Genomic DNA, 56,648 nt, shown 5'->3' on the forward strand with positions numbered 1-56,648 from the left:
GCCTGGGCCGCAGCGCGGTGGCCGGCACCCGGGTCTGGGACGAACATGCCGGCGTGCGCCTGACCCTCGGCCCGCTAACCGCGGCCCAGGCCAATACATTGCTGCCCACCGGCGAGACCCATCCGTTGCTCGCCAGCCTTTACGCCTTGTACTTCGGCCCCGACCTGGATTGCACCCTGGTGCTGCTGATCCGTGGCGCCGGACCATTACAACTGGTTCGCCAGACGCCGCCACGATTGAGCTGGAACGGTGGCCTGCAACGCCAGCCCAATCTTGCCGTACAACGGATCGAAACCCGCCTTCGTCAGCCGGAGATCGCCTGAAATGGAACTGGCCAGCCTGATCGGACGCCTCAACCCGGACAACCGTCGCGCCCTGGAACGCGCCGCGCAACGCTGCCTGCAACGCAGCCATCACTATGTGGAAATCGAGCACCTGCTATTGGAACTGCTGGACATCGAAGGCGGTGACTTCGCCTGCCTGCTGCCGCGCTTCAGCCTGGAGCGCGACGCAGTGACGGCAGAAATCAACAAGGCCCTGGAGCTGTTCAAATCCGGCAGTACCCGCACGCCGGCCCTGTCGACGCAAACCATTGGCCTGCTGGAAGACGCCGTGGTGCAAGCCAGCGTGCTGGGCCTGGACAGCATCCGTTCCGGCTTGTTGTTGCTGGCGCTGCTGGACCGTGATGAGCGTCGCAGTCTGTTGCTCAACAGTGCCTCGTCGCTGCTGCGCATCCCCCGGGAGGCTTTGCGCGCCCATCTGCTGGAATGGACCGAAAGCTCTCGGGAACATGTCGGCGGCGTACGCCCGGCAAAGCCCGGTGAGATGCCACAGAAACAGGATCCGGTGCTCGACCAATACACCCAGGACCTGACCGCCGACGCCCGGGACGGACGCATCGACCCCATCGTCGGGCGCGACGGTGAGATTCGGCAGTGCATCGATATCCTGCTCAGGCGTCGGCAGAACAACCCGATCCTGGTGGGCGCGCCGGGTGTTGGCAAGACCGCTGTGGTGGAAGGCCTGGCCCTGCGCATCGCCGCAGGTGACGTGCCCCCGTCGTTACAGGAAGTCACGTTGCGCGTGCTGGATCTGGGCCTGTTGCAGGCCGGCGCGGGCGTCAAGGGCGAGTTCGAACAGCGTCTCAAAGGCGTGATCGATGCCGTGCGCAGCGCTGAAAAACCGATCATTCTGTTCATCGACGAAGCCCATACCCTGATCGGTGCCGGCGGCGCCGAAGGTGGCAGCGATGCGGCCAACCTGCTCAAACCAGCCTTGGCCCGGGGCGAACTGCGCACCCTGGCCGCCACCACCTGGCTGGAATACAAAAAATATTTCGAGAAAGACCCGGCCCTGGCTCGTCGTTTCCAACTGGTGCAGGTCGAAGAACCGGACGAACTCACCGCCGTGGAAATGCTCCGTGGCGTGGCGAGCAAACTGGAACAGCACCACGGCGTGCAGGTGCTGGACGCGGCCATCCACGAGGCGGTGAAACTGTCCCACCGCTACATTTCCGGGCGGCAATTGCCGGACAAAGCCATCAGCGTGCTCGACACCGCCTGCGCCCGTGTCGCCCTTGGCCAACACGATGTGCCGCCGCCGCTGGAAAGCCTGCGCCACCGCCAGAACAGCCTCAAGGACGAAGTCGAACGCTTGCGGCGTGAACAGGCCACAGGGCTTGATCACCGCGAGCGCATCACCCTGCTGGAAGCAGAGTCGGGCGGCAACGTGCAGGCCATCCGCGAGCTGGAGACGCGCTGGGGCGAAGAGCGCGAAGCGGTGCGCGAACTGCTCGACACCCGCCGCGAACTGCTGGCGTTGAGCGAGCGCGCCGACGGTGAAAAGCCCGACACCGAGATCGATAACCGCATCGACCACCTGGCCGCCGAACTGCTGCGCCTGGAAGCCGGCCTGGATGCCATTCGCCAGGACGATCCGCTGGTGCCCGAACAGGTGGACAGCAAGACCGTCGCTGCGGTGATCGCCGGCTGGACCGGCATTCCGGTAGGCAAGATGCTCGCCGACGAAGCCCACGCCGTGCGCACCCTCGGTCAGCGCATGAGCCTGCGGGTGATGGGCCAGGACACCGCGTTGAACACCATCGCCCAGCGCTTGCAAGCCTATCGCGCCGGCCTGACCGATCCGCAGAAACCGGTCGGCGTATTCCTGCTGGTGGGCCCCACCGGCGTGGGCAAGACCGAAACCGCCTACGCCCTGGCCGATGCCCTGTATGGCGGCGAACGCAACCTGATCAGCATCAACCTTTCGGAATACCAGGAAGCCCACACCGTCAGCCAACTCAAAGGCGCCCCGCCCGGCTATGTCGGTTACGGCAGCGGCGGTGTGCTCACCGAAGCGGTGCGGCGCAAACCCTATTCGGTGGTGTTGCTGGATGAAATCGAAAAGGCCCATCCGGATGTGCTCGAGGCCTTCTATAACGTCTTCGACAAAGGCCTGATGGAGGACGGTACCGGCCTGGTGGTGGACTTCAAGAACACGGTGATGCTCGCCACCAGCAACGTCGGCGCCGAACTGCTAATGGACACGCCGGCCGCGCAGTTGGGCAGCGACGCCTTCAACGAAGCCTTGCACAAGGTGCTGCTGCAAGCGTTCCGCCCGGCGTTTCTGGCGCGCATGACGGTGGTGGCGTACCGGCCGCTGGATGAAGCGACGCTGGAGGGGATCGTGCTGGCGAAGCTGGAGAAATTGCGCGGGCGCTACAAGGCCGCGACCGGCAAGCAATTCGAGTTCGATGCCGGGATCGTCAAGGCCGTGTTGGCCAAATGCAGCGCCGCGGGGGCACGGGATGTCGAGAATGTGCTGATGACGCAGGTGACGGGGAAATTGGCGGAGTGGGTACTGGAGTAAGGAGTACAGGACTCATGAGAATCGGTAGCTTCAACGTTGAAAAAAACGGCAAGTCTTCCACCCTGGAAAAGCAAACCCAGGTGGACATCTTTCTCTACAACTGTTGCTCCAGTAACTATTGGGATGCGGACATCGTTTTCTTGTGTGAAATACATTCGGCACAAATCGACAACTACCGCTCGAACCTGGCGGCCATCTACAAGAACTACAGTGTCTACGCGTTTACTGGCGGCTACTCAAACGCCTACATCGTCATGGTCAAGAGCTTTGAGCAATTGCAAGTGATCAGCCAGGGCAGCCTGTTTACCCTGAACAGGGACCTGATTGCGGTGGAAGCCAACGGCGTGAAGGGTTATACCGGCTACGTGTTCCTCGCACACTTCAAGTCCGGCCAGAATGGCGTGACCAAGAGCCAGCTCAAATCCTGCACGGCCCTGGGCGGTAAATGGGTCGCAACGGGTGACCTGAACCTGGATTATCAAAACGTCGGGCAACTCGATACGGCGGGGCTTGCCTATGAGTGTTGGAACGGCCAGCAGACCCAGAGCAAGGGCGGCATTCTCGACTGGGTGCTGGCTTCGGCGGACGTGAAAGTCGTCCCGGTCGACATCACCGGACTGGCCCATGTGTTCGATATGTCCGGACCTGATCACCGCCCCATTCTTTTCGATGTGACGAGCTGAACGACAACGGTCGCCGTTTTCCACGCCCCGCCGAGGACGCTTGATGCCCCGCTCCACCGACAGTAACACCACCCTCTCCCTCACCGCCGCCACGCTGTCGGCGCTGTACCCTGAATCCCTGTCCGGCGAAGAGAGCCTCAATGCCTTGGGTTCGCACATCCTCAACGGTATCAACGACGGCCCATCGCTGACCCTCACCAGCGCTGTCGCCAGCCATGTCACCACGACGCTGCACAAGGATGCATTGTTGCGCCCGCTGGACTGTCTGGTCGCGGAAATCCGTCAGCTCCCCGCCGACGCTACCGCCGAACGCTATCAACTTTTGCTGCGCCCATGGCTTTGGTGGCTGACCCTGGCGAGCAACAACCGGGTGTTCCAGAACCTTGCCACTTCGGACATCGTCACCACGATTTTCAAGGCCCATGGCTTCACCGACTTTCAGCTCAAGCTGACTGGCAGCTACACCCCACGCGAATACTGTGTGCAATACGGCGAAACCGATCTGGCCTTCGTCTCGCGGTTGATGGAAGAAGACGGGGTTTTCTGGTTTTTCAGCCACGAGCAAGGCAAGCACACGTTGGTATTGGGCGACAGCAATGATGCGTTCTTGCCGATCCCCAATGGCCCGACGGTGAATTATCTCGGGCAGAAAATGGGGGATCGGGAGCTGCACGGCATCCGCTCAGGCCAACTGTGCCTGCAAGCGGTGGCCGGGGTCTATCAGGCGACCGATTACCAATTCACCACGCCAACGACATCGCTCTACAGCCAGGCTGAAGCCGTGGCCGGGCCCAGTTCGATATACGAGCATCCGGGCGGCTATGACGCCAAGGGCCAAGGCGATGCGTTGACCAAGCAGCGGGTGGATGGCCTGCGCAGTCAGGAGAAGCGTTTTGTCGGCGAAAGCGACTGCCGCTGGCTGGTGCCGGGGTATTGGTTCACCCTCGCCGGCCATGAAGACCCAACGCTGAATATCGATTGGGTGGTGACCTCGGTCAGCCACGAAGCCAGCCACGATAGCTACCGCAACCGCTTCGAGGCGATTCCCAAGTCCACGACTTATCGACCGGCCCGCACCACGCAAAAACCGCGCATGCACACCCAGACCGCGCTGGTGGTGGGCAAGGCCGGCGAAGAAATCTGGACCGACGAATACGGGCGCATCAAGTTGCAGTTCCCCTGGGACCGTACCGGCAAGAACGACGAAACCTCATCCTGCTGGGTTCGTGTGGTATTGCCCTGGAGCGGCAAGGGTTTTGGCATCCAGTTCGTGCCGCGCATCGGCCAGGAGGTCATCGTCACCTTCATCGACGGCGACCCCGACCGGCCCTTGGTGACCGGCTGCGTCTACAACGGTGACAACGCCCTGCCCTACGCGCTGCCGGCCAACCAGACCCAGTCCGGGATCAAGACCAACTCGTCCAAGGGCGGCGGCGGCTTCAACGAATTGCGCTTCGAGGACAAGAAGGACGCCGAGGAGGTTTTTCTCCAGTCCCAGAAAGACTTCAACATCAACGTGCTCAACGACACCACCGCCACGGTCGGTCATGATGAAACCCTCACGGTGCAGAACGCTCGCACTCGCACGGTCAAGGAAGGCAACGAAACCGTCACCCTGGAAAAAGGCAAACGCAGCGTGACCATCCAGACCGGCAGCGACAGCCTCGATGTCAAGGACACCCGCACCGTCACCGTAGGTTCGGACCAGAACCACAGCACCGGCGGCAACTACGCGCACAAGGTCAGCGGTAACTATGAACTGACGGTGGACGGCAACCTGACCATCAAGGTCAGTGGCACCCTGACCTTGCAAAGCGGCGGTAGCTTCGCGATCAAGAGCGGTGCGGACCTGGCGGCCCAGGCCAGCACGTCCATCAGCCAGAAGGCTGGAACCGCCCTGAGCAACCAGGCAGGTACGTCATTGGAAAACAAGGCCGGCACGACCTTGACCAATGACGCCGGCATCAGCCTGGTGAACAAGGCCGCCGCCGAACAGACCGTGGACGGCGGCGGCATGCTGACCATCAAGGGCGGCCTGGTGAAGGTCAACTGACAGGAGTGCCCCGATGACCTCGAAAAGACTCGACGTGGAGCGTGACGACAGTCACCTGAGCGGGCTACTGGTCGACGGCCACCTCGACGGCCAATTGCAGATTGATGAAGCCCAGCGTCCGCAAGCGAAACTCAACTATCAACGGGGTGAACTGCAAGGCACCAGCACGCTGTATCACCCCAACGGTAAAGTCTCGGCGGTGTTGCCCTTCGTCAAAGGCAAACTGCAGGGCGTTGCGAGCTTTTACGCCGCCGAAGGCGGGCTGCAGCGCCAGGCCACTTATCGGTGTGGGTTGCTGCACGGTGAAGCGAACAACTATTTCCCCGACGGGCAACTGGCCGAGGCCGAGTTCTATCGTGAGGGTGTACGTGACGGTCGTTATCGACGCATGCACCCCAATGGCAAGCCCGCCGTCGACGCCCGCTACCTCAACGGCCAACTGCTGGAACCGGCACACGCCTACGCCGAAGACGGCCGGCCACTGGACGCCGACGGCAAGCCGATCTCCAGGGTGCGCTGGTGGTTCAGGCGCTGGAATGATCCGGCGCAAGCATAATTATTATCTTTCCCCTTACCCTTGTGGGAGCGAGCCTGCTCGCGATGACGGTGGCACAGCCAACATCTCCACCAACTGACCCACCGCTATCGCGAGCAGGCTCGCTCCCACAGGCAATCATCCATACCTGTAGGTCCGCACCAATCAGGGAATGAGCATCTGCACCTGCCCTGGCACAATGATCTTGATCACCCCGGCCCAGGTGCACATCAGGGTGCTGTTGGCATCGATGGCCGGCATGTTGCCCAGCAACAGGGTCGGGGCGCCGCCGGGAATCCAGGGAGCGGCGGTGGCCGGGATGCAGGGCATGGGGGTCAGCACACCGAGTGCCGCAGCGGTGGCGGCGGCCACAGTCGGGTTCGCCAGGCTCATGCACATGCCAAACGTGGTGATGTTCACCAGGGGAATGTGATCCATGATATTCGCCGCCGGCATCCCGCCGGTCAGCAGCCGATTGACCGGCAGCACATTGAGCACCGCCGGGGCGGCGCCGAAACTGCACTGCAAGGTTGCGGTGCCACAGACTTGCGGGCATCCCATCGCGATGGCTCCCTGAAAAGCGACAGACGCTGAAACCATAGCTCATCCACCCGGATCAGGCCCGCTGATTATCCTGCAACACGCTAACCTATAAGACCCTGGCGTGCTTGTGACGCCTCTCACCTGCCATTAGATTAGCCAATGATCGATGGCCTCCAAAATAAGCAGAAGGGATAAGCATGGCGTTTACTGATCAGTCCACCCGTGTCCGCGACGGTGAAGAACTCGATGCCAGTCTGATCGACCCGTACCTCAAGGCCCACATTCCAGGCCTCACCGGTACGCCGCAGATCAGCCAGTTTCCCGGTGGCGCTTCGAACCTGACTTACCTGCTGGAATACCCTGAACAGGAATTCGTCCTGCGGCGTCCGCCGTTCGGCCATAAAGCCAAGTCCGCCCACGACATGGGGCGTGAGTTCCGCATCCTCAATCAATTGCGCGAAGGTTTTCCGTATTGCCCGAAAGCCTATGTGCACTGCACCGACGAGTCGGTGATGGGCGCCGAGTTCTACGTGATGGAACGGCTCAAGGGCATCATCCTGCGCTCCGACCTGCCGCCGGAACTGGGTTTCGACGCTGCCCGTACCGAAGCCCTGTGCAAGAGTTTCATCGACCGGCTCGTCGAACTGCACCAGGTCGACTACAAGGCCTGCGGCCTGGCCGACCTGGGCAAACCCGAAGGTTACGTGGCCCGGCAGATCCGTGGCTGGAGCGACCGTTACGAAAAAGCCCTGACCCCGGACGCGCCGAAATGGGAGGCGGTCAAGGCCTGGCTCAACGAGAAGATGCCTGCCGACCACCCTACCTCCAGCATCGTCCATAACGACTACCGCTTCGACAACGTGATCCTCGACCCAGAGAACCCGATGCAGATCATCGGCGTGCTGGACTGGGAACTGACCACCATTGGCGACCCGCTGATGGATCTGGGCAACAGCCTCGCCTACTGGATCGAAGCCGGCGACCCGGCACCGGTGCAACTGATGCGCCGCCAACCGAGCCATGCACCGGGCATGCTGACCCGTCGCGAGTTCGTCGATTACTACGCTGAACGCGCCGGGATCCGCATCGACAACTTCGACTTCTATTACACCTACGGCCTGTTCCGCCTCGCCGGCATCGTCCAGCAGATCTACTACCGCTTCTTCCATGGCCAGACCCAGGACAAACGCTTCGCGCAGTTCGTTCAGATGAACAAACTGCTGGAGCAGATGAGCCTGCAGGTCATCAGCAAATCCACGCTCTGAGCGCATCTATAACAAGGAAACAGCATGTCCAAGACTCAGTTGTTCGACCTCGACGGTAAAATCGCTTTCGTTTCCGGCGCCAGCCGTGGCATCGGCGAAGCAATCGCCAAACTGCTGGCCCAGCAAGGCGCCCATGTGATCGTCTCGAGCCGCAAACTCGAGGGTTGCCAGCACGTGGCCGACGCCATCATCGCCGCTGGCGGCAAAGCGACCGCCATCGCCTGCCACATTGGTGAAATGGAACAGATCAGCCAGGTATTCGCCGGTATCCGCGAGCAGTTCGGGCGCCTGGACATCCTGGTGAACAACGCCGCCACCAACCCGCAGTTCTGTAACGTACTGGACACTGACCTGGGGGCGTTCCAGAAAACCGTCGACGTGAACATTCGCGGCTATTTCTTCATGTCGGTCGAAGCCGGCAAGCTGATGCGCGAGAACGGTGGCGGCAGCATCATCAACGTGGCGTCGATCAACGGCATCTCGCCGGGGATCTTCCAGGGCATCTATTCGGTGACCAAGGCCGCGGTGATCAACATGACCAAGGTGTTCGCCAAGGAATGCGCGCAATTCGGCATCCGCTGCAATGCCTTGCTGCCGGGCCTGACCGACACCAAGTTCGCCTCGGCGCTGGTCAAGAACGAAGCGATCCTGAAAACCGCCCTGGCGCAGATCCCGCTCAAGCGCGTGGCCGATCCAAGCGAAATGGCCGGCGCGGTGCTGTACCTGGCCAGTGATGCATCGAGCTATACCACGGGTGTGGCGCTGAATGTGGATGGGGGTTTCCTGTCCTGATGATGTTCCCTGTGGGAGCGAGCCTGCTCGCGATAGCGGTGGATCAGTGACATCAATACTGGCAGATCCAACGTCATCGCGAGCAGGCTCGCTCCCACAGGGATGGTGCAGTGACCGCCAGAAAATGAATATTTATTCCAATATTGCAATATGCGAATATTTATTCCATAAAGAGCCCTTCTGAAAATAAAAACTCAAAGGGCTCTTCCTCATGCACGAACTCGGCATCGGTCTGATTGGCACCGGCTTCATGGGTCGTGCCCATGCCTTGGCATTCCACAATGCCAAGGCGGTGTTCGACCTCCCCCTGAACCTGAAACTGGCGGCCCTGGCCGATGCCGATCCCCAGCGTGCCCGGCAGTGCGCCCAGAACTGGGGGTTCGAGACGGCCCACAGCGACTGGCAGCGGCTGATCGACGACCCGAAGGTTCACCTGGTCGCCATCACCACCCCCAACCACCTGCACTTTCCGATGGCCATGGCGGCGCTGGCGGCGGGCAAGCCGGTCTATTGTGAAAAGCCCCTGGCGGTGTCCCTGGAGCAGGCCGGACAGATGCGCCAGGCAGCCAAGGCCGCCGGGGTGGTGACGCGGGTCGGCTACAACTACCAGCACAACCCGATTATCCAACGGGCGCGGGACATGATCCAACGCGGCGAGCTGGGGCAGATCATCAGTTTCCAGGGCGAGTTCAGCGAAGACTTCATGGCCGACCCGACCTCACCGTGGTCATGGCGCTGCGAAGCCGCCCACGCTGGCGGCGCACTGGCGGATCTGGGCAGTCATTTGCTGGCCATGGCCCGTCATTTATTGGGCGATGTCGCGGCTGTGTGCGCCGACAGCCAGACCGTACACAGCCAGCGTCCCGCCAGCGCCGGCAACACTGAACAACGCGCCATCGCCGTGGATGACCAGGTCCACGCCCTGCTGCGCTTTGCCAACGGCGCCCGAGGTACGGTCAGCAGCAGTTGGCTCAAGCACGGCTACAAGAACCACCTGAGCTTAGAGATCAGCGGCACGCTCGGCACCCTGGCGTTCGATCAGGAACGACTGAATGAACTGCGCGTGTGCCGCCTCGGCCATGGGGGCTTCCAACGTCTGCTGGCCGGCCCGGATCTGCCAGGCTATGCCGCGTTCAGTCCAGCGGCCGGGCATCAGTTGGGGTACAACGAATTGAAGACCCTGGAGGTCCAGGAACTGGTCATGGCCCTCGCCGGCCAGGGCGCCGGCGGGACGGATTTCGACGAGGCCTGGGAGGTGGAGCGGCTGGCGGCGGCGATTCGCATCGCCGCGCGGGAGGAGCGTTGGGTGGAGGTCGGTGGGCTATAACTACTCACTTTCTCACTGTATGAAAACCCTTGTGGCGAAGGGGTTTCTGTGGGAGCAAGGCTTGCCCGCGATGCCGGTCCCTCGTCCGCTGAGCAAGCGCTATCGCTCATCGCGAGCAAGCTTTGCTCCTACCTGGGACCTCATTCAATCCCAATCTTGGGTTTGCAGTTCAACCAAACGCGCTGCCAGCGCCTTGGCCTGGCTCGCCACATCGGTCACTGCGGTGCTTTCCCACCACATTCCGCGCAACGGTGGTCCCATGGCGAACAGACGACTGGCGGGATCGCCCCGGGCATCCAGCACTGCGCCATCGGCATGGGCGGCGACGCCCAGGGCCAACGGGCCGGGCTGGACCAATCCACGAGCCAGCAGTTGTTGAGGCAACGGCCGCGCCACACGACGCCAGTCATACTCAATGCCACTGGAGTTGATCAGTGCAGCGCCCTGCACCACCGTCAGATCCGACTCGCCTCGCCGGCGAATGCGGATGTTCACCGTTCCCTCGGCAGACGACGCCAGCCCTTTGAACGACGCCGCCTGGATCCGCAACCGCCCTTCCTCGTGCAGCCGCGCCACCAGCTCGGCGCTCAAGGGTGGGGAACGATGATGATGACTCTCCCACCACGGCCGCACATGTCGCACGAACTGCCGGCGCTGCACATCACTTGCCTGGTTCCACAAGCGCCCGATGTGTGCCCGAACGGTGTCCAGCGGCGCTTGCCAATCGATCCCTAGGGCGTGGGCCTGGCGGCATTGCTCACGCAAGGCCCGCATCAATTGGCGTGGCGAGCGGAGACTGTGATCGTCGGCGAGAAAGTCCACCCACTCAGGCGGTTGGCGGCGCACATGGGGCAGCAGGCCGTGGCGGGAAAACACTTCGATCGGTCCGCGATGCCCGGCCTGTTCCAGCGACACGACGGCATCGACCATGGTCAGCCCCGAGCCGATGATCAGCACCGTTGAGTGCGGGTCGAGCTGGCGCATCGCAGCCACATCCCAAGGATCCAGGGCCTCGGCATTCAAGCCGCTGGATTCGGTTTGCGGAGTGCGCGCCGCCGGGAACATGCCGGTGGCCAGCACCGCGAAACGGCCACGCAAGATTTGGCCGTCATCCAACGTCAGCACCACGGCATCGTCGGCAAGCTGCAGGTCCACGGCCTCCCCGCGCACGTGCTCGGCGGTCGAACCGTTTTGTGCGCCCAACTCACGAGCCTCGGCAAGGCGTTGCTGCACATAGAGGCCGAATATCCCCCGGGGTGGGAACAGCTCGCTGACCGGTACATGCTGCTGATCCGACTCGGGCCAGCCACCAGCCTCGATGAATTCAGCGAGCCATTGGGTCAGGTCATCGGCGTTGTCCGGATCGACGCTCATACGCGCGGCATTGCCGTTCAAGGTGTGGCCCAGCTCCACGGCGCTGTAGGCCTCACCCCGACCCAGCTCGCTGCGCGGCTCGACGATCAATACCTCGCGCCGGCCCGGCAGGCGCAGCAATTGTGCCGCCAACATGGCACCGCTCAGGCCGCCGCCGATGATAAGGATATCAGCGTGACGCGGCGCTCCCAGGGTCGGATTGTTTTCCATTGAACGCTTCCATATAAAACAGACAGCACCTATCGGTTGCTGGTCCTCAAGCCTAGGGTTCCGGTGAGGATCTTCGATGAGACGAGCGCTACCTTACTGTTTTGCCTGCTGTTATGGAAGCTGATCGAAATGTTGAGCAAAGCCCGCCTTCTACGGTTGCAAGACGGCATATATCCGACGCCGCGCATCAAATATATCGCCGTTCAGGCGCCTGAATTCATACCGCAGCGATACCTCTGTAATGCGCTCTGGGAAATACCATTTTTGGTGCGAAATCAACATGCCATTGTCCAGCATTTGCTGGTCAACTGTCTTTGGAAGAAATAGCGAGCCTGCCCCTTCCAGACGTATATAAACCCATAGTCCTTCACCTAATTCGACACTTGGAAGAATAGGCACCTTCACGGTGAAATCTTTAAAAAAATCATAAGCAAGCTCTCCATCAGTGGCGGGTTCGATAACGGCTCGCGGCAATCGCACATCGACTGGATAAAACGAAGCGTCACTTTTAGTATCCATCACAGACACCTCCAAGCTTTGGCCAGGTATATAAACGGGCTGGTTTGAAAGCGCCCCAGAGCGTTCCAGACACTACACTCCCAACCAAAACAGAACTACTGACAGATCTGACAGGTGTATAAATAGTCAGCATCCATAAGCGTCAAATCACCACATTGCGTACAAACCGCGCTGCCACCAAACCATCGTTGCGATAGGCATGGGGCTGGTTGCTGGCGAACATGAAAAACTCACCGGCGCCGATCTGGTGCTCTTCGCTGCCCAGCGTCAGGGTCAGGCAGCCCTCGAATACATAGAGCTGCTCGCTCCAGCCATCGGCATCAGGTTCGGAGGGGTAATGCTCACCGGGCTCCAGGCGCCATTCCCAGAGTTCGACTTCGCGGCTGGCGGTGGCCTTGGCGAGCAAAACGGCTTTGCTGCCGGGGATGGTCCCGGCCCAGGCCAGTTCGTTGATGCGACTCGGGTCGCGGGCATCGGGGGCCTGGATCAGGTCGCTGAAGGCCACGTCGAGGGCTTCGGCGACACGGTCAAGGGTGGTCAGGCTGACATTCTTTTCGCCGGCCTCGATGGCCACCAACATGCGCCGGCTGACCCCGGACAGTTCGGCCAGGGTTGTCTGGCTGAGCTGTGCGGCGTGCCGCAGGCGGCGGACGTTCTGGCTGACGTGTTGCAGGACGGATGCCCGTTGACCGTTTTCTTTGTGCACTATATTGCTCATCTGCTGGGGTTGCGCATTATACTGCCCACCTTCTTCGGGCGCATTGTGCGTCCGCCTCAAGTGGCGCGCAAGGTCATGGCATCGGTGAACTCCCCTCAAGCTTCCTCCCGTTTCTCAAGGTTCAGCAAGGCCGAATGCGTGCTGGTGCTGATCACCATGATCTGGGGCGGAACTTTCTTGCTGGTACAACACGCCATGACGGTCAGCGGGCCGATGTTTTTCGTGGGCCTGCGCTTTGCCGCCGCAGCAGCGTTTGTCGCGCTGTTTTCCTGGCGGCAGCTGCGCGACCTGACCCTGTTCGAACTCAAGGCCGGGTGCTTCATCGGCGTGGCGATCATGCTCGGCTATGGCTTGCAGACCGTCGGCCTGCAGACCATTCCCAGCAGCCAGTCGGCGTTCATTACCGCGCTGTACGTGCCGTTCGTGCCGCTGTTGCAGTGGCTGGTGCTGGGCCGTCGGCCCGGCTTGATGCCCAGCCTCGGCATCATGCTGGCGTTCACCGGGTTGATGCTGGTGTCGGGCCCGGCCGGAGCATCGTTGAATTTCAGCCCCGGTGAAATCGCCACGCTGATCAGTGCCATCGCCATTGCCGCCGAAATCATCCTGATCAGCGCCTATGCCGGTCAGGTCGATGTGCGCCGGGTAACCGTGGTGCAACTGGCAAGTACGGCGGTGCTGGCATTTTTGATGGTGGTGCCCACCCAGGAAAGAATTCCGGACTTTTCCTGGCTGTTGCTGGTCAGCGCCGTAGGCCTGGGGGCGGCCAGCGCGGCGATCCAGGTGGCGATGAACTGGGCACAGAAAAGCGTCTCGCCGACCCGCGCCACACTGATCTATGCCGGCGAACCGGTGTGGGCCGGCATCGCCGGACGCCTGGCGGGCGAACGACTGCCAGCAATTGCCTTGTTCGGCGCGGCACTGATCGTGGCAGCGGTGATTGTCAGTGAGCTGAAGACCCGGGGCAAAGGTAGCGTCGAGGTGGATGAGGGGCTTGAACGCGAGCAGTGAGGGCGGTAGAAGCTTAGAAGCCGTGTAGGAGCTGTGTAGGAGCTGACGAGTGCAACGAGGCTGCGATCTTTCCCCAGACACTTGAATCACAAGCGAAAGATCAAAAGATCGCAGCCTTCGGCAGCTCCTACACAAGCCCAGCGGGAGCAAGCTCCCTCGCCACGGGTTATATGTATGGCGGGTTATATGTATGGCGCGTTATCTCCTGACAGGCATTACCCAAGTGCCTTCAATCACTCGCTTCGACGGTCGTTGAACACAACATAGACCGGCTCCAATCCCGAATCCTGGGGAAACACCACGACATAATCATCGAATCGAACCTCTTCGACGGATTCAAAAGTTTCCAATGTCGATACCGGCGAAGCGTGAATGAAACCGGCAGAATCGAGTCGATTTTGCTCGGACGCAATAGGCGCCTCCAAGCTATCCGCACGGGTCCATTCAATCACTCGGGCTTGCGGGCCGTCCGTGGTCAAGCGAAAAACCCGTCTAACTTCATCCCAAACCGCCAGCCTTACGCGCACCTTGGACGGCAACACACCCATGGCAGGGGTGATGTAGATCTGAAACAGTTCACGTATTTCTTTCAGGCCCCTGAAACGGCTGCCGGGTCTTGTCGCGGTCGTTGCAGTGCTCATTCGCAACGGCAACGCCACCTCGCCCAGCAGCGCGGCGAGGGCCTGCTGCCTCGGCAACCGATTGCAGCGCGGGTCCGTCGGTGAGACCTAGCGCTTGTGCCGGTAAGCCGACACCCTGGAACAGGCGGCTGCGTTGTTCTGGTGTCAGTTCGCCGTTGCCCAACTCCGGCGAGTAGACCATCGCCGTGACGAAGACCGGGCCCGTTCTGGCCAGGATCCGTCCGTAGTCCTTGAGCGTTTCGACGGAAGCGGCGACGGCCTGTTCCAACACCGTTGCGGCTTGCTGGCCGACAAACACCGCGTCCCGGGTCAATACCATCCCGCCCGCAGTCATCGAAGGCGCGGGTACGCTCACGGTATGGGCTTGCCTGAATTTCTCCAGCCGGACGCTTTCGTCAACCTGCTGTTTGAAGCGAATGCGCTCCGCCCGCTGCTCGGCATACTGACGCTGGCGCTCCCAGACGGCTTCCCGTTCACGCCACACCACCGTCTGTTCGGCATGGTGCCTGGCTAGCGCGTTGGATTTTTCGGTCAGGACCTTGATCTGCGCGGACAGTAATTGCGCCTCTTGGGCAGCGCTATAAGCCTGCTCCCAGAGTCGATGACCTTCTTCAAGCGCGGCGCCGAATTGAGCCAGTCGCGTGCGGTAGTCGCTCGCCGAACGGGTGAGCGGATCCTGTCCGTCGAAGACACGGGCGGCGCTGTTCTTGGCGTTGAGTTCCGTGGTTTTTCGGGCGATCAGCCCGTCGATCTCGTTTTTCTCTTTGGTGATGGTGTAAAGCTGCCAGCGTTCGGTCGAGTTCGAAACGGGGGGCCGTTTTGCGGCGGCGATGTCCTTTTGAAGAGATGCGTCGAGTTGCTGCCTTTTGCCCGCGAAGTTCCGATCCACCTCGGCCCGGGTATTGGTGTATCGCTGGACCATTGTCGCCAGCGCTTGTTGCCGTGCCTGGAGACGCGCTTGCTCCTGGGCCATGGCGGTGGCCTTGGCCTTCCGCGTCTGCCTTTGCCTGAGCTTCTTGCTGGGCCTTAAGCTGTTCGTACCTGGCTCTGGCCCTGGCTTTACGGCGGCGTCTGCTGCGCCTGCTGCCCGAGCCACCAAACCCGCCTGAAAAGCCGCCGCTTCCGATCTGGAAACCGCCACCTGAAGCCGTTGGCCCAGGCCTGATGACTACTGTTCCATCTGATCCATCGTTAAGTGTTTGCTTTGCCATACAGATCTCCTTCTCTGTATGGCGCAGCATGGCGATGAAGCCGTGCTGAAGTGCGGTACATAGGTACCGCTCCCGGAGACCGTTCGTGTGGTACGAGTGCCTTGTTATCCTTGGCCGATCCCAACGAACCGGCGCTCACCGAAACACCCCAAAACAGGAAAAATCCCTCTACCTTGTAGGATTCTGCGACAGGCTGGCGGTTGGTGATCGGACGCACGCCACGTATGATCCCTGACAAACTCCCGCCGAATAGAAGCCTATGTCACTGATAGTTCTATTGCTTTTGCCCTTCATCGGCAGCTGTGTCGCGGCACTGCTGCCGCATAACGCCCGTAACGCCGAATCTTTGCTGGCAGGCCTCGTGGCCTTGGTCGGCACCGTTCAGGTGGCTTTGCTATATCCGCAGATCGCCAACGGCGGCGTGATTCGTGAGGAGTATTTCTGGCTACCGAGCCTGGGCCTGAATTTCGTGCTGCGCCTGGACGGTTTCGCCTGGCTGTTCGCGATGCTGGTGCTGGGCATCGGCACGCTGGTGTCGCTGTATGCCCGCTACTACATGTCGCCGGACGATCCGGTGCCGCGTTTCTTTGCGTTTTTCCTGGCCTTCATGGGTGCCATGCTTGGGTTGGTGATTTCCGGCAACCTGATCCAGATGGTGTTCTTCTGGGAACTGACCAGCCTGTTCTCATTCCTGCTGATCGGCTATTGGCACCACCGCGCCGATGCCCGGCGCGGTGCCTACATGGCCTTGATGGTGACCGGGGCCGGCGGGCTGTGCCTGTTGGCCGGCGTGATGATCCTCGGCCATGTGGTGGGCAGCTATGACCTGGACAAGGTCCTGGCTGCCGGCAACGTGATCCGTGACCACACCCTCTACCCCGTTCTGCTGCCGCTGATCCTGATCGGCGCGCTGAGCAAAAGTGCGCAATTTCCTTTTCATTTCTGGCTTCCCCATGCCATGGCCGCGCCCACCCCGGTGTCGGCGTATCTGCACTCGGCCACCATGGTCAAGGCCGGTGTATTCCTGCTGGCACGGTTGTGGCCGTCGCTGTCGGGCAGTGAGCAATGGTTCTACATCGTCGGCGGCGCCGGCGCCTGTACGTTGTTACTGGGCGCCTACTGCGCGATGTTTCAGAACGACCTCAAGGGCCTGCTGGCCTATTCCACCATCAGCCATCTGGGCTTGATCACTCTGCTGCTGGGCCTCAACAGTCCCCTGGCCGCGGTGGCGGCGGTGTTTCATATTCTTAACCACGCCACCTTCAAAGCCTCGCTGTTCATGGCCGCCGGGATCATCGACCACGAAAGCGGCACCCGCGATATTCGCCGGCTCAGCGGCCTGGTGCGGCTGATTCCGTTCACCGCCACCCTGGCCATGGTCGCCAGCGCAGCGATGGCCGGGGTGCCGCTGCTCAACGGGTTTCTGTCCAAGGAAATGTTCTTCGCTGAAACCGTGTTCATTTCCGCCACGGCCTGGGTCGAGTTGGCGCTGCCAATCATCGCCACCATCGCCGGGACCTTCAGCGTCGCCTACTCTCTACGCTTTACCGTGGACGTGTTCTTCGGCCCCCCCGCCACCGACCTGCCCCATACCCCCCATGAACCTCCACGCTGGATGCGAGCGCCGGTGGAGTTGCTGGTGTTCGCCTGTCTGCTGGTAGGCATTTTCCCGGCCCAGGTGGTCGGCTCGTTACTGGCAGCCGCCGCATTGCCGGTGGTGGGCGGCCCCTTGCCCGAGTACAGCCTGGCAATCTGGCATGGCCTGAACGCGCCGATGATCATGAGCCTGGTGGCAATGTCCGGCGGCATCGTGCTTTATCTGCTGCTGCGCAATCAGCTCAAACTGGGCCACATCACGCATCCACCGTTCATTGGTCGATTCAGCGGCAAGCGCCTGTTCGAGCGCTGCCTGGTGCTGATGATGCGTCAGGGCCGACGGCTGGAACGCAAGATCAGCACCCGGCGCCTGCAAGCGCAGTTGTTCTGGCTGGTGCTGGCCGCCGTCCTGGCGGGACTGATTCCGATGCTCAACAGCTCGCTGGTGTGGGGCGACCGGCCGAAGATACCCGGCTCCATCGTGTTCGTGACCCTGTGGCTGCTGGCGATCGCCTGCGCCCTGGGGGCGGCCTGGCAGGCCAAGTATCACCGGCTCGCGGCCCTGACCATGGTCAGCGTCTGCGGCCTGATGACCTGCGTGACCTTCGTCTGGTTCTCGGCCCCCGATCTGGCCCTGACACAACTGGCCGTGGAAGTGGTGACCACCGTGCTGATCCTGCTGGGCCTGCGCTGGCTGCCCCGGCGGATCGAGGATGCAGCGCCGCGGCCCAACAGCGAACGACGCGCCCGCATCCGGCGCCTGCGGGACTTGCTGCTGTCCATCGCCGTGGGTGGCGGCATGGCGCTGCTGTCCTACGCGATGCTGACCCGTCAGACACCCAACGATATTTCCTCGTTTTACCTCAGCCGGGCCTTGCCCGAGGGCGGCGGCAGCAACGTGGTGAACGTGATGCTGGTAGATTTCCGCGGCTTCGACACCCTGGGAGAGATCACGGTGCTGGCGGCGGTTGCTCTGGCGGTCTTCGCCCTGCTACGACGTTTCCGGCCACCCAAGGAAAGCATGCAGCTACCGGCCCAACAGCGTCTGCTGGCACCCGACGTGGTCACCGATCTGGTCAACCCGCGCCACGCCAGTGATACCGCGCTGGGGTTCATGATGGTGCCGTCGGTGCTGGTGCGGTTGCTGCTGCCGATCTCCCTGGTGGTGTCGTTCTACCTGTTCATGCGCGGTCATAACCAACCCGGTGGCGGTTTCGTGGCCGGGTTGGTGATGTCGGTGGCGTTCATCCTGCAATACATGGTCGCCGGCACCCAATGGGTCGAGGCGCAGATGAACCTGCGTCCGCTGCGCTGGATGGGCACGGGGCTGTTGTTCGCCACGGTCACGGGGCTTGGCGCGATGGCGGTGGGTTATCCTTTCCTGACCACCCACACCTGGCATTTCGAATTGCCGTTGCTGGGTGATATTCACTTGGCCAGCGCGCTGTTCTTCGACATCGGCGTCTACGCCGTGGTGGTCGGTTCGACCCTGTTGATTCTCACCGCCCTGGCTCACCAGTCGGTGCGGGCCCACAAGCCTGGCCTGCATCCAAAACCCATTGCACAACCGGTAGCGGGAGGCACGGCCTGATGGAAGAAGTCATCGCAATAGCAATCGGCGTGCTGGCCGCCTCGGGGGTCTGGCTGGTGCTGCGACCACGGACGTTCCAAGTGGTCATGGGCCTGTGCCTGCTGTCCTATGGCGTCAATCTGTTCATCTTCAGCATGGGCAGTCTGTTCATCGGCAAGGAACCGATCATCAAGGACGGCATACCCCAGGACCTGCTGCATTACACCGACCCACTGCCCCAGGCCCTGGTCCTCACCGCGATTGTGATCAGCTTCGCCATGACCGCGCTGTTCCTGGTAGTCCTGCTGGCCTCCCGGGGCCTCACCGGCACGGACCATGTGGACGGTCGGGAGCCCAAGGAATGATGTTGACGCCTCATTTGATTGCCGCCCCTATCCTGCTGCCGCTGCTGACCGCTGCGTTGATGCTCATGCTTGGGGAGAAGCATCGCCCGCTCAAAGCGCGGATCAACCTGCTTTCCAGCCTGCTGGGCCTGGGCATCGCCATGCTGTTGTTGCAGTGGACCCAGGACCAGCCCCTGCCCGCCTCCATCGGCGTGTACCTGCCGGGCAACTGGCAGGCGCCGTTCGGCATCGTATTGGTGGTCGATCGTCTGTCGGCACTGATGCTGGTGCTGACCGGCATCATCGCCGTCAGTGCCTTGCTGTTCGCCACAGCTCGCTGGGATCGTGCCGGGGCGAGTTTCCATGCGCTGTTCCAGATCCAGTTGATGGGCCTCTACGGGGCTTTCCTGACGGCCGACCTGTTCAATCTGTTTGTGTTCTTCGAGGTGCTGCTGGCAGCTTCGTACGGTCTGATGCTCCACGGCTCGGGCCGGGCGCGGGTGTCGTCGGGGTTGCACTACATTTCCATCAACCTGCTGGCCTCGTCGCTGTTCCTGATCGGCGCGGCGCTGATCTATGGCGTCACCGGCACATTGAACATGGCTGACCTGGCGTTGAAGGTACCGCTGGTGCCGGAGGCCGACCGGGGTTTGCTGCACGCCGGGGCCGGCATCCTCGCGGTAGCGTTCCTGGCCAAGGCCGGGATGTGGCCGCTGAACTTCTGGCTGGTGCCGGCCTACAGCGCCGCCAGTGCACCGGTGGCGGCACTGTTCGCGATCATGACCAAGGTGGGCGTCTACACGATCCTGCGCCTGTGGACGTTGCTGTTCTCCGGCCAGGCCGGTGCCTCGGCGTATTTCGGCGGCGACTGGCTGATCTACGGCGGCATGGCGACGATCGTCTGTGCAGCCATCGCCATTCTTGCGGCCCAGCGCCTGGAGCGCATGGCCAGCCTGAGTATCCTGGTGTCCGCCGGGATCCTGTTGTCGGCCATCGGCTTTGCCCAGCCAAACCTGGTGGGTGCGGCGCTGTTTTATCTGGTGAGCTCGACCCTGGCACTCTGTGCGTTGTTCTTGCTGGCCGAGCTGATCGAACGCTCGCGCTCGGCCAACGAACCGTCGCTGGAGGACGATCTCGATGTCCTGCCCCGGCCGCTTGAATCCCTGCAACCGCCCAAGGGCATCAACCTCGATGACGAACAGAAAGCCGTGGTCGGGCAAGTCATTCCCTGGACCATGGCCTTCCTCGGCCTGAGTTTCATCGCCTGCACGCTGTTGGTGGTGGGCATGCCGCCACTTTCGGGATTCATCGGCAAGCTGGGGCTCATGAGTGCGCTGCTCAACCCTCAGGGGCTTGGGCAAAGTGTCGAACCGGTGTCGAATCAGGCGTGGGGTTTTTTGGCGTTGCTGATCCTGTCGGGGCTGGCGTCGTTGATCGCGTTCTCGCGCCTGGGTATCCAGCGTTTCTGGACGCCGCAAGAGCGGCCATCACCGTTGTTGCGACCTTTTGAATGCCTGCCGATCATCGTGCTACTGGGCTTGGGCATCGCGCTGACCTTCAAGGCCGAGCCACTGCTGCGCTACACCCAGGAGGCCGCCGCCGGGCTGAACAACCCCGAACACTATGTGATGTCGGTGCTAGCGACCCGCGCCGTCCCCGCCCCGAAAGCGGACAGTGCATTGACAGAGGTGCAGCCATGAAACGTCTGTTTCCTGCCCCTTGGTTGTCCCTGGCACTCTGCTTGCTCTGGCTGCTGTTGAACCTGTCCCTCAGCGCCGGGCACCTGCTGCTGGGAGCGGCACTGGGCGTGCTGGCACCTTTGATGATGCGTCCGTTGCGCCCCAGGCCCATCCACATCCGGCGGCCCTGGGCGGTGCTGCGGCTATTCCTGCGGGTGGGTCGCGAAGTGCTGGTGTCCAATCTGGCCGTGGCCTGGAGTGTGATGAACGCCGGACACCGCCCACCTCGCTCGCGGTTCATCAAGGTGCCGCTGGACCTGCACGATGCCAATGGGCTGGCCGCCCTGTCGATGATCACCACGGTGATTCCCGGCACGGTCTGGTCGGAACTGGCGCTGGATCGCAGCGTCCTGCTACTGCATGTGTTCGATCTGGACGACGAGGCGGCATTCATCGCGCACTTCAAGGCCACCTTCGAACGGCCGCTGATGGAGATTTTCGAATGAGCCCATTGCTGTCCAATGCGATTCTGTTGAGCCTGTTCCTGTTCTCGCTGACGATGATGCTGACCTTGCTGCGTCTGTTCAAGGGACCGTCGGCGCAAGACCGGGTACTGGCCCTGGACTACCTGTACATCGTGGCGATGCTGATGATGCTGGTGCTGGGCATTCGTTACGCCAGTGACACCTATTTCGAGGCGGCATTGATGATCGCCCTGTTTGGCTTTGTCGGCTCGTTCGCCCTGGCCAAGTTCCTGTTGCGCGGCGAGGTGATTGAATGAACGGCGAACTGTCGATGTGGGTCGAAATTCCCGTGGCAATCCTGCTGGTACTCAGCAGCTTGTTCGCCCTGGCCGGAGCGATCGGCCTGGTGCGTTTGAAGGACTATTTCCAGCGCATGCACCCACCGGCCCTGGCCTCGACACTGGGCGCCTGGTGCGTGGCACTGGCCTCGATCATCTATTTTTCAGCGCTCAAGTCCGGGCCGGTCCTGCATGCCTGGCTGATACCGATCCTGCTGTCCATCACGGTGCCGGTGACCACCCTGTTGCTGGCCCGGGCCGCGTTGTTTCGCAAACGCATGGCCGGAGATGACGTACCGGCGGAAGTCAGCAGCCGGAGGACCGAGCACGGCGGCTGACAAATTCCTGCGGCGTGTCCGCGGCGGCATTGAAGGCAAAGACAGACATGCGCTGTGCGCCTTCACCTACGCATGCCGCCAGAAATCCACCCGATGCCTCTTACGAAAATGTCCGGTTTGGAACCGAATCAAGGACATGCCACCGTCGCACTTCGTTGCGTTTTCTCAGCGTCAAGAAATCGAAATTTGACTCCATAAAGCCATCTTCTATCGTTCCCCCCGAGACCGCACCCAGGGACCGGGTGGCCCGGACGCCCTTTGAGGGCGCGGTCGTCGATGTCACTACGATCAAGGAGCAACAAAATGTCTGGAGCGACCCAAACAATTGATGTGCTTGTCACGATTGATGCCGATTACCTGATCGCCCATCCCGGCGATGTCGGCGGCGCGGTGGCCATGCTGGTGAACCGCGATGAGGTCGACAAGCAAGCCAGCGGTAACACCGGCGATGGTGGCGACGAGTTGTGGATCGACGTGAATCCCGGCGACAACATCCGCTGGCGCGCAACGACCCTGTCGCGCAACTTCGACCGCGTCGCACTGATCACCAACGTCCAGCAGGGCAATCCTCACCAGGGCGGTGATTACCCGGGTTCCATGTCGACCCCGATCTCCTACAACGTCCCGAATATCCCGGTGCCGTACCTGGACAAGGGCGCCCCCCATGGCATAGCGAAAACCGATGTGACCTACACCTTCTGGCAGTCCACGGCCCTAAACGCAGGGAAACTCTGGTACACCGTCACCTTCGTTCTGCTGGACCGGAACCTGAACCAGATTGGTCCGAACTACAGCTGGGACCCCTACGTCACTGTCAACTGACAGATCCCTGAGTTGACCACAGCCCTGACCGGTTTTGTCATACGTCTTCGACGATGAACCGGCCAGGGCCGTGCCCAGAACTTGCCTGGTTTTTCCTGCAATCGCAGCCCCAGCTAGACCGCCCCCTCCGTGGTTTCCGTCAGTGCCGCCAGCACCAGGGGATGCAGTACCGCGCCCGGGTGCTCGGTTTGCCAAGCACTCAGCTCACGACGCATGGCCGGCGTCCAGAAGCTCTTTATGTGTTGGCGCACACCGTTTACAGCCTGCGCGTGGTCCGGTTCACTGGCGAAGTACTGCGCGATCTGATTGGCCATCTTGATCAGGCTTTCGGAACTCATCGCCGCACCTCGGCTTTCTCGGCATGGCGACGCTCTTTGAGCAGACGCCCCTGTTCATCACTGAAGGCCTGGTAGCGCTTCTGCCATTCGGAAGGCTGGCTGACCCGCACGATTTCCACCGCCGTCACTTTGTATTCCGGGCAGTTGGTGGCCCAGTCAGAGTTGTCGGTGGTGATGACGTTGGCACCCGATTCAGGGAAGTGGAAGGTGGTGTAGACCACCCCTGGCGCCACCCGCTCGGTGACTTTCGCACGCAGCACGGTCTGCCCGGCGCGACTGCCGATACCGACCCAGTCGCCCTCGACGATGCCGCGATTCTCGGCGTCAGTCGGGTGGATTTCCAGCCGGTCTTCCTCATGCCAGGCGACGTTGTCGGTGCGTCGGGTCTGGGCGCCGACGTTGTACTGGCTGAGGATGCGCCCGGTGGTCAGCAGCAGCGGGTAGCGGCCGTTGACCTTCTCCTCGGTGGGTACGTAGCCGGTGAGCATGAAGCGCCCTTTGCCGCGGACGAACTGATCGATGTGCATGGTCGGCGTGCCGTCCGGTGCGGCATCGTTGCACGGCCATTGCAGGCTGCCGTGACGATCCAGTTCGGCGTAGCTGACGCGGCTGAAGGTCGGCGTCAAGCGAGCGATCTCATCCATGATCTGCGAGGGATGGCTGTAGTGCATCTTGTAGCCCAAGGCCTCGGCCAGGGCCACGGTACCTTCCCAGTCGGCCTTACCGGCCAGCGGCTCCATCACCTTGCGCACCCGGGAGATTCGGCGCTCGGCGTTGGTGAAGGTGCCGTCCTTCTCAAGGAACGAGCTGCCCGGCAGGAACACATGGGCGAACTTGGCCGTCTCGTTGAGGAAGATATCCTGCACCACCACGCATTCCATGGCCGACAGTGCCGCCGTCACGTGCTGGGTGTTCGGGTCGCTCTGGGCGATATCCTCGCCCTGGCAGTAAAGCGCCTTGAAGGTGCCATCCAGGGCCGCTTCGAACATATTGGGAATGCGCAACCCCGGATCGGGTTGCAGTGTCACGTTCCAGGCCTGTTCGAACTGGGCGCGTACCGTCTCGTTGGAAATGTGCCGATAGCCGGGTAGCTCGTGGGGGAAAGAACCCATGTCGCAGGAACCCTGGACGTTGTTCTGCCCGCGCAGCGGATTCACCCCGACCCCTTCGCGGCCGATGTTGCCGGTGACCATGGCCAGGTTGGCGATACCCATCACCGAGGTGCTGCCCTGGCTGTGTTCGGTGACGCCGAGGCCATAGTAGATAGCCGCATTGTCAACGCTGGCGTACAGCCGCGCGGCGGCTCGGATCTGTTCGGCGGGCACGCCACACACCGGCCCGAGGACTTCGGGTGAGTTTTCCGGCTGGCTGACGAAGTCGCGCCACCGGGTGAAATCCGCCGCCTCGCAGCGCTCCTCGACGAAAGGCTGGTTGACCAGCCCCTCAGTGACAATCACATGGGCCAGCGCATTGAGCATGGCCACGTTGGTGCCCGGACGCAGTTGCAAGTGCAGGTCGGCACGGGCATGGGGGGAGTCCACCAGATCGATACGACGCGGGTCGATGACGATCAGTCGCGCGCCCTGGCGCAAGCGACGCTTGAGCTGGGAGCCGAACACCGGGTGAGCATCGGTGGGGTTGGCGCCCATCACCAGGATCACGTCGGCCTTCATCACCGAGTCGAAATTCTGGGTGCCGGCGGATTCGCCCAAGGTCTGCTTGAGGCCATAACCGGTGGGCGAATGGCAGACCCTGGCACACGTGTCGACGTTGTTGTTGCCAAAAGCGGTGCGCACCAGTTTCTGCACCAGGTAGGTTTCTTCGTTGGTGCAGCGGCTGGAGGTGATGCCACCGATGGAGTCGCGCCCGTACTTGAGCTGGATGCGGCGCAATTCGCTGGCCGCGTAGGTCACCGCCTCTTCCCAGCTGACTTCCTGCCACGGGTCGCTGATGTGCTTGCGGATCATCGGCGTGGTGATGCGGTCCGGGTGGGTGGCGTAGCCCCAGGCGAAGCGTCCCTTGACGCAGGAGTGGCCATGGTTGGCCTGGCCGTTCTTGTCCGGGACCATGCGCACCAGTTGCTCGCCCTTCATCTCGGCGCGGAAGGAGCAGCCCACACCGCAATAGGCACAGGTGGTGATAACGCTGCGCTCCGGTTGGCCGATCTCCACGACGCTCTTGTCGATCAGGGTCGCCGTCGGGCAGGCCTGGACACAGGCGCCGCAGGAGACGCATTCGGAGTCGAGGAAGTTGTCACCGCCGGCCGCCGCTACGCGGGAATCGAAGCCGCGCCCGGTGATGGTCAGGGCAAAGGTGCCCTGGATTTCCTCACAGGCGCGCACACACCGGTTACAGACGATGCACTTGCTCGGGTCATACTCGAAATAGGGGTTGGAGACGTCCTTGGCTTCGGCCAGGTGATTGGCGCCTTCGTAGCCGTAGCGCACCTCGCGCAGGCCCACCTGCCCCGCCACCGTCTGCAATTCGCAATTGCCGTTGGCCGCGCAAGTCAGGCAGTCCAGCGGGTGATCGGAAATGTACATTTCCATCACGTTGCGCCGCAGATCAGCCAGTTTGGAGGTTTGGGTGCGCACCACCATGCCTGGCGTCACTGGCGTGGTGCAGGACGCCGGGTAGCCGCGCATACCGTCGATCTCCACCAGGCACATGCGGCAGGAGCCGAAGGCTTCCAGGCTGTCGGTGGCGCAGAGTTTTGGAATGGTGGTGCCGAGCATGGCCGCCGCGCGCATCACCGAAGTGCCGGAGGCGACGCTGATTTCGCGGCCATCAATGGTCAGGCTGACCTGCACATCGCTTTCACGTGCCGGGGTGCCAAGGTCGATATCGCTGCTTGGGTCGAAGATATTGATCATTGGTCGGCCTCCGTGGTCGCCAGACCGAAGTCGGCAGGAAAATGCTTGAGGGCGCTGCCGACGGGAAAGGAAGTCATCCCACCCAGGGCGCAGAGCGAGCCGTATTGCATAGTGTCGCAAAGGTCTTGCAGCAGCAGTGCCTGCTCCTGGCGCGTAGCGACATCGGTGCTGGCGATCAAGCGGTCCACCACCTCCACGCCACGGGTGGAGCCAATCCGGCACGGCGTACACTTGCCGCAGGACTCCTCGGCGCAGAACTGCAAGGCGAAACGGGCCATCTGGGCCATGTCGAGGCTGTCATCGGCAACCACCACGCCACCGTGGCCGAGCATGGCGCCCATGGCGGCGAATGCCTCGTAGTCCAACGGCGTGTCGAATTGCGAAGGCGGCACCCAGGCACCCAGCGGCCCGCCCACTTGCGCAGCCTTGAGTGGCCGACCGCTGGCGGTACCGCCACCATAGCCTTCCACCAGCTCACGCAGGCTCAAACCGAAGGCGCGCTCTACCAGGCCGCCGTGGCGAATGTTGCCCGCCAGTTGGAAAGGCATCGTGCCCAGGGAGCGGCCCATGCCGAAGTCACGGTAAAACTGCGCGCCCTTCTCCAGGATCACGGGCACCGAGGCCAGGGTCAGCACGTTGTGTACCAGTGTCGGCAGCCCGAACAAACCTTGCAGCGCCGGCAACGGCGGTTTGGCGCGAACGGTGCCGCGCTTGCCCTCCAGCGATTCCAGCAGGGCGGTTTCCTCACCGCAGATGTAGGCCCCGGCGCCCACCCGGACTTCCAGCTCGAACGCGCAACCGCTGCCGCCCACGTTCGTCCCCAGGTAACCCGCCTCGCGAGCGATGCCCAGGGCGGCATTGAGGGTGGCTACCGCGTCGGGGTATTCCGAACGCACGTAGATATAGCCCATGGTCGCGCCGACGGCGATGCCCGCGATAATCATGCCTTCGATCAACAGGAACGGATCGCCTTCCATCAACATGCGGTCGGCAAAAGTGCCGGAGTCGCCCTCATCGGCATTACACACCACGTACTTCTGTGCCCCTACCGCGTCTCTAACAGTGCGCCACTTGATGCCCGCCGGGAACGCCGCGCCACCGCGGCCACGCAGGCCGGAATCGAGCACGCTGGCGACCACGTCTGCGCCGTCCATCTGGATCGCCCGCGCAAGCCCGAGAAAACCACCTTGGGCACGGTAATCGTCCAGGGACAGCGGTTGAGTGATGCCGGCACGCGCAAACAGCAGACGCTGCTGGCTTTTGAGATACGGGATTTCCTCGACCGGCCCCAAGGCCAACGGATGGCTGGCAGGATCGCCCGCCAGGGCATCGAGCAGGCTCGGCACGTCTCGCGGTGTGACGGGGCCAAAGCCCTGCCGACCCTCGGCGGTTTCAAGCTCCAGCATCGGCTCCAGCCAATAGAGCCCACGGGAACTGGTGCGGCGCAGCTCAAGCGGCAGTTGTCGACGCTCAGCCTCACTCACCAGTGCAGCGGCGACCTTGTCCGCCCCCACGGCACGGGCCACTGAATCACGGGGGATACAAAGCGTCAGCATGCGCCCTCCTCCAGACAGCCCTTCACCAGCTCGCGCAAGCGCTCGGGGGTTAACCGTGCGTGCAGCTCACCGTCCAGTTCCAGAGCAGGTGAGCAGACGCAGGCACCCAGGCAATAGACAGGACGCAGGCTGATGCTGCCATCGGCACTGGTGCCATGGTCATCCAGCGCCAGTTGCTCACGCAACTGCGCAGCCAGGCCTTCGGCCCCCATGCTCTGGCAGGACTCGGCCCGGCACAGACGCAGCGTATGGCGCGCCGGCGGCGAGGTCCGGAAATCGTGGTAGAAGCTGATTACGCCGCGCACTTCAGCCTGGCTGAGGTTCAAGGCATGGGCAATCTCTGGGACGGCGGCGTCGGGGACGTACCCGCAGCCTTCCTGGATGGCGTGGAGAATCGGCAGCAAGGCACCGGGGGTGTCCTTTTCGCGCTGCAACACGCTATGAATCAGAGGCAGGTGAAGCGTCTCATCAGGCATAAACGTACCTCGGCATCTCGGACGACACCGCCGCAACGCGACGGCCGTCCGGAGTCTTGGCTGCGGTGCCGGGCCACGTCACGGACGCGTGGCTGATCCAGTCACCATTCTCGCTCTCCGGCCAGGTGTCTAGGCGCACCAGGTCCGGGGCATCGTTACAGCTTGCCATTCCCGGGGGGCGGCGATTGCACACAGACGACTTAACGTGTCCTGAAAGCGACTTGATCCGGGAAGCCGCTAACCCTCATAGCTTAATTCACAATTGGTTATTGGCCAGCCGATGCTACCGGTGGTGGTTGGGGGCTCCTACACGTCTCTGCCAGTAAAAACGCTGTCGTTCGCGAAGTCTTGCAAAACTATGCTGTATGTCGTTCGCCAGGACTGGATCGATTCCAAAGGGACGAAAATGACATTGACTGTCGAAAGGTTGGTCAGGATAGCGATGGCCAATCCAATAAACGCTGAAATCACCTCGCGCTTACCTTCACTCGGTTTGAATCAATGCATGCTCACTGCAGGCTGCCTGTTCCAAGCCGTCTGGAATCATCAGTCACAGCTGCCGCCAGCCTGGGGTGTGAAGGATTACGACGTTTTTTACTTCGACAGTGATCTGTCCTGGGACGCTGAGAATGAGGTCATCACCTCAGCTCAGCGTCTCTTCCAAGACCTTGAAGTGAACGTTGAGATCAAGAATCAGGCTCGCGTTCACCTGTGGTACAGCCAGCGGTTTGGTGGGGATTATCCCCAGCTTCAGTCGGCTAAAGACGGAGTTGATCGCTACCTGGTTTCCGGTACCTGCATTGGTTTGGATATTGAAACTGGCGAAGTCTATGCTCCCAACGGCCTGGCCGATACCGAGCAGGGGCTACTTCGGATCAACCCAAGGAACCCCAAGCCAGATCTGTTCGATCAGAAGGCGAAAAGTTATCAGGCTCGCTGGCCTTGGCTCAGGATCATAGAAACCCAAAGTTGAATCGGAGCGCTCGGAGTATGTCGGCGAAGCAACTTATTGGAAAATCAAAGCGCTTGGCGAGCAGCGCGTCACACCGGACATCAACGACCTCGGCTTCAATGAGCGTCTGGGCCTGATGGTCGACCGCGAACTGGCCGAGCGTGAAGGGCATTCGTCAGTTATTCAAGAATTTGACCACCAGAGGGTTCAATTCAACGGAGCACTCCTCCGGCAACCAATGCCCACAATTGGGCAAGACTTGGCCTTGTACATTGGTCGCGTACTGTTTCATCTGATCCACTTGAAATTGCCCCATTCCGCCGTGCCCTCCACCGCCGATTGCCAGCACGGGCATGTTCAGGGGAGTCTTCGACAGCTCGACGTTCTCAGTGATCGAGTGGTTAAGCGCTCGGTAGTATTCGAACGACGCGTTCAGCGTATGAGGCTTGGCGTATGACTTGGCGTAAAGATCGAGCAGCTCAGGCGTAAAGGCATCCTTGTTAGTCGCGTGTTCTTTGATGAAGTGCGAGAGGAACAACTTTTCATGCCCGGTGATCAACTTTTCGGCCAATTGGTTGCCAGCAGCAAAGAAGCTGAAATGCCAGACCAGCGATTCACCCTGTGGTGAGAATGCCGGGAAATCGTACATGCGCTTGTCGGGAATCGGTGCCTCCATGTACACCAGTTTCCTTATCTGGCTTTGGTGGGTTACTGCCATGGGATAGGTGTTCCAGATGCCGATGTCATGCGCAACCAAGTCAAACGGCTGGTTCCCGCTTAGCTGTGTCGCGAGGGCGAACAGATATTTCGAGACGTCAGTGCCGGTGTAACTGGTCTTGGGCGGTTCCGACTCGCCCAGACCCGGTAAATCCACCGCAACTACGGTGTGAGTCTTCGCGAGTTCGGGCATCAAGCGGTGCCACTCATACCAGGCTTGACCAAATCCGTGGACCAAGTAAACCAAAGGCCCGGAACCGCCCTTCACATAGTGGAGCCTGACGCCGTCTATGGTTTTGAATTCACTCTTGAATCCCGCTGGAACAGGAAACTCTGCCGCTTGAGCCAAGCATGGCAAAGCCAGGGTGATTGCGACTGCGGCGACGGCCAATCTAATGCGCTTTTTCATTTTATTTATCCATCGAGTTATGACTGAAAATTACGACCATGCGAAGGCGTGCTATCCCCGATCAATGACCGTGGAGCGCCTGGGTGGTGTGCCGTTGACCTTGCGGAAAACCATGTGCCCGTGCCCGAAATGCAATGGCCAGGCTGATCAATAACAACGCAAGCAACACGCCTGGAAATGCACTCGTTCCCCATTGGCCGAGTAACACGCCACCCAGCAGTCCACCGCAGGCAATGGCGCTGTTCCAGACCACTACGTTCATGGAGAGCGCAACGTCAGCGCCCTTACCTGCGGCGTCGGCGAGTGCTGTTTGCAGCAGGGTGGCCGCGCCACCAAAGGTCAGTCCCCAAATGAAGACACCCACGTAAATGGCCGTGGCGGAGCCTGAGAACACTCCGAGGAAAATCGAAACCGCTGAGAATATTGCAAGGCTGGCCAGCACGGTTGTTCGCAGGTGCCGATCAACCAGCCGACCCGTAAGCCAGATGCCTGCCAGTGCCGCGACACCAAATGTGAGCAATACCAAATCGACGTGAGTGTTCAGCCCAGCCTTGGAAACGAAGGGCGCGACATAGGTGTAAAGAATGTTGTGGGCCAACATCCAGGTGAAGACGACAGCCAATACCGAGCGGACGCCTGGGGTGAAAAACACCTGACGTAACGGCATGCGCTGTGAGGATGATTGGCCTGGATAATCCGGCACTTTGATCAGCACCCAAACGATCAATACCAGGGTCATGCCGGACATCAATCCAAATGCCAGGCGCCAGCCCATGAATCCACCCAGCCAGGTTCCCATCGGCACACCCAACGACAATGCGATGGGCGTACCCACCATCGCCACCGCCAATGCGCGCCCCTGCAAATGAGGGGCGACCATGCGCCGTGCATAACCCGCGATAAGGCTCCAGGCCAGCCCCGCTGAAACCCCGGCGAAAAACCGTGCAATCAGCGTCAGCCAGTAATCGGAAGACAGCGCCGTGAGGGAGTTGAATGCCAGAAAGCCGACAATGGTCACCAGCAGTACCGTTCTACGGCGCCAGCTTTGCGTGGCAATGGTCAGCGGGATTGCCGCCAGCAATGACCCCAACGCATAGACAGTCACCATCTGTCCGGCCAGAGACGCAGAGACACCCAGGCCACTGCCAATTCCGGGCAGCAAGCCCGCTGGCAAGGTCTCGGTGACAATGCAAATGAAACCCGTCATGGCCAGTGCAAGTAATGCCCCAAGCGGAAGCTTTCCGCTCTGTCGCTCATCTTTAGTCATTTGCCACCTCATATATATACCGATCGGTATAATATGAGGGTGTACCGCGATCTAGTCAACGACTTATATATCGATTAGTATTTAATTGATCGAGAGGAGGTTCACATGGCACAGATGGGACGTCCACGCACCTTTGACCGTGGCGTGGCGATTACTCAGGCGATGCATTTGTTCTGGGAGCACGGCTATGACGCAACATCACTCAGCCAGCTCAAGGCAAATATCGGCGGCGGCATCACCGCACCCAGCTTCTACGCTGCATTCGGCTCAAAGCAGGCGTTGTTCAATGAGGTGATGGAGCGTTATCTGAACACCCACGGCCGGGTGACCGATAGCCTGTTTGACACCACGCTCCCCCCGAGAGAGTCGATCGAACTCACGCTGCGGCGCTCCGCGAAAATGCAGTGTGAGCCCGACCACCCGACAGGATGCCTGGTGGCGCTGGGTCTGCTGAGTGCCTGCACGGATGAAAGCAAAGCCATCTCGCAGCCGCTGGCTGACGCCAGATCCTTGAACCGTGCAGGGATGGTGGCGTGTGTCGAACGCGCCATCGCATCCGGGGAGCTGCCAACCACGGTCGTGCCCGAGACATTGGCCACGGTGTTTGACAGCTTTCTGTTGGGGATTTCGGTACTGGCCCGAGACGGCGTGCCCCTCAAACAGATAGATGACGCGGTGACGCAAATCATGACGTTATGGGATGCGTGGTGTATCGGCCCTCCGGCTATTGGTTCAGGCAAAACTGCAGTAAACAGCGACCGCCCGCTCCCAGCAAACGCATCGACATCGAGCCAATGAGACTAAAGGAGATCTTGGCCTGTTGGTGGCCGATTCCTGCCGGTCACGAACAGCTGCTTTTGGCAATTCGAAGCCCTTCGCATCAAACAGGATCAACCCTCGGATGGGTTTATCTTCTAGAGATGATTCCCCAACTGCCGCCCAGAGAACGCATCATCGATGCCGCTAAGGCGCTGTTCATGGAGCAAGGGATTACGCGCGTCAGCGTGGACGCCATCGCTGCGCTGGCTGCATCAACGAAAATGACCGTGTACCGGCATTTCGAGAGCAAGGACGCGCTGGTTCTGGAGTGGCTTGAGCAGCTAACCGAAAGCTATGGCGGAGTTGCCAGAGGCTGATCATCCGGCACGAACGCTGATTCAGATGCATAAGCAACGGCAATTCGCTCGACTGACTGCCCTCTGTACTGCCATGACATTAGACGAGCCAGAACTCGTTGCCGAGGAACTGACCTTGCTCATGGAGGGTGCTCAGGTGGTGGCGCAAATCAAGGGGATTGAGCGAGCTGGCGAACGCTTGACCAAAATGATAAACCGCCGTCTGGGACCGTGACGGCCACCCTGGATGGCGCTGGATGAAGCTTGAGCGAACCGGAGCTTTGGCGGGTTATCGCAGTTAAGAAACACTGCCATGGTTTAGTTTATAGATGGGCGAGTGTCAGCTTTCGGCCGCCCCCCCAACCTGTAAAACAGAGCTGTGGACTTGATCGTCAACTAACAACTGATTGCACCCTCGTGCCGCACTCAAGCCGCATCTGCACCAGCGTCCTCAAACGTCTGCTTGTCGAGATTCAGGACCTTGTCCATCACCTCCTGAGGACTGCCCTTACCCTCAACGGTATGGGTGTTGTAGTTGAAATCGAGTGCTATCCAACCCTGCAGCTTCGCCTCATAACTATTAGGATATTGTGCCTGCTCAATAGCGGGCAAATCCTTGTAATGTTCAAGGGCTGCAGTAAAGAATTTCGTCAGTTTCCCGGTTCCGTTATATTCCGCCATCGCATTGGCAACAGTTTTCTGCCGCCAAGCAGATTCCTGATCGAATGATTCTTTCCACGCCGCGCGGCGTTCATTAGTCGTAAAACTCCCACTGTCATCATAGATAATCAATGAAAGTTGATCGCTCGACATACCCGCAAATGGGTTTTTACCACTGCCATTTACAAACTGCGTTGCATTGTCCGCACGCGCCAATAACCCAGGGTCCTGCGTGTCAGGCACCTCAGCATCATTGGCTTTCTTGTTGGCAAAATAACCATCGCCGGAAATCTTGCTCAAAAGCTCACTCGCTTTTTCGCCAAGCTCTTTCCTGCTCAGACTCGAATCCCTTGTCGCCGCGCGCACGGCACTCTCACTCAACTGCCGAGAGAGTGAAGACAGGCTACTGGTATCTTTCTGATTGCCGACAGCAGAGTTTTCAGTTGTAACCGGACTTTTCGTCAACGATTTATCTTGGCTCGCTGTCACAGTGGGAACCTGCGAGCCGGACACTGCATTTGAGTTTATTGAAACGACCAAGGTTATGCTCTCCCTGTTATCCGCCATCCCTGAGAACGTAGCGAGTAGATTTATTATCGGCAGAACTCAAAAAAACTGTAATTCTTCAAGATGAATGGACGAACAAAACCGGAGCAGGCCCTGCGGCGCAAGCAGCCACACCGCCAGATCCGACTTAGGCCTTACTTCATGGGTAAATTCAACAGCCTAGGCGTACTGCGCTGCTGTCGCAGTCGACCTATTCGTTATTCAACGAACAATAAACATTGGGTCCAGCAAGTACCCCGCAAAAAAACACCCATTCGCCCAAGCCATACGCAAAACATCTGAACTCAGTACATAACATATATTTTCAATTCCCCCACTCCGGTGACTAGCATTCGCCCGGACGCTGCGTGGCCTTGTGCCTGCGGCGTCCACCTCCAATAAAAATAATCAGGAGACATCAATGCACAGGTCACCGAAGCCGCTCGCCGCGGCAATTGCGGCCGCTGCGCTGGGCGCGGGTTCGCCGGGTGTGGTCATGGCCGACTTTCTTGCGGACAGCAAGGCATCGCTGGAACTGCGCAATTTCTATTTCAACGCCGATTACCGACAGGAAGACGCCAACCAGTCGAAACGCGAAGAATGGGCGCAGGGCTTTCTATTCAATTACGAGTCCGGATTTACCGAAGGGCCGGTGGGGTTTGGTATCGATGCGATTGGCCTGCTGGGGGTAAAGCTCGACTCGGGGCCGGACCGGCAGAACTCCGGTCTGTTGCCGGTCGGCGATGACAAGGCCCCGGATGAGTACAGCCAGTTGGGCGTGACAGCCAAGGCGCGTTATTCGAAGACCACGCTGTTCGCCGGGACTTTGGTGCCGAAGCTGCCGACCGTGCTGCCCAACGATTCACGCCTGCTGCCGCAGACCTTTCGCGGCGGGATGCTGACGTCGCGGGAAATCAAAGGGCTGACGCTGAACGCGGGTCGCCTGACCCAGAACAGCCTGCGCAACTCCGCCGCCAATGAGGACATGCTGGTGGCCGGCAAGGGCATCAGAGGCGGTCAGGCCAGCGACCAGTTCGATTTCGCCAGCGCCAGCTATCGTTGGACGCCCAAACTGACCACGGGCTATCACTACGGCCATCTGGATCAGAACTACAAGCAGCACATCTTCAACCTGGCGCACGTGCTGGCGTTGGGCGAGGACCAGGCGTTCAAGAGCGATCTGCGCTTCGCCCGTTCCACCGAGGCAGGGAACACCAACGTCGACAACGATGCCTTTGGTGCCAAGTTCACCTATGAGCTTGGCGGTCACGCGTTCGGTGCCGCGTACCAGAAGATGAGTGGCGAGACGGGTTTTCCGCATATCAATGGCACCAATTCATATCTGGTGAACTACGTGATGATCTCGCCGGACTTCGCCAGCCCCGGCGAGAAGTCCTGGCAGTTGCGCTACGACTACGACTTCGCCGCCGTGGGCCTGCCTGGGTTGAGTTTCATGACCCGCTATGTGCGAGGCGACGACTTCGACGGCCCTGGCGGACGCGACGGCAGTGAGTGGGAACACAATACCGACATCGGCTACGTGTTCCAGCAAGGCGCTCTGAAGAACTTCGGCGTGAAGCTGCGCAACGGCACCTACCGAAGCACGGGCAATGACATCGATCAGACCCGCTTCATCCTCAGCTACACATTGTCGCTGCTCTAACGCCCGCCCACACCGTACCGTTGCCCGAGCGGGCAACGGTTTTGCTGAACAGGATATTCATCATGATTTTGCAAAAAACACTGCTGTCCCTGGCCGTCGCGTTCGCCCTGGCCACCCCCCATCTGAGCGTACAGGCGGCAGACACCGCCGACCTGCCCTGCCGCACCACGGCCGAATGCGCGGCCGAGGCGGCGAAGATTGGCGCGACGGTCGATCGCGCCGCTGCCAAGCCCGGCAAGCACGACAACCAGTTCACCTGGGTCAACCGGATCAACAAGGCGTCCATCGTCATGCTGACTGAAGAAGACATCGTCAGCCGCCAGCAGGGGCAAGAGATCGCCCGCGGCGTTCAGTACGTGATTGATCAGGCCGGCAAACCCGACGGCAAGAAGCCCAGCGATGTGCTACAGATCGAGCGCATCATGATCGACAAGATCGGCCCGCAGGCCTCGCTGATCCACTCCGGCCGCAGTCGCCAGGACATGTACGCCACCTACCGCCTCGCGACCTTGCGCAGCCAACTGCTCGATTACACCGATGCGATGAATGACACCCGCGCGCAACTTCTGAAGCTGGCGAAGGATAATGTCGATACGCTGATCCCCGCCTACACCAATGGCGTGCAGGCGCAGCCGATCACCTACGCCCATTACCTGCTGGCCTACGAGGCCGCGTTCGAGCGCGACGCCCAGCGTATTCGCGAGCTGTACGAGCGTCTGAATCTCAGCCCTATGGGTACGGCGGTACTGGCCAATTCCGGCTGGCCGCTCAACCGTGAGCGCCTGGCCGAACTGCTCGGTTTCGATGGTGTGCGCGAAAACTCGCTGGATGCCGGACAGGTCTCGACCTATGACATCCCTATCGAGGCGGCCGGGATCGCCTCGTCCTCAGCGATCCGTGTCGGCGCGATGCTGGGCGACATCCATACGCAATATCATCAGATCCGCCCCTGGCTGCTGCTTGAGGAAGGCGCCACCTACACCAGCAGCGCCATGCCGCAGAAGCGCAACCCGGGCCTGATCATGCGCGCGCGGGAATCGGCCACTGATGTGGTGGGTCTTGCCCAGACCGTCACCCTGCGTGCGCACAACGTGACCACCGGGATGACCGACTACAAGTTCGCCTTCGATGCGCTGGGGCTGTTCGATAATGCGCAGCAGATGTTCGTCCGCACGCGCCAGGTCCTGAATGCGCTGGTGGTCAATCCGCAGCGTGCGCTGGAGGAGCTGGAAGGCGAATGGACCACCTCGATGGAGCTGGCCGACACCCTGGAGCGTGAGCACAAGGTGCCCTTCCGCATCGGTCACAGTTTCGCCTCGATGGTGGTGGGCCATGCGCGCAAGGAAGGTTTTGTGCCGGCCAACTTCCCCTACGCCGAGGCGCAGCAGCTGTTCACCAAGGCGGCGCAGAAGTACAACTGGAAGACCCGTACGCTGCCGCTGAGCGAGTCGGCTTTCCGGGCCACCCTGTCACCGCAGAACATGGTCAAGACCCGCGTCGGCACGGGCGGCCCGCAACCGGCCGAGGTCAAGCGCATGCTCAAGGAAGCGAACGACGCGCTGGCCGGTGATCTGCACTGGGCCGATGGTCGCCGTAACCGGCTGGCGAAGGCCGAGAGCACCCTGGACAATGCCTTTGGCGCACTGCTCAAGGACTGAGCCCTAGCGCTTCCCGGCCACAGCGTCGGGAAGCGCCGCCTTCCTCCGGGGCATCAACGCCTCGCGCAGGGCCAAGCGGTCCAGCGCACCACTCCAGGCCGAGATCACCACACACGCCAGGCTGTTGCCGATCACGTTGGTCAGTGATCGGCATTTCATCAATCGCTCGACACCGAGCAAGAGGCCGAGGTTTTCCAGCGGCACCAGATTCAGGCCAGCGACCGTGGCCGCAAGCGTCAGAAAGGCCGAGCCAGCCGCGCTGGTCGAGCCCATCGAGGTCACAAGCGTCACCAACAGCAGCATCACCAGTAGCGGTCCATCCAGCACTACGCCCGCCGCCTGGGCGAGAAACACCAGGGCACAGGTCAGGTAGATGTTCGAGCCGGTGAGATTGAAGGTGTAGCCGGTGCTGAGCACCAGCCGCACCACTCGGCGATCGCAACCGGCCCGCTCGAGTTTTTCGATCAGCCCTGGCACCGCCGCCACCGAAGCGCCGGTAAAGGCCACCAGACAAAGTTCCGCCTTGATGTAGGCGATAAGACGCCATAGCCCGAAGCCGGTACACCGCGCCGTCAGGCCCAGCACCAGGGTGACAAACAGCAAACAGGCGAAATAGACAGTGCCCACGAACTTGAGCAGCGACCAGGCGGATGCTGGCCCATAGCGCCCCACCGTGAAGGCCATTGCCCCGAAGGCGGCCAGCGGAGCGAATCTGAGCACCTTGCGCAGCGCCCATAGCAGCCAGCCGACCAGCGCATCCAGCCTGCGCCGCAGCGGCTCGCCCGCATCACCGGCATAGCCGATCCCCAGCCCGAACACCAATGCAGCCAACAACACGGGAAGAATAACGGTATGAGCCATTATCTGAGCCAGGCTGGTCATCACCGCCGAGGGCAGATCGCTGATCGGCCGCGCGATGGAAGCCGGGAGCGACTCACCGCCGCCGCCAGGCGCCAGCAATATGGCCAGGGCCGCCCCGGTGATCAGCGACAGCACAGTCATCAACAGGAAGTATGCCAGCACGCGGCTGGCACATCGCGTCTTTTTCCCGCGTTCGCCGAAACCCGCTACCGCAGAAGACACCAGCACGAACATCACCAGCGGTACCGCATGGCCAATCACACCGAGGAAAACATCGCTCAGCGGTTTCATCCGCGTCGCCAATTCCGGCTGCACGACACCGAGCGATATGCCCAGGGCAATCGCGATCAGGATCAGCAGGGTATCGTTGCGGTATAGCTTGGTTAAAATCATGGGCCGTCGCGCAATATTGTTGTTTTAGTCGCTTCAGTGCCCCGTATCCTAACCGATCAGGCGCCGCAGTTGCGCCACCGGTCTGCTCCAGCCCCACCAGGACTCCCGCTTATATGGAACTTCGCCATCTCCGCTATTTCGTCATGGTCGCCGAAGAAGGTCATTTCACCCGCGCCGCCGCGCGCCTGAACATGCAACAGCCTCCGCTGAGCCAACAGATCCGCGCGCTGGAAACGGAACTCGGGTTCGAATTGTTCAAACGCCATCCCAAGGGCGCGGACCTGACCACCGGCGGCGCAGTGTTTCTCGAGGAGGCCAAGGCCATCCTGGCCCGTGTGCAGGACGGTTCGCGTCGGGCCGCCAGGGTGGCCAAGGGTGTCGAAGGCACATTGACAATTGGTTTCACCTCGTCGGCCGCGGCGCACCCGCTGATCCCGCGCATCATCCGGGCCTTTCGCGAACAGTATCCGGCGGTGGCGATCACGCTCGCCGAAGGCAATGCCGGTCGCCTGACCGAACGTGCCAGCGCCGGCCAGCTGGACGTGAGCATCCTTCGTGCACCGGTCAGCCGACCAGACGGGATCGAGTTCCATCGTCTGCTGGTGGAGGAATTATTGATGGTGTTGCCGGTTGGCCACCCCGCACTGGCCGAGCACCCCGATGCCGTCGAACTGCGGGCCATACGTGACGAGCCCTTCATCCTGGTGCGTCGGCCCGGCGCGCCAGGGATGTACGCCAATCTGTTGCGAGCCTGCGAGGCGGCCGGCTTCGAACCGCGAGTCGCTTTCGAGGTAGAAAGGATGCTGACCAATGTCAGCCTGGTTGCCGCTGGTGAGGGGGTTTCAGTGGTGCCAGCTTCGATGCGCGACATTCACCGGGAAAGTGTCGTCTACCGGCGCATCCTGGGCGCCCGCCCCCGCCTGGTCGCGCCGCTGACGCTGGTCTGCCGCCAATGCAACGAATCGCCCGCATTGCACAATTTCGTCGTGCTGGCTCGGGACCTGGCGAAGGGGTATCGCAAGCAGGCCGTTGGATAATCGTGTAGAGCGCCATAGCGCCCTATAAATCAGTGATCATCGTCCCGGCAATGGTCTCGGCGAAACCGATACCGAACATTCGTCCCGGGGTTTCGAAGCCTGCCCGCCGCTCACCGTCCAGGACTCGGCGCGCCGCCTCCACAGCCGCCAGGGGGGTGTAGGTGTAGCCATTGACCGTTTCGATCATTGAACGCGCCACCGAGCCGTCAGCCCCTGTGACTTCAGCCACGGCGCGGGCGCGATTGGCCTCGCGTTGCGCAACGCTTGGGCCGTCAGGAAGTTGTGACAGATCGCCTTCGGGAAAGGCATCACCGGTGATATTCACGAACATGGCGATATTGGCAATAGCAGTTGAATGCCAACCGGTGATCAGATCACCGAAGGACAGCGGCGCGCACAGTGCCGGGCCATCGCCAAAATCGAAATGCCGGGGCTGCGCGTCGGGGGTTGCAACCAGCGATCCGTCCACCCGCGCCAAGAGCCCTGCGCCGATGATCTCGCTGACGCTCAAGGCCGATCCCCGTGACATGGAACCTGCGACCTGCAGCGCCACCTCCAGGGACTGCGGATTCTGTACACGGCGAGCGACATGCATGGCCAGACAGTCTGTCGGCACCACGTCCCAGCCGACGCCAGGCAGCAACATCACGCCCGCCTCGGCGGCCCGGGCACCAAGCTGTTCCGCCTGCCGATAGACGTTGATCTCGGCGGTGATGTCCAAGTAGTCGACCCCTGCGTTGATGCAGGCCTGCATCAGGGCGTGCGCTGTCTGTGCAAAAGGCCCTGCGAAATTCAGCAGTACGCTGATGCCTTCCAGGGGTTTCGCTGCGTGGGTATCCGGGGTGAACACTCGGTACGTGACGTCCAGTTGCGCAGCCAGAGACTGCAACCTTTCGTCATTGCGTCCGGCGATGACAACATCCAGCCCCAGCGCTTTGGCATGCTCGGCAGCCATGCGCCCGGTGTAGCCCGTCGCGCCGTAGATCATTAATTTTTTCATTGATTGTGCTGCCAGTTCTTGTAGACGAATTCGAGGCTGTAGCCGTCCGGGTCAAGGACATTGGCTGCATAGTAATCGGGGTCGTAATGCAGACGTGCGCCGGGTGCGCCGTTGTCATGAGCACCATTGTCCATAGCCGCCGCATACGCCGCGTTGACCTCGGCCTTGCTGCTCGCCACGAAACCGACATGCACGGCCCGCCCCTCGACGACGCCCTCGCGCAACCAGAAAAACATCCGCCCATTGGCGCCGAACCCCTTGAGATCCGGGTGGCCTGGCGGGCCATCCTTGCCGTCATAATCAAGTTGCGCGGTAATGCCCAGGGGGGTCAGTGTTGCGGTGTAGAAACGGATGGAACGATCAATGTCACTGACCGAGATAAAAATATGATCAAGCATGCGCTAGCCTCGCTATTCAGATGTGGTAGCCGCCCGCGACTTCGATCGTCTGGGCATTGATCCAGCGTCCTTCTTCGGACAGCAGCATGGCGATAGCGCTCATCGCTGCTCCAATGTCACTGAGTTGAGTCACCACAGTAACCATCGCCTTCGCAGCGAGCGCAGCCGTTCCTGCTCGAATCCTGCCTGTTTCTGCTTTTTGCTTGCGTGGACGCATCAGCCTGGGTTCAGATGGCCCCCATGACAAACCCACTCAATGAACTGCGCGCCCTGGCCTCTCGGGCCGAAAACCGCCGCACGGAAACGGGCATACCGCGCCTGGCCATGGTCCAGGGTGAAATCCCGGCGCATTTGCTGGCCGCCGTTTACGAACCGATGATCAACCTGATTCTGCAAGGCAGTAAGTCAATGACCATCGGCGACCGTACGCTGGATTATGACCCCGCGACCTATTTCGTCATGTCCATAGAATTGCCAGCAGTCGGCCAAGTCCACCCTGCCGCATCCGGCAAGCCTTACCTGGCGGTCAGCCTGACACTCGACCCGACGGTCCTGGCGACCTTACTCGCTGACCTGCCTAAACCTGTTGGTCAATACGAAAAAGACGCAGGCTTTTCGGTCGCCGCGGTCACGCCCGAGTTGATGGATGCCTGGGTACGCATGCTGCGATTGATGGACCGGCCTGAAGACATTGCAGCCCTCGCCCCCGTTTACGAACGAGAGATCCTCTACCGGGTGTTACAAGGCCCCCACGGCTGGATGCTGCGCGATATCGCAACACCTGATAGCGCCATGGCTCGGGTCAGCCTCGCGATCCAGTACATTCGCCGCGAGTTTGCCGAGTCCATTCGCGTGGAAACGCTGGCACAACGGGCGGCGATGAGCGTTTCGGCCTTTCACCGTCACTTCAAAGCCGTGACCGCGCTGAGCCCTCTGCAGTACCAAAAAAGAGTGCGCTTGCTTCAGGCTCGGACACTTTTAGTCGCCCATGCCAAAAGCGTGACTAGCGCGGCATTCGAGGTCGGTTACGAAAGCGCTACACAGTTCAGTCGCGATTACGCACGGGTATTCGGGCTGCCCCCGGCACGCGACGCGGCAAGGATTTCGGGCGAAATCCTCGGCGAGCCGGTCAGGTGAGACTGGTTTTTGTCCAGATGCGCTGAGTCAGTCGCCGTTCCTGCACCCGCTGAACGAATCAACCCACGGGGCAGTCGGAACACCAGGCCCCTAGGCAAAAAAACCTGACTTATGTCCTTACGATCCGCTGTTCTCGTTACGTTGCTCACGCTGGCCGCCCACACGGCGGCCGCCGCGCAAGAACCGCTGCGCCTGGAACGTCTGGACCGCTGCGGTGACCTGCTGCAAAGCCAGCACCAGGACTGGTGCCTGACAGTGCGCGGGTTGGGTAATCAAACGCCACAACTGAAACTGGGTGAAAAGGTGCTACCCGCGCACACTGTCCAGCGCAAAGGGGAAACCCTGCGACTGCGCCTGGACAGCGCAAGTTTCCAGAGTGGCCCTCTCTGGCTGGAGGACGGCCCGCGCGCCAGCAATGCAGCCTGGCTGAGCCTGCGCAACAATCACGTACTGGCCGCCGGACCGGACGAGGTGGCGAAGAACATGGACGGTTTGAGCACCTACGTCGATCTGGTCAGCCTGCTGATCGAGGAGAATCAGGATGGGCGCCAGGAAGCTGAGCGTCTTGCCCAAAAATACGGCGCCAAGGTGGTCGGCAGTATTGCCCCCCTGAACCTGTATCAGCTTCGGCTACCCGCCAAGGACCTGGTGCAGCGCGACGCGCTGGTGCTACGGATGGGCAGCGAAACCAGCGTCGATGCCGTGGTGATCGAGGAGTCGGCGGCAGAAGAGGCGGAGCAAGCCAGCGCCCATCCTGAAGAGCCGAAGAAGCCGGCCCTGGACTCGGATGAATGGGCCGCCAACCGTTTTCTCGACGCGGTGAACTACTACCAGCGGCGCATTCCCGCGCGACAACCGCCCACCCGGCCGCAACCGGTGCGCATCGGCCTGATCGAACGTAACGTGGATTTCGACACCGCCGATTTCGCCGACTACCTCGGCGGCTGCTCGATGCCGCGCACCTGCGTCTATGCGCGCAATGCGAACACGCCGGACAACCACGGCACCACCGTCGCCGGCATTCTCGCCGCGCGCTGGGATGACGGTGGAAACACTGGCTTTCTCCGGGGTCTGGACAAAGCCAGCGGTGGTTTCGAGGTCATTGTCGAGCGCAACTCCGATGCCGGGATCACTGCCAACATCGCCGCCTCGGTCAACCTCGTGGAGGACGGCGTGCGGGTGCTCAACTGGAGCTGGGGCATCCACCGTGTTGGCGCAAAAAACGTCAAGGGGGATGAGGTGGACTCGCTGTTGCGCTCAGGCATCGCCATGAGCGGTTACGAGGAACTGCTGGAGGAGTTTTTCCTGTGGCTGCGCAAGGAGCATCCCGACGTGGTGGTGGTGAACTCCGCCGGCAATGGGTCTTCGTTCTCGGGCAGCGATGAATACCGCCTGCCCTCTTCGTTCATTACCGAACAACTGCTGGTGGTCGGCGGGCACCAGCGCAGCGAGCGCGCCGGGGTTGCCGTCGATGACCCAGGCTATGCGGTCAAGCGCAGCTCCTCGAACATCGACATGCGCGTGGATATCACCGCCGCCGCTTGCGCCCACGCCTCGACCACCCGCGCCGGCGAAAACGGGGCAGTGCATTGCGGCACGTCCTATGCCACGCCCATGGTCGCGGGCCTGCTGGCGGCGATGCTGTCCATCAACCCGCAACTTCAGCCCGAGCAGTTACGCATGCTGCTACGGCGCAGCGCCATGACCATCGGTGAGAATCACGACTTCGAACGGATGGATGGGGAGGACCTCACCGCGCCCATCCTGCCGTCGGAGCGCCGCTATCAGCTCAACGACAAGGACGTGGGGCGTTCGGCGCGGCTGGACATGCAAAAAGCGCTGGATCTGGCGGAGCAGAGCCGCACGCGCGTGCGCTGAATCGGGCGCAGGGCACCTGGCGCAGGGCACCGGGCGCGGGATAACCAGCATCAGGCACAACAACATCCATAGTTTGACCCTCCTCGAAGTGAGCGATGCAGCAGGTGCATAACCTGTGAGCCCACATGGAGGAGATGGCGATGAAGCCCACCCGTTTTTTTGGAAAGACCGTACTGACCTGCACATTCATCCTGGCAATGATCGGTTGGGGAGTCGGTTTCTATGGACCGCCGATCTATATGCAAGCCGTTATGGATCACACCGGCTGGCCGGTTGCCCAGGTGTCGGCGGCCGTTACGGTGCACTTTCTCAGCGGCACGCTGGTCATCGCCAACCTGCCCCGGCTCTACGCGCGCTTCGGTGTGCCGGTCATTACCCTGCTGGGCTGCGTGGTGCTGGGGGTCGGGGTGAATATCTGGGCGCAGGCCAGCCAATTATGGGTGCTGTATGCCGGGGCCATCTGCTCGGGCATCGGTTGGGTGACATTAGGCGCCGCAGCCGTTAACACCCTGATCGCCCCCTGGTATATCAAGGAACGGCCCAAGGCCTTGGGCAAGGCTTACAACGGCGCCAGCATGGGTGGGGTGATTTTCTCGCCGTTATGGGTGTTGCTGATCGAGCGTTTTGGCTTTGCCACGGCGGCGCTGGTGATCAGCCTCGTAGCCGTGGTGCTGCTGGGTAGCTTCGCCTTTCTGGTTTTCAATAAAAGCCCTCAAAGCCTCGGTCAGTATCCTGACAACGCCGACCAACCAGAACCGGTAGCCACTGGCACGAGCGCCGCCCCCTGGACTGCGGCGCAAACCCTCAAGTCGGCAAATTTCCGTTCCCTGGCAGCGGGCATGTCCCTGGGGCTGTTCGCCCAGATAGGCTTGATCGCGCACCTGTATTCGATTCTGGCGGGACGCATGGGCTCCCATGACGCCTCATACGCAATGGGCCTGGCCACCGCCAGCGCCATGGGCGGGCGTTACGTGGCCGCACGCTTGATGACCCAGGGCATCAACCGCCGTCAACTGGCCTGTCTGGGTTATGGGATTCAGATGCTTGGAACACTGATGCTCCTGGGCCTGGATATCCACCCGGCGGTCGCCTGGGTGGCGGTGGTGTTAATCGGTTCGGGGATTGGCAACGCCACTTCATTGCCGCCGCTGATTGCCCAGGCTGAGTTCAGCCGTGAACAAACCGCCAAAGTGATTGCACTGATGGTCGCAATCAGTCAAGCCACCTACGCCTTCGCCCCGGCGTTCTTCGGCCTGGTCCGTTCGGTCTTTGCCGAACCGAGCCAGGCCATCGCCGCTATCGTGATTGCCGCCGTCGTGGTGCAAGGCCTCGCGATTCTGGCGTTCTACAAAGGCGTGGTCACCCGCCCTTTCAAGAAAACCGTGTACTGACGCTCTACCTTGGTCAGGCAGTCTTACTGTCTGACCTCTCCCGTCTCAATGACCCGAGAACTCGGGCAGTGGCGCAGGGGATGCTGACAAAGCGACTCACGCCTGAGCCGTAAACGCCTGGGCAGCACGTCTTGCCAACATCGCCGCTTCCGTCTCCCGCGTCGCCAATTCACCTTTTGCAGCCAGTTGATTGAAAAACATTCCGTCGTACTGCTCCTTATTCGGCACCGTCCCCTTGGGGATGACCAGCGCCGCCAGATCAATGCTCTTGGCGAAATTCTCCTGGGTCAGGCTGTAGCGGCCCAGGTAGCTGCCGGACCAGGGCGAGTCGGCATCTACCATGTCGATAGACGCATCGCGAAAGGCGCTTGATGCGGTTTTCAGAGTGCTGGATTCATTGAGTAACTCAGTCAGTCGTGCGGTGTCTGCCACGCTCAATTGCTTTGCAGTGTCGAGGACCTTCAACTTGCCATCGGCCTCGATAGTGAAGCCAAACTTCTTGCTCGCCAGATCCGGATACTCCGTTGCCAGCATCGACTGGAACTCTTCGAAAGAGGCCCTCAGCGTCTGTAGAGCATTGTTGGTGATCTCGGCAAGCCGGGGGAACTCTGGTGACTGGGATCGACCGACCCAGGTTTCGATAACCTGCGGCTCTCCCAGCAATTCCTTGGCTTCTTCGCTGGGGTGGTAGATCGCGGCTGGGGTGGCGTTTGCCAGGGCTTGTTTCGCAGCGTCAGTCAGAGGTTCGGGGGTCAACTTCTGCGCGGAAGGGGTAAGGCTGGTATTGGCAGGAGGGATATAGGAAGCGCTTACGGAAAGTACCATGTTCATCAGTCCATGATTGGCGGGTTCTTCCAATGTATCGACGGCTGGGGAGCAAGCTTTAGGTGATTGCTCCCGCTGCGTGCAGACGCCGGCAGGATCGGGCCAGCGCTAGCCCTCTGCACGGATGCGCTCGACCAGACGTGCCTGCAGCAATTTGAGCTCCTCGGGATCGGCCTTGCCCCGCCCATGTATACCCGCCTCCTCGCCCTCCCAGCGCGGGACGATGTGTACATGAATGTGGTAGACCGTCTGCCCGGCCGTAGCCCCGTTGAACTGCGCGATTTGCACGCCATCGGGCTTCAACTCGTCCACGACGATTCGCGTGAGCCGCTGCACCGCAGACATCATCGCATCGAGGGCCGCAGGCTCGACATCAAGAATATTTCGAGCCTGAGACGCTTTGGGAATCACCAGGACGTGGCCGCGCGATTGAGGAAAAATATCCAGAAAGGCCAATACATCGGCGTCTTCGTAAATCTTGTAGCACGGCGCGTCGCCGCGAAGGATTAGCGCGAAGATGTTCTGCGGATCGTAATCGCCGTGCAGGCTCATGATCATTCCCTTAAGCGGTTGTTAGGACAGTTGACTGCCAGCAAGCCGGCATCGATCGATCAGAAGGTTTAGCACAATCAACTGGCTGTTTTCCATAAAACGGGCAAAAGCCCCGGCACTTTGCAGTGCCGGGGCCTGAAGTGGCGTGGCGTCACGCCCGGTTTTTCAACGTGTCATAGGCTTCAAGCGAACGCAGCGAATAAATGTACGCGGCGCCGGCATTCAGCGAGATCGCGGTTGCCAGGGCGGCGGCCACCTCTTCGCGGCTGGCACCCGCCTTGATCGCCGCGTCGGTGTGCGCGGCGATACAGCCATCGCAGCGGGTGGTGACCGCGATCGCGATTGAAATCAGTTCGCGAGTCTTGGCATCTTTTGTTCAATCCGCTCAGTTTTTTTGGCAATGCTCTCAAATGAATGCGATCGATAGACTCATCAGCCTGGCCAATGTGCGCGGCAGCCTGGATCTACGCTGTCAGTTACAGGGCGACTGGGCTCTGGATCATGAACAGCAAGCCCTGGGCAGAGCGCCCTATCACATCGTGTTGGCGGGAGAGTGCCGGGTGGAGTTTCCCGACGGGCAGCGTTTACCCATGCGTGCAGGTGACATCCTGCTTCTGCCTCGTGGTGCGCGGCACCTGATGCACAGCCCTGGGAAAACAGTGGCGCCAACCTCACCGAAACTCGTCACAGGTGGCGCGTTGCCGGTCCATCGTATTGGCAACGCCAGTGCCGAACTGGACATGCTGTGTGGCGACTTTCACTTCAATCGGGCCTCACTGCTGTTTGCCTCCCTGCCCGAATACCTGGTCATTCCCAGCGGCGCGCTACCGGCCAACGGTCCGCTACCCGCGCTGGTGAACGTCATTCGTGCGGAAGCCGATGAGGACAAGGTCGGCGCTCGTTTTCTGCTCGATGCACTTTCCCAGGCGTTGTTCACGCTTATTCTGCGTGCGCATCTGGCAAGTCATGGCCAGGACAGCGGCGCGCTAGCCCTGTTGGGCGATAAACGTCTGGGAGCGACATTGCCGTGCAGGTCGGTTACCAATCCCAGGCGGCGTTCAGCATGAAATTCAAGGAGATTTATGGGCAAGCACCAGGAAGGGTGCGGCGTACGATCTAGCCTGTGGCGAGGGAGCTGGGGTGCGCAGCAGCCCTAAGGTCTGCCATCGCGGTGTGTCAGGCTGATTGTATTCAGCTCTTTTGGGGCTGCTGCGCAGCCCAGCGGGAGCAAGCTCCCTCGCCACGGGTTCTGTTGGGCTGGGCGATTGGGGCGAGAGATTGGCACCTGCTCAAACGTCCAGAACCACGGTCTCACTGCCCTGCGCCGGCACTGCGCAACAAATCAGTACCTCATCTTCGGCAACCGGCTCGGCCGGACTATTCAGATAATGCACCTGCCCCTGGCTCAACCGGGTTCTACAGGTGCCGCACGAACCGCCGCGGCAACTGAACTCAGGGCTCAGGCCCCGGGCCTCGGCAAGTTCCAGCAGGGTCCCGCTACCAGGTTCCCAGCGTGCCTCCTTGCCTGAGCTGGCGAACAATATCTTCACCGCCTCGCTCGACGCTGGCACTTGCTGGGCCGCTGGCACGCTGACTTCGGCGTCGCGCACCAGTGTGGACGGACCAAAGGTTTCAGCATGAATACGATCGTCAGGAATGCGCAACTTGCGCAGCCCGTCATACAGCGACTGGGTGAAGCTGCCGGGGCCGCACAGGTAGTAGTCGTAGTCATCGAGCGCCAGCAGTTGCTTGAGCAGCTCGACATCGATCCTGCCCGTCGCGTCATAACCTTGCCCGGCCCCTTCGCTGGGCGGTTGGCTGACCAGGCGCAGTACCTTTACCTTGCCTGCGGCGCGCTTGACCAGCTCATCGATTTCCTCGCGAAAGGCCAGGTCGGCAACCGTACGCGCGCTTTGCACCATCCAGACCGGACGCATCCGGCTCATGCGCAGGCCCTGATAAACCACCTCGCGCAACATCGACAACAGCGGCGTCACACCCACGCCCGCCGCCAGCAGCACCAAGGGCCGCCGCTCAGTGGCCTGAACCGTGAAATGCCCTTGGGGCGCTCGCGCCTCAAGCTCGTGCGCCACTTGAATCTGGTCGTGCAGATGCGCGGAGACCAAGCCATCACGCTTGACGCTGATGCGCAGGAAATCATCCGACGGCGCGCTGGACACGCTGTAGGTACGAATCGAGGGGACTTTCTGCCCCTCCAGCAAAATCCGCACGGGCAAGTGCTGGCCGGCGTCAAACCGGGGCACGCCCGCTCCGTCGGCCGCTTGCAGGTAGAAGGAGCGAATACTTTGGCTCTCATCCTCCACACGAACGACCCGCAATGGGCGCCAATGGGTCCGCAGGGCTTCGGCCTGCAAGCGCTCAGCGGCCTGTTCCCAGCTCCCGGTCATCAATGAGTAGGGTGAGTCGCCCGCGCTCTGGTCCTTCCAACGCAACGGGACTGCTGCCGGACGGTAAACAACGCGCTGTGGCTTGAAGCGCAGCAGCCGCTCGGCACCCTGGAACGCTGCTATTTCGGGATCCTCCAGCAACACTTGGGCTGAACCGGTCATTTGCAGAAGATCGCCGGTCTTGAAATCGATGAAGGTAAGGCCCGCACGGGGATTGAGCAGGATGTTGCCCAGGGTATTGAAGAACAGGTTTCCGGAGAAGTCCGGAATGGTCAGCGTGCCGTCCTCGTCCATGCGCACAAAACCCGGCTTGCCGCCGCGGTGGGATGCATCGACCTGCCGTTCGCCGTCGCGCTCCACATAGGTGGCGATATAAAACGAATCAGCCGTCGTGATCAGGCGCCGGGCCAGCGGGTCCGTCGCGTCCAAGTGCTGAGCGTCGCCGGCCTGTTCCCGGACAAAGGAATATTGGCGCAGGTTGATATAGCGAGGGCAATTGCCATAGGCCTGGCGTACGGAAATTTCCAACCCGCTACCGAGCAGACGGCGAATGTTGCCGTTCATGCGATTGCGCCGGCGGGTGTGCAATTCGATACCCAGCATGCCGATGGCAGCCCCCTCGCCCATTCCCTCCTGGGCCGGATCGCTGGGTTGCGGCTTGAGATTGATCTGCAGGGTTTGCGGATCAGGTGAGCTCATGAAGCCGGGTTTGCCGGTGCGCAGGGTCGCCCACACGTCACCTTGCCGGTCAACAGTGCCCAACACCACGAAAGGTAGTTGCGCGTAGAACTCCCGGTGCTGGTCCGGCATCCAGTCCCGCGCCAATTGCCGCTGGCCAACGCTGGTCATCATGTCGACCGCACCGACCGAGCGCTGCAAGGTCAGTTCACCTTCATGCCAGGGAGAGGGTTGTGGTTTCGAGGCTTCGTCCATCAGCTACTCCTCGCGCCCGCAGCCTTGCAGACTGCGTTGAGACGCTACGGTCAGGGGGACTGCGCTACGCCTCTTGCCGAGGGTGCATTGCAGGTGGGGTTATCTTCTTCCCAAAGGGATTGGGGAGGAATACGCACGAACTGCAATCCACTGTTTCACAAACTGGAATGAACACGTCCAGGGACGCGTACGGGGGCAATCACCAGGGCCGGACAGTCGGTCCGTTCACCGCTGAAGGTCAGCGCCCCAGTGCAAGAGCGATCTTCAGTTGCAAATCGTTTTCGGAGAATGGCTTGTGCAACACGGGACGATGGGCGAACTCGTTCGGCAGCCCGCGGGCACCGTATCCGGTGCTGAACAAAAACGGAATCTGCCGGGCCTGGAGAATTTCGGCAACCGGAAAAACCCGCTCGCCGGCCAGGTTGACATCCAGAATGGCCAGGTCAATTGCCACCCGGTTCGCTACTTCGCACGCCATAGCGAGCCGTGCCACTGACGCCACCACCACGCATTCGAGCTCTTCCAGCATTTGCTCGACCAGCATGGCGATTGCGCCTTCGTCCTCGACCAGCAGCACCCTGACCCCGGGAAACGCACTCATGGGCTTGACGCCCCGATCAGAAACGAGATTCGGCAGCAAACCCCCTTCGGGTCGAAGGTCAGGTCAAATGTCCCGCCCAAATCGCGCTCGATGCAGCGTTTCATCAAACGCGAACCCAACCCTTCCCGCTTGGGCTGGGCCACCCGTGGCCCACCCTGCTCGCGCCAGTCCAGGGTCAGTAGCATGCCATCGGATTGTGGTTGCACAACCCACTTCACTGAAAGTGTGCCCGTCTCTACTGACATCGCTCCGTATTTCAGTGCATTGATCGCCAGTTCATTGAGGGTCATGGTGAGGTTGAGGGCGACTCGGGTACTGACATCGACAGGGTCGCCTTCAACCACGATTCGATCGGGTTCCTGGCCGAATATCGGCATCAGCACTTCATGGGCAAGGGACCCCATTGGCGTCTGCCCCCAATGGCGCCGGGTCAGAAGATCGTGGGCCCGGGACAACGCAAGCAGCCTGGCTTCGAAACGCCTGTAACCGTCGTTCGCATCCTCGGCATTGCGCGCCGTTTGCGCCGCCAGGGATTGCACAGTGGCCAGGGTGTTCTTGACCCGATGGTTGAGCTCGTCAATCAGGGTCTTCTGCCGGTTCTCCGCCAGCTTTCGCTCGGTGATGTCCACCAGCATGTTGATGGCGCCCACCAGGTTGCCATCGGCGTCATGCAGCGGTGTGGGATAAGGCGCAAACGGTACACGAGTGCCATCCGGCCGCTCGGCAATGGCCTCGACACCGCGTATCGGGCGATTCTCCTTCAAGGCCACCGCCATCGGGCATTGGTCGTGGGCAAGCGCGCTTCCATCGGTGTTGAATAGTTTCCAGGTCACGCACCACAGGTCACCCAACTGAGGCGTGCGCCCGGACAACTCCACGGCCGCCCGATTGAAGAAGGTGATGCGCCCTTGTGCATCGGTTGTATAAACCGCCGCGGGCAGAGCCTCGAGAAGATTGCGCATATGCCGTTCGCTTTCACGAATCTGGCTTTCCATTCGCTGGGCGACGGTGACGTCGATGGTGAAGCAGCGCGTGTGGAAGAGCTTGCCGTCTTCGAACCGTCCATTGGAGGTAATCGCAACATGCCTGATCGTGCCGTCTTTGGCTCTCAGTCGCGCCGGGTAGCTGTCCAGGCTTTCGCCACTGCCAAGTTTGTTGAGGATGTCACCGATAACGGGCTCATCCACATGAAACTCGGTAATGTGGCGGCCGATATACTCTTCAGCCGTGTAGCCCAGCATGTTCAGCTCGGCCTTGTTGGCACGCTGGATAATGCCCGCGCTGCTGACAATGTGGAGCCCCACCGCGCTGTTTTCAAAAAAGTCCTCGAGGTCGGCGCTCTTGCGTCGAAGCTCCTCGGCCATCGCATGGTGCGCCGAGACGTCCTGGAAACAGTTGATCGCCCCTTGAATGACCCCGCACCGATCTCTGAGGGCTCGGATGTTCACAAGCGCCACGAGCCGCGTGCCGTCCGGACGCAGGATGATCACTTCCTGATTGCGTGTCGCAGCGCCGGTGGTGAGCGCCAAAGCCATGGGGCTGTCTTCGAAAGCCAGCGGCGTACCATCTGGCAAGGAAAGCCGGTACGAGCCGCAGAAGCGGTCACCGTTTTCCCCGATAACAGGAGTCCTACCCCATAGTTCGGCCGCTTCACTGTTGTACCTGACGAGCCAACCCTCGTGATCACAGAGGTATACCGCCCCTGGGATGGCGTCGAGCGCACTCACGCCCAGCGTGAGCAGGCTCTCGTATTCGCTCGGTGCGCAGATTTCCACGGGAAGCTCTTCAATGTTCGACATTTGGTAATCCTCAATCCGCCTGGCTGAAACGACCACGCTCCCCATCGCCCCCGGTTTTGCGCCGGAGTCGGTGATTCCAGCTCGGATATCCTTTTGAAGGCGGGTTCGGATATGTTTCATAGAGCTGCAGTGCTTAACTCTTGATCCCTATCCGCTTTGCTAGTTCATAAAACCAGCACGTCGTGAGCTTTGGTTCGCACATCCAGGCAGACTGAGGCGTTTTCTGGAAAATTTCCACGGTAAGTTGAGCGATACCGGCTTGAAACTCGGTTTTCCAGTTTTTAGGTTACGATGCGCGGACGTGAAGATCAGGAGATCTTGAGTATGACGTGTAGGGTAATCGTGGCAGATGACCACCCACTGTTTCGCGAGGGGATGCTGAAAACCATAGAGCGACTTCTGCCGACAGCCACTATAGAACAGGCTGGCAACCTTGATGAGGTGCTGGCTCTCGCGCGGTCAGGCGCGGAGGTGGACACGCTGATTCTTGATTTACGCTTCCCCGGTATCAAATCGTTGCAGGTCCTAGGCCATTTGCGCAACGAGTTCAAGCGCACCTCGATCATTGTGGTCTCAATGGTTGACGACATCGATGTTATTTCCCAAGTGATGTCACAGGGTGTTGACGGTTTTATCGGAAAGAATGTCGACCCCGCAGGCATCGCCGAAGCCATCATGGCGATTCGCGAAGGCGATGTGATCGTCAAATACCACACGGATAATTCGATCCTGGACGATCTGGAGCCAGAGGCGCTTTCCCACCTGACGGCGCGCCAACGCCAAGTGCTTGGCCTGATAGCGGATGGCAAGACCAACAAGGAAATCGCCAAGGAACTTGGCATTTCACCCTTCACTGTGCGCATCCATGTTTCAAGCTTGCTCAAAGCCCTGGGTGTCCCGACCCGCGCGGCCGCCGCGGCTCAATTCTCCAACTTCCCAACCGATGGCGGATGGTCAGGGAAACACAAACAGTAGGCGCGTTTACCTTCAGCATAACTTTGTGTAAAGCATCAGTATAAAAACACCGGTACGGCGGTCGCCAGGATCATATGAAGACTTATCCTCACCGCCCATGATCAAAGCTATAGCACACTTGTGCTATAGCGTCAGCCAGCCTCTGCCTCCTAATCTACACGTGCTCTATAAAGGCTGACGCGAGCACTCAAAACACTTAGACAACAAATAAGCCATGCGCCGGGCAGGTGACCGCGCGTATCGATGCTCTATGGCTTGCGGGCCCTATCGGGTTAACAGATCGCTTGGCTGCGCAACGCTGGGTCAACTTCGCTGCCTGCTCGGTCGAAGAATGGAACGGTCCTGAAAACACAACTCAAGGTGAGCCTCTATGTCCTTCAAATATGGAAAAACACTTAGCAGTGGAGTGGCACTGTGCGTGCTGGCTGGATTCATCAGCGGCTGCACAAATACCAGTGATTTGATGAACTCTTTGAACCCTGGCGCCAAGAAATTCGACATCACTTATCTGAAGCAGACGATCTATCCTGGCAAGACGACTAAAAGCCAGATCACCCAAATGTTTGGCGTACCCACAAATGAAAAACTCAATTCGACCAGTGCCAGCAACGAATCGAATTGGACTTACGAAAAGGGTGAAGAAGGTCTGGACAGGTACATGAAGCTGGCCCACAAATATGTATCGACCGAGACGAGACTGAAAATGTATGAGGCGTCGGCGCAACTGTCCCAAGCGCAACGCGTGGTCAATGACGTCAGCAGCGTAACCGGCAGCAGAACGCCCCAGAGCCAGACCCAGGGGACAGTTCTGACGATCTATTTCGTGGACGACGTAGTGAAATATTACCGGGTCTACTAAGATTCAGAACAACCCACCGGTTCGGCTCGCCCATGGACAGCATAGGTCTCGTGGGTTGCCGACCCGGTCATGAGGTTGAAGGTCAGTGGAAAAAAACAGCGAACTCAATCAGGCCACGCTACGTCTGATCGTCAGTGCCTGTGCGGTGCTGTACATCACCATCCTCGCTAGCGTCGAGCCCGATGATGCCGCTACCTACATGCCGATCATCATTTACAGCGTGGCCTTCATCATTGCATCGGTGTTCCTGCGCATACGCATCAAGCGTAAGCCGGGGCACTTCTTCTGGCGGCACCTTTTCACCATGCTCCATGACTACAGCGCCATCGCTTTCGCCATGGTGCTGGGGGGCGAAGGTGCCTTGCCCATTTACGCGGCACTACTCTGGGTTACGTTGGGCAACGGCGTGCGTTTCGGCTCCCGCTACCTGGCGCTGGCAACCGTCATCGCACTGTCGACATTGGTGCTGATTTTCTGGCTCAATCCGTTCTGGCGGACCCAGCCATACATGTTCCTGATGTTGATCGTAACCACCATCGTGGTGCCGGCCTATGCTCACGTTCTGCTCAAACGCACGCGAATAGCCTCCGAGGAGGCGATCACGGCCAACCTGGAGAAGTCTCGTTTCCTGGCCCAGGCCAGCCATGACCTGCGCCAACCGATCCACTCCATAGGCCTGTTCACCGCCTGCCTGCGCGACGCCAGGCTTGGCCTGGAAGAGTTGCGTCTGGTCGATAACATCGACCGTTCGCTGCACACCGTGTCGCAGCTATTTCGCTCGATCCTCGATATCTACACTCTGGACCACGGCAAGCTGGTGCCGCAGACAGACACGGTCCATTTGGGCACGCTGCTGCAGGACATCGTCGAACAGAACACCGAGGCGGCGCGCTGGGCGGGGGTTGAGCTGCGCTTGCGCGCCAGCCCTTATTGGGTAAACGTCAATCCTGGATTGTTAACCACCATGGTCCAGAACCTGCTGTCCAATGCACTCAAATATGCGCCAGGCCGACCGGTGTTGATCGGCGTCCGTCGCCAGGGCGCAGGCCTGGCCGTGGTGATCTACGACAAAGGACGTGGTATCGCCGCCGAGCATTTGCCCGAGGTGTTCAAGGAGTTTTACCGGGTACGGCATGTACGCGACAAGGATGTCGAGGGGTTGGGCCTTGGGCTGTCCATCGTCAAGCGCATCAGCCGGTTACTCAATGTCGATATCCACATCCATTCCAGGGTCGGACAGGGGACCAAGGTGGCGATCAGCGGCCTGGAGCAAGCGATACCGAAGGTCATGGCGCGCAAGGTGACGACGGCCCACAGCCGCCTGAATGGCTTGCGTGTGTGCCTGGTGGAAGACGATACCAACGTCTTGATGGCGACCTCGACACTGCTGGAAAAGTGGGGTTGCCAGGTGCAAACCCACAACGACGGCGAAGGGCTGACCAGCAATTGCGACATCATCATCGCCGACTTCGACCTGGGTACGAAGGTTTCAGGTTCCGAGTGCATCGCAGCGATACGCGAGCAGCGCGGCTGGGAAGTCCCTGCGCTGGTCATTACCGGGCATCAGGTAGAGCGGATACGCGAGTCCCTGCAAAGCCTGCAAATTTCGGTTTTGGCCAAGCCGGTGCGACCGCCGGAACTACGCACTGTATTGCTGGAATTGGTCAAAACAGAGGGACAGAGGTAGCTCGACGCTTCGAAAATCCCAGCAGCGCTATCGCCAGCAAGCTCGGTTCCCACAGAGATTGAGTGTGAGCCGGTCAGTCGAGCGATTGGCTCACAAACGCGGAATCAGAAGCCCGGCCCACATCGCCAGCGTCACCAACACCTGCCCCGGAATGACATACCCGGCAAAACGCCGCCCACCGCTGAGACAAGCCACCACGCATTTGCTCAAGGAGTTGCTACTCATTGCCATCAGGGCTGGCACGGCAACGCCGTCCATGGGCAACAAACCTGATTTTGCCAGGGAGGCGATGGAGGCTGTCGAGGCATGAGCATCAGCCAGTCCACTGAATATCGCGGTCACGATCACACCGCCCTGCCCGAAGCCATCGAGCATCGCCGACGACAGGACGGTAATCCCCGTCATCGCCAGGGCAACGGTCAAGGCCAATTTGAGGCTGAAGGCTCCGCCGTCCTTGATCGGTTCCTCGGCTCGCCCTCTGGGCCGAGGAAACATCAGCACGCCAGCGTAGAGCAGCGTCATCAATATGCCGCACAGCAACGGCCCCAACATCCAACGCAACAGCCCGGGCTCCACGGCAGCGAGGATCAGGCCGATCTGGGCCACAGTCGCCAGATTGGCTAACACCGCGGCGGCACTCAGCGTCTTGAGATTTAAAGGCTCCTTGGCAGCAATGTTGCCCATCGCCGCGACGGTGACTGTAGCGGAGGCAAAACCAGAGGCAATTGCACCCAGGGCATAGCCGTAGCGCGTACCAAGGGTCCGGACCGCAACGTGCCCCAGCGC

The 56,648-nt window shown here is 60.8% G+C and carries 50 protein-coding genes and 4 pseudogenes (2 of these 54 running past the window's edge); 30 read left to right on the plus strand and 24 right to left on the minus strand.

Translation table 11 applies throughout. The features are described 5' to 3' along the window. The 5 genes in view from tssG to MA884_RS00745 are tightly spaced (at most 43 nt apart) and all read left to right on the plus strand, a layout consistent with a single transcriptional unit that may run on beyond the window. Positions 1-323 carry the end of a type VI secretion system baseplate subunit TssG gene (gene tssG, locus MA884_RS00725; protein ID WP_256228470.1) on the plus strand. Its footprint begins 703 nt before the window's first position, so the window shows 323 of its 1,026 coding nt (coding positions 704-1,026); its start codon lies off the left edge, out of view; it ends in the stop codon at positions 321-323. A 1-nt stretch (position 324) separates the two neighbouring features. Next, positions 325-2,868, plus strand: a complete 2,544-nt coding sequence (tssH, locus tag MA884_RS00730) for a type VI secretion system ATPase TssH (protein ID WP_256228471.1) — start codon at positions 325-327, stop codon at positions 2,866-2,868. Positions 2,869-2,882: 14 nt separating this feature from the next. Continuing rightward, complete coding sequence (locus tag MA884_RS00735) at positions 2,883-3,551, plus strand: endonuclease/exonuclease/phosphatase family protein (RefSeq protein ID WP_256228472.1); 669 nt, start codon at positions 2,883-2,885, stop codon at positions 3,549-3,551. Between the two features lie 43 nt (positions 3,552-3,594). Then, a complete protein-coding gene (gene tssI / locus MA884_RS00740; protein ID WP_256228473.1) occupies positions 3,595-5,604 on the plus strand; it encodes a type VI secretion system tip protein TssI/VgrG in 2,010 nt (669 codons plus the stop codon). Between the two features lie 13 nt (positions 5,605-5,617). Further along, a complete protein-coding gene (locus tag MA884_RS00745; RefSeq protein WP_256228474.1) occupies positions 5,618-6,160 on the plus strand; it encodes a toxin-antitoxin system YwqK family antitoxin in 543 nt (180 codons plus the stop codon). A 144-nt stretch (positions 6,161-6,304) separates the two neighbouring features. On the opposite strand, the gene MA884_RS00750 is transcribed toward MA884_RS00745, so the two are convergent. Next, positions 6,305-6,700, minus strand: coding sequence for a DUF4280 domain-containing protein (locus MA884_RS00750; RefSeq protein WP_256228475.1), 396 nt, complete (start codon positions 6,698-6,700; stop codon positions 6,305-6,307). Between the two features lie 179 nt (positions 6,701-6,879). Between MA884_RS00750 and MA884_RS00755 the strand changes: the two genes are divergently transcribed. The 3 genes from MA884_RS00755 (at position 6,880) to MA884_RS00765 (ending at position 10,066) form a co-directional block, all read left to right on the plus strand. Beyond that, a complete protein-coding gene (locus MA884_RS00755; RefSeq protein WP_256228477.1) occupies positions 6,880-7,947 on the plus strand; it encodes a phosphotransferase family protein in 1,068 nt (355 codons plus the stop codon). 24 nt (positions 7,948-7,971) lie between these two features. Then, positions 7,972-8,739: an SDR family oxidoreductase gene (locus tag MA884_RS00760; RefSeq protein WP_256228478.1), complete on the plus strand. Its 768-nt coding sequence runs from the start codon at positions 7,972-7,974 to the stop codon at positions 8,737-8,739. A 211-nt stretch (positions 8,740-8,950) separates the two neighbouring features. Continuing rightward, positions 8,951-10,066, plus strand: a complete 1,116-nt coding sequence (locus MA884_RS00765; protein WP_256228479.1) for a Gfo/Idh/MocA family protein — start codon at positions 8,951-8,953, stop codon at positions 10,064-10,066. A 144-nt stretch (positions 10,067-10,210) separates the two neighbouring features. Here the strand turns inward: MA884_RS00765 and MA884_RS00770 are convergent, their stop codons facing one another. The 3 genes from MA884_RS00770 to MA884_RS00780 form a co-directional block, all read right to left on the minus strand. After that, entirely contained in the window at positions 10,211-11,650 is a 1,440-nt protein-coding gene (locus MA884_RS00770; protein WP_256228480.1) for an FAD/NAD(P)-binding protein, read from the minus strand. A gap of 150 nt (positions 11,651-11,800) precedes the next feature. Continuing rightward, positions 11,801-12,169: a hypothetical protein gene (locus MA884_RS00775; protein ID WP_256228481.1), complete on the minus strand. Its 369-nt coding sequence runs from the start codon at positions 12,167-12,169 to the stop codon at positions 11,801-11,803. A 142-nt stretch (positions 12,170-12,311) separates the two neighbouring features. Then, positions 12,312-12,875, minus strand: a complete 564-nt coding sequence (locus tag MA884_RS00780) for an XRE family transcriptional regulator (RefSeq protein WP_256228482.1) — start codon at positions 12,873-12,875, stop codon at positions 12,312-12,314. Between MA884_RS00780 and MA884_RS00785 the strand changes: the two genes are divergently transcribed. Then, positions 12,870-13,895: a DMT family transporter gene (locus MA884_RS00785; protein WP_256228755.1), complete on the plus strand. Its 1,026-nt coding sequence runs from the start codon at positions 12,870-12,872 to the stop codon at positions 13,893-13,895. The genes MA884_RS00780 and MA884_RS00785 overlap by 6 nt on opposite strands. Positions 13,896-14,128: 233 nt before the next feature. Here MA884_RS00785 and MA884_RS00790 read toward each other — a convergent pair whose 3' ends face one another. Beyond that, a complete protein-coding gene (locus MA884_RS00790; protein ID WP_256228483.1) occupies positions 14,129-14,536 on the minus strand; it encodes an S-type pyocin domain-containing protein in 408 nt (135 codons plus the stop codon). After that, the gene (locus MA884_RS00795; protein ID WP_256228484.1) at positions 14,472-15,509 is read right to left on the minus strand and encodes a hypothetical protein; all 1,038 of its coding nucleotides are present in this window, start codon (positions 15,507-15,509) and stop codon (positions 14,472-14,474) included. Before MA884_RS00795 ends, MA884_RS00790 begins: the two co-directional genes overlap by 65 nt. 497 nt (positions 15,510-16,006) lie before the next feature. On the opposite strand from MA884_RS00795, the gene MA884_RS00800 reads away from it, so the two are divergent. The 7 genes from MA884_RS00800 (at position 16,007) to MA884_RS00830 (ending at position 22,898) form a co-directional block, all read left to right on the plus strand. Further along, a complete protein-coding gene (locus tag MA884_RS00800; RefSeq protein ID WP_256228486.1) occupies positions 16,007-18,934 on the plus strand; it encodes a monovalent cation/H+ antiporter subunit A in 2,928 nt (975 codons plus the stop codon). Then, the gene (locus tag MA884_RS00805; protein ID WP_047225720.1) at positions 18,934-19,278 is read left to right on the plus strand and encodes a Na+/H+ antiporter subunit C; all 345 of its coding nucleotides are present in this window, start codon (positions 18,934-18,936) and stop codon (positions 19,276-19,278) included. The genes MA884_RS00800 and MA884_RS00805 overlap by 1 nt, the downstream gene beginning before the upstream one ends. Continuing rightward, positions 19,275-20,957, plus strand: coding sequence for a monovalent cation/H+ antiporter subunit D (locus MA884_RS00810; RefSeq protein WP_256228488.1), 1,683 nt, complete (start codon positions 19,275-19,277; stop codon positions 20,955-20,957). Before MA884_RS00805 ends, MA884_RS00810 begins: the two co-directional genes overlap by 4 nt. Then, complete coding sequence (locus tag MA884_RS00815; RefSeq protein WP_256228489.1) at positions 20,954-21,442, plus strand: Na+/H+ antiporter subunit E; 489 nt, start codon at positions 20,954-20,956, stop codon at positions 21,440-21,442. Before MA884_RS00810 ends, MA884_RS00815 begins: the two co-directional genes overlap by 4 nt. Further along, on the plus strand, positions 21,439-21,717 hold the full coding sequence (locus MA884_RS00820; protein ID WP_256228491.1) for a K+/H+ antiporter subunit F: 279 nt from the start codon (positions 21,439-21,441) through the stop codon (positions 21,715-21,717). The genes MA884_RS00815 and MA884_RS00820 overlap by 4 nt, the downstream gene beginning before the upstream one ends. Beyond that, the gene (locus MA884_RS00825) at positions 21,714-22,076 is read left to right on the plus strand and encodes a Na+/H+ antiporter subunit G (protein ID WP_256228492.1); all 363 of its coding nucleotides are present in this window, start codon (positions 21,714-21,716) and stop codon (positions 22,074-22,076) included. Before MA884_RS00820 ends, MA884_RS00825 begins: the two co-directional genes overlap by 4 nt. A 303-nt stretch (positions 22,077-22,379) precedes the next feature. Further along, positions 22,380-22,898 carry an AidA/PixA family protein gene (locus tag MA884_RS00830; RefSeq protein ID WP_256228493.1) on the plus strand — a complete coding sequence of 173 codons (519 nt, stop codon included), beginning with the start codon at positions 22,380-22,382 and terminating at the stop codon, positions 22,896-22,898. A 113-nt stretch (positions 22,899-23,011) separates the two neighbouring features. Here MA884_RS00830 and MA884_RS00835 read toward each other — a convergent pair whose 3' ends face one another. The 4 genes from MA884_RS00835 to MA884_RS00850 are packed head-to-tail and all read right to left on the minus strand — an operon-like array spanning position 23,012 to position 28,141. Further along, positions 23,012-23,236, minus strand: coding sequence for a formate dehydrogenase subunit delta (locus MA884_RS00835; protein ID WP_256228494.1), 225 nt, complete (start codon positions 23,234-23,236; stop codon positions 23,012-23,014). Then, positions 23,233-26,109, minus strand: coding sequence for a formate dehydrogenase subunit alpha (fdhF, locus tag MA884_RS00840; RefSeq protein ID WP_256228495.1), 2,877 nt, complete (start codon positions 26,107-26,109; stop codon positions 23,233-23,235). The genes MA884_RS00835 and fdhF overlap by 4 nt, the downstream gene beginning before the upstream one ends. Further along, complete coding sequence (locus tag MA884_RS00845) at positions 26,106-27,665, minus strand: NADH-quinone oxidoreductase subunit NuoF (protein WP_256228496.1); 1,560 nt, start codon at positions 27,663-27,665, stop codon at positions 26,106-26,108. The genes fdhF and MA884_RS00845 overlap by 4 nt, the downstream gene beginning before the upstream one ends. Next, positions 27,659-28,141 carry a formate dehydrogenase subunit gamma gene (locus tag MA884_RS00850; protein ID WP_047225711.1) on the minus strand — a complete coding sequence of 161 codons (483 nt, stop codon included), beginning with the start codon at positions 28,139-28,141 and terminating at the stop codon, positions 27,659-27,661. Before MA884_RS00850 ends, MA884_RS00845 begins: the two co-directional genes overlap by 7 nt. A gap of 406 nt (positions 28,142-28,547) precedes the next feature. On the opposite strand from MA884_RS00850, the gene MA884_RS00855 reads away from it, so the two are divergent. Together MA884_RS00855 and MA884_RS00860 are read left to right on the plus strand one after the other, a co-directional pair. Then, positions 28,548-29,114 carry a nucleotidyltransferase family protein gene (locus tag MA884_RS00855; RefSeq protein WP_256228497.1) on the plus strand — a complete coding sequence of 189 codons (567 nt, stop codon included), beginning with the start codon at positions 28,548-28,550 and terminating at the stop codon, positions 29,112-29,114. Positions 29,115-29,157: 43 nt separating this feature from the next. Continuing rightward, a pseudogene (locus tag MA884_RS00860) lies at positions 29,158-29,259 on the plus strand (AAA family ATPase); the annotation flags it as partial. Between the two features lie 9 nt (positions 29,260-29,268). Here the strand turns inward: MA884_RS00860 and MA884_RS00865 are convergent. Together MA884_RS00865 and MA884_RS00870 are read right to left on the minus strand one after the other, a co-directional pair. Further along, the gene (locus MA884_RS00865) at positions 29,269-30,219 is read right to left on the minus strand and encodes an alpha/beta fold hydrolase (protein ID WP_256228498.1); all 951 of its coding nucleotides are present in this window, start codon (positions 30,217-30,219) and stop codon (positions 29,269-29,271) included. A gap of 61 nt (positions 30,220-30,280) precedes the next feature. Continuing rightward, positions 30,281-31,486: an MFS transporter gene (locus tag MA884_RS00870; protein ID WP_256228499.1), complete on the minus strand. Its 1,206-nt coding sequence runs from the start codon at positions 31,484-31,486 to the stop codon at positions 30,281-30,283. A gap of 105 nt (positions 31,487-31,591) precedes the next feature. On the opposite strand from MA884_RS00870, the gene MA884_RS00875 reads away from it, so the two are divergent. Beyond that, complete coding sequence (locus MA884_RS00875) at positions 31,592-32,284, plus strand: TetR/AcrR family transcriptional regulator (protein WP_256228500.1); 693 nt, start codon at positions 31,592-31,594, stop codon at positions 32,282-32,284. A gap of 122 nt (positions 32,285-32,406) precedes the next feature. Then, a complete protein-coding gene (locus MA884_RS27910; protein WP_371134710.1) occupies positions 32,407-32,622 on the plus strand; it encodes a TetR/AcrR family transcriptional regulator in 216 nt (71 codons plus the stop codon). Between the two features lie 405 nt (positions 32,623-33,027). Here the strand turns inward: MA884_RS27910 and MA884_RS00885 are convergent, their stop codons facing one another. Next, complete coding sequence (locus MA884_RS00885; protein WP_256228501.1) at positions 33,028-33,750, minus strand: hypothetical protein; 723 nt, start codon at positions 33,748-33,750, stop codon at positions 33,028-33,030. 478 nt (positions 33,751-34,228) lie between these two features. Here MA884_RS00885 and MA884_RS00890 point away from each other — a divergent pair, with 478 nt between their 5' ends. Together MA884_RS00890 and MA884_RS00895 are read left to right on the plus strand one after the other, a co-directional pair. Next, positions 34,229-35,470, plus strand: a complete 1,242-nt coding sequence (locus MA884_RS00890) for an OprD family porin (RefSeq protein WP_256228502.1) — start codon at positions 34,229-34,231, stop codon at positions 35,468-35,470. A gap of 62 nt (positions 35,471-35,532) precedes the next feature. Continuing rightward, complete coding sequence (locus tag MA884_RS00895; protein WP_256228503.1) at positions 35,533-37,128, plus strand: argininosuccinate lyase; 1,596 nt, start codon at positions 35,533-35,535, stop codon at positions 37,126-37,128. Positions 37,129-37,131: 3 nt separating this feature from the next. Here the strand turns inward: MA884_RS00895 and MA884_RS00900 are convergent, their stop codons facing one another. Continuing rightward, positions 37,132-38,382: a cation:dicarboxylate symporter family transporter gene (locus tag MA884_RS00900; protein WP_256228504.1), complete on the minus strand. Its 1,251-nt coding sequence runs from the start codon at positions 38,380-38,382 to the stop codon at positions 37,132-37,134. 113 nt (positions 38,383-38,495) lie between these two features. Between MA884_RS00900 and MA884_RS00905 the strand changes: the two genes are divergently transcribed. Continuing rightward, on the plus strand, positions 38,496-39,419 hold the full coding sequence (locus MA884_RS00905; RefSeq protein ID WP_256228505.1) for a LysR substrate-binding domain-containing protein: 924 nt from the start codon (positions 38,496-38,498) through the stop codon (positions 39,417-39,419). Between the two features lie 22 nt (positions 39,420-39,441). Here the strand turns inward: MA884_RS00905 and MA884_RS00910 are convergent, their stop codons facing one another. The 3 genes and pseudogenes from MA884_RS00910 to MA884_RS00920 all read right to left on the minus strand — a co-directional run. Continuing rightward, positions 39,442-40,419, minus strand: a complete 978-nt coding sequence (locus MA884_RS00910; RefSeq protein WP_256228506.1) for a trans-acting enoyl reductase family protein — start codon at positions 40,417-40,419, stop codon at positions 39,442-39,444. Then, positions 40,416-40,817 carry a VOC family protein gene (locus tag MA884_RS00915; RefSeq protein ID WP_256228507.1) on the minus strand — a complete coding sequence of 134 codons (402 nt, stop codon included), beginning with the start codon at positions 40,815-40,817 and terminating at the stop codon, positions 40,416-40,418. Before MA884_RS00915 ends, MA884_RS00910 begins: the two co-directional genes overlap by 4 nt. 16 nt (positions 40,818-40,833) lie before the next feature. Then, a pseudogene (locus MA884_RS00920) lies at positions 40,834-40,911 on the minus strand (3-oxoacyl-ACP reductase); the annotation flags it as partial. Positions 40,912-41,057: 146 nt separating this feature from the next. On the opposite strand from MA884_RS00920, the gene MA884_RS00925 reads away from it, so the two are divergent. The 3 genes from MA884_RS00925 (at position 41,058) to MA884_RS00935 (ending at position 45,223) form a co-directional block, all read left to right on the plus strand. Continuing rightward, the gene (locus MA884_RS00925) at positions 41,058-41,954 is read left to right on the plus strand and encodes an AraC family transcriptional regulator (protein ID WP_256228508.1); all 897 of its coding nucleotides are present in this window, start codon (positions 41,058-41,060) and stop codon (positions 41,952-41,954) included. A gap of 111 nt (positions 41,955-42,065) precedes the next feature. Continuing rightward, the gene (locus MA884_RS00930; protein WP_256228509.1) at positions 42,066-43,832 is read left to right on the plus strand and encodes a S8/S53 family peptidase; all 1,767 of its coding nucleotides are present in this window, start codon (positions 42,066-42,068) and stop codon (positions 43,830-43,832) included. 140 nt (positions 43,833-43,972) lie between these two features. Next, entirely contained in the window at positions 43,973-45,223 is a 1,251-nt protein-coding gene (locus tag MA884_RS00935) for an MFS transporter (protein WP_256228511.1), read from the plus strand. 96 nt (positions 45,224-45,319) lie between these two features. Here MA884_RS00935 and MA884_RS00940 read toward each other — a convergent pair whose 3' ends face one another. The 3 genes and pseudogenes from MA884_RS00940 to MA884_RS00950 form a co-directional block, all read right to left on the minus strand. Beyond that, on the minus strand, positions 45,320-46,048 hold the full coding sequence (locus MA884_RS00940; RefSeq protein ID WP_256228513.1) for a hypothetical protein: 729 nt from the start codon (positions 46,046-46,048) through the stop codon (positions 45,320-45,322). 108 nt (positions 46,049-46,156) lie between these two features. Then, positions 46,157-46,600 carry an HIT family protein gene (locus tag MA884_RS00945; RefSeq protein ID WP_256228514.1) on the minus strand — a complete coding sequence of 148 codons (444 nt, stop codon included), beginning with the start codon at positions 46,598-46,600 and terminating at the stop codon, positions 46,157-46,159. A gap of 151 nt (positions 46,601-46,751) precedes the next feature. After that, positions 46,752-46,970: pseudogene (locus MA884_RS00950) on the minus strand (carboxymuconolactone decarboxylase family protein); the annotation flags it as partial. Positions 46,971-47,010: 40 nt separating this feature from the next. Between MA884_RS00950 and MA884_RS00955 the strand changes: the two are divergent. Next, positions 47,011-47,720, plus strand: a pseudogene (locus MA884_RS00955) (cupin domain-containing protein). A 169-nt stretch (positions 47,721-47,889) separates the two neighbouring features. On the opposite strand, the gene MA884_RS00960 reads toward MA884_RS00955, so the two are convergent. The 3 genes from MA884_RS00960 to MA884_RS00970 form a co-directional block, all read right to left on the minus strand. Continuing rightward, on the minus strand, positions 47,890-49,941 hold the full coding sequence (locus MA884_RS00960; RefSeq protein WP_256228516.1) for a pyridoxamine 5'-phosphate oxidase family protein: 2,052 nt from the start codon (positions 49,939-49,941) through the stop codon (positions 47,890-47,892). Positions 49,942-50,179: 238 nt separating this feature from the next. Continuing rightward, a complete protein-coding gene (locus tag MA884_RS00965; RefSeq protein ID WP_256228518.1) occupies positions 50,180-50,542 on the minus strand; it encodes a response regulator in 363 nt (120 codons plus the stop codon). Beyond that, positions 50,539-52,461, minus strand: coding sequence for a PAS domain S-box protein (locus MA884_RS00970; protein ID WP_256228520.1), 1,923 nt, complete (start codon positions 52,459-52,461; stop codon positions 50,539-50,541). The genes MA884_RS00965 and MA884_RS00970 overlap by 4 nt, the downstream gene beginning before the upstream one ends. A gap of 204 nt (positions 52,462-52,665) precedes the next feature. Between MA884_RS00970 and MA884_RS00975 the strand changes: the two genes are divergently transcribed. The 3 genes from MA884_RS00975 (at position 52,666) to MA884_RS00985 (ending at position 55,862) form a co-directional block, all read left to right on the plus strand. After that, entirely contained in the window at positions 52,666-53,316 is a 651-nt protein-coding gene (locus MA884_RS00975) for a response regulator transcription factor (RefSeq protein WP_256228757.1), read from the plus strand. Between the two features lie 370 nt (positions 53,317-53,686). Further along, positions 53,687-54,175, plus strand: coding sequence for a hypothetical protein (locus MA884_RS00980; RefSeq protein WP_256228521.1), 489 nt, complete (start codon positions 53,687-53,689; stop codon positions 54,173-54,175). 85 nt (positions 54,176-54,260) lie between these two features. After that, complete coding sequence (locus MA884_RS00985) at positions 54,261-55,862, plus strand: hybrid sensor histidine kinase/response regulator (protein ID WP_256228523.1); 1,602 nt, start codon at positions 54,261-54,263, stop codon at positions 55,860-55,862. 90 nt (positions 55,863-55,952) lie between these two features. Here the strand turns inward: MA884_RS00985 and MA884_RS00990 are convergent, their stop codons facing one another. Beyond that, positions 55,953-56,648 carry the 3' portion of a DUF4010 domain-containing protein gene (locus MA884_RS00990; RefSeq protein ID WP_256228525.1) on the minus strand. The gene runs 549 nt beyond the window's last position, so only the last 696 of its 1,245 coding nucleotides appear in the window; its start codon lies off the right edge, out of view — the gene reads right to left on this strand; it ends in the stop codon at positions 55,953-55,955.

Source organism: Pseudomonas sp. Q11 (assembly GCF_024494355.1).
GTDB lineage: Bacteria > Pseudomonadota > Gammaproteobacteria > Pseudomonadales > Pseudomonadaceae > Aquipseudomonas > Aquipseudomonas hefeiensis.

What these genes read in the sequence shown, in the direction of transcription:
- tssH (WP_256228471.1), top strand. Translation starts at nt 325, where the DNA reads ATGGAACTGGCCAGCCTGATCGGACGCCTCAACCCGGACAACCGTCGC.
- MA884_RS00815 (WP_256228489.1), top strand. Translation starts at nt 20,954, where the DNA reads ATGAAACGTCTGTTTCCTGCCCCTTGGTTGTCCCTGGCACTCTGCTTG.
- MA884_RS00790 (WP_256228483.1), bottom strand. Translation starts at nt 14,536, where the DNA reads ATGAGCACTGCAACGACCGCGACAAGACCCGGCAGCCGTTTCAGGGGC.
- MA884_RS00765 (WP_256228479.1), top strand. Translation starts at nt 8,951, where the DNA reads ATGCACGAACTCGGCATCGGTCTGATTGGCACCGGCTTCATGGGTCGT.
- MA884_RS00965 (WP_256228518.1), bottom strand. Translation starts at nt 50,542, where the DNA reads ATGAGTGCGTTTCCCGGGGTCAGGGTGCTGCTGGTCGAGGACGAAGGC.
- MA884_RS00930 (WP_256228509.1), top strand. Translation starts at nt 42,066, where the DNA reads ATGTCCTTACGATCCGCTGTTCTCGTTACGTTGCTCACGCTGGCCGCC.
- MA884_RS00755 (WP_256228477.1), top strand. Translation starts at nt 6,880, where the DNA reads ATGGCGTTTACTGATCAGTCCACCCGTGTCCGCGACGGTGAAGAACTC.
- MA884_RS00810 (WP_256228488.1), top strand. Translation starts at nt 19,275, where the DNA reads ATGATGTTGACGCCTCATTTGATTGCCGCCCCTATCCTGCTGCCGCTG.
- MA884_RS00910 (WP_256228506.1), bottom strand. Translation starts at nt 40,419, where the DNA reads ATGAAAAAATTAATGATCTACGGCGCGACGGGCTACACCGGGCGCATG.
- MA884_RS00970 (WP_256228520.1), bottom strand. Translation starts at nt 52,461, where the DNA reads ATGAAACATATCCGAACCCGCCTTCAAAAGGATATCCGAGCTGGAATC.
- MA884_RS00805 (WP_047225720.1), top strand. Translation starts at nt 18,934, where the DNA reads ATGGAAGAAGTCATCGCAATAGCAATCGGCGTGCTGGCCGCCTCGGGG.
- MA884_RS00770 (WP_256228480.1), bottom strand. Translation starts at nt 11,650, where the DNA reads ATGGAAAACAATCCGACCCTGGGAGCGCCGCGTCACGCTGATATCCTT.
- MA884_RS00775 (WP_256228481.1), bottom strand. Translation starts at nt 12,169, where the DNA reads ATGGATACTAAAAGTGACGCTTCGTTTTATCCAGTCGATGTGCGATTG.
- MA884_RS00890 (WP_256228502.1), top strand. Translation starts at nt 34,229, where the DNA reads ATGCACAGGTCACCGAAGCCGCTCGCCGCGGCAATTGCGGCCGCTGCG.
- MA884_RS00845 (WP_256228496.1), bottom strand. Translation starts at nt 27,665, where the DNA reads ATGCTGACGCTTTGTATCCCCCGTGATTCAGTGGCCCGTGCCGTGGGG.
- MA884_RS00900 (WP_256228504.1), bottom strand. Translation starts at nt 38,382, where the DNA reads ATGATTTTAACCAAGCTATACCGCAACGATACCCTGCTGATCCTGATC.
- MA884_RS00855 (WP_256228497.1), top strand. Translation starts at nt 28,548, where the DNA reads ATGACATTGACTGTCGAAAGGTTGGTCAGGATAGCGATGGCCAATCCA.
- MA884_RS00905 (WP_256228505.1), top strand. Translation starts at nt 38,496, where the DNA reads ATGGAACTTCGCCATCTCCGCTATTTCGTCATGGTCGCCGAAGAAGGT.
- MA884_RS00735 (WP_256228472.1), top strand. Translation starts at nt 2,883, where the DNA reads ATGAGAATCGGTAGCTTCAACGTTGAAAAAAACGGCAAGTCTTCCACC.
- MA884_RS00935 (WP_256228511.1), top strand. Translation starts at nt 43,973, where the DNA reads ATGAAGCCCACCCGTTTTTTTGGAAAGACCGTACTGACCTGCACATTC.
- MA884_RS00870 (WP_256228499.1), bottom strand. Translation starts at nt 31,486, where the DNA reads ATGACTAAAGATGAGCGACAGAGCGGAAAGCTTCCGCTTGGGGCATTA.
- MA884_RS27910 (WP_371134710.1), top strand. Translation starts at nt 32,407, where the DNA reads ATGATTCCCCAACTGCCGCCCAGAGAACGCATCATCGATGCCGCTAAG.
- MA884_RS00745 (WP_256228474.1), top strand. Translation starts at nt 5,618, where the DNA reads ATGACCTCGAAAAGACTCGACGTGGAGCGTGACGACAGTCACCTGAGC.
- MA884_RS00760 (WP_256228478.1), top strand. Translation starts at nt 7,972, where the DNA reads ATGTCCAAGACTCAGTTGTTCGACCTCGACGGTAAAATCGCTTTCGTT.
- MA884_RS00835 (WP_256228494.1), bottom strand. Translation starts at nt 23,236, where the DNA reads ATGAGTTCCGAAAGCCTGATCAAGATGGCCAATCAGATCGCGCAGTAC.
- MA884_RS00825 (WP_256228492.1), top strand. Translation starts at nt 21,714, where the DNA reads ATGAACGGCGAACTGTCGATGTGGGTCGAAATTCCCGTGGCAATCCTG.
- MA884_RS00795 (WP_256228484.1), bottom strand. Translation starts at nt 15,509, where the DNA reads ATGGCCCAGGAGCAAGCGCGTCTCCAGGCACGGCAACAAGCGCTGGCG.
- MA884_RS00875 (WP_256228500.1), top strand. Translation starts at nt 31,592, where the DNA reads ATGGCACAGATGGGACGTCCACGCACCTTTGACCGTGGCGTGGCGATT.
- MA884_RS00800 (WP_256228486.1), top strand. Translation starts at nt 16,007, where the DNA reads ATGTCACTGATAGTTCTATTGCTTTTGCCCTTCATCGGCAGCTGTGTC.
- MA884_RS00895 (WP_256228503.1), top strand. Translation starts at nt 35,533, where the DNA reads ATGATTTTGCAAAAAACACTGCTGTCCCTGGCCGTCGCGTTCGCCCTG.
- MA884_RS00830 (WP_256228493.1), top strand. Translation starts at nt 22,380, where the DNA reads ATGTCTGGAGCGACCCAAACAATTGATGTGCTTGTCACGATTGATGCC.
- MA884_RS00960 (WP_256228516.1), bottom strand. Translation starts at nt 49,941, where the DNA reads ATGGACGAAGCCTCGAAACCACAACCCTCTCCCTGGCATGAAGGTGAA.
- MA884_RS00975 (WP_256228757.1), top strand. Translation starts at nt 52,666, where the DNA reads ATGACGTGTAGGGTAATCGTGGCAGATGACCACCCACTGTTTCGCGAG.
- tssI (WP_256228473.1), top strand. Translation starts at nt 3,595, where the DNA reads ATGCCCCGCTCCACCGACAGTAACACCACCCTCTCCCTCACCGCCGCC.
- MA884_RS00945 (WP_256228514.1), bottom strand. Translation starts at nt 46,600, where the DNA reads ATGAGCCTGCACGGCGATTACGATCCGCAGAACATCTTCGCGCTAATC.
- MA884_RS00925 (WP_256228508.1), top strand. Translation starts at nt 41,058, where the DNA reads ATGACAAACCCACTCAATGAACTGCGCGCCCTGGCCTCTCGGGCCGAA.
- fdhF (WP_256228495.1), bottom strand. Translation starts at nt 26,109, where the DNA reads ATGATCAATATCTTCGACCCAAGCAGCGATATCGACCTTGGCACCCCG.
- MA884_RS00850 (WP_047225711.1), bottom strand. Translation starts at nt 28,141, where the DNA reads ATGCCTGATGAGACGCTTCACCTGCCTCTGATTCATAGCGTGTTGCAG.
- MA884_RS00915 (WP_256228507.1), bottom strand. Translation starts at nt 40,817, where the DNA reads ATGCTTGATCATATTTTTATCTCGGTCAGTGACATTGATCGTTCCATC.
- MA884_RS00865 (WP_256228498.1), bottom strand. Translation starts at nt 30,219, where the DNA reads ATGAAAAAGCGCATTAGATTGGCCGTCGCCGCAGTCGCAATCACCCTG.
- MA884_RS00980 (WP_256228521.1), top strand. Translation starts at nt 53,687, where the DNA reads ATGTCCTTCAAATATGGAAAAACACTTAGCAGTGGAGTGGCACTGTGC.
- MA884_RS00820 (WP_256228491.1), top strand. Translation starts at nt 21,439, where the DNA reads ATGAGCCCATTGCTGTCCAATGCGATTCTGTTGAGCCTGTTCCTGTTC.
- MA884_RS00940 (WP_256228513.1), bottom strand. Translation starts at nt 46,048, where the DNA reads ATGGTACTTTCCGTAAGCGCTTCCTATATCCCTCCTGCCAATACCAGC.
- MA884_RS00750 (WP_256228475.1), bottom strand. Translation starts at nt 6,700, where the DNA reads ATGGGATGCCCGCAAGTCTGTGGCACCGCAACCTTGCAGTGCAGTTTC.